Origin of the sequence: Achromobacter sp. Root565, assembly GCF_001427425.1 — a bacterium.
GTDB lineage: Bacteria > Pseudomonadota > Gammaproteobacteria > Burkholderiales > Burkholderiaceae_B > Achromobacter > Achromobacter spanius_D.
This window is the reverse complement of sequence record NZ_LMGO01000009.1, coordinates 1,034-56,494: the sequence shown is the minus strand read 5'-3', so window position 1 is coordinate 56,494 and position 55,461 is coordinate 1,034. Positions and strand designations below refer to the sequence as shown.

The window sequence follows — 55,461 nt, the reverse complement described above, 5'->3', positions numbered from 1 at the left end:
CGCCGAGGCGCTGGCCTTCAGATGGGCGTCGGTCGACGCATCGAGGATGCTGGTGGTGATCTCCAAAGCGCTGGCCAGTGTGGCGCAGCGTTCTCGCATGGCTGCAGCCTCAGCCTTGAGCTCTGAGAGTTCGGCCGTGGCCTTGTCGTAGAGGCGCGTGTACAACGCGCGTCCTCGCACCGCCGCGGACAGTTGTTCAGTAGGGTTGCGAGGCTTAGACATGGCGTACCTCTATGATGACCGACAGGTGGTTGGCCAGTTCGCGGGCGCGCGCGCTTCCGATCTGAGCGAGGGCGTGTAGCGAGACGCCGTCGAACGTGTCGAGGGGCATGAGCTCGTCCAGCGCGTCGAGTAGGGCCTTGATCTCCCAGGCCATGTCAGCAAGTACCGAGGGGGCGGGGCATTTGGGTTCAGCGTTCATGCCGCTCCTCCAACAGCGAGAGCTGCTTCAGAGCCCAAGTTTTCGGTAGTGGCACGCAGCGGCCTAAGAGTCGCGTCCGCGCATGCAAGACGGTGCGTCACGATTGGCCGGCCGTCTCGATAGGCGACATCCGGTGCCCCTTGGAAATCGACTATCCAGTCGTGCCGTTTAACTTCGGTGAGATCATCGGGGTGTGCGAGCGCCGCAGCGACCGCACTCGTCGTGCTGCAAACTATCACGCCGATTCGCCCTATGCGCGCCGGATTCTTGCTTCGCACGAGCAATACCAGGTCGCCAACCTGGCAGCGTTGGGTGCGTGCAAATGTGGTGGCGGCGTTCATTCTTCACCCCGCGAAGTGCGGTCGCGCAGGAAGGCCGCATGCTCAAGAAGCTGGCCAGCTTCCGCCGCGAGCGCTCCAAGCGCTGCCACGAAATCACCCATCGCGTCGCCCGGAACCGGGTCCATACCGTCTGCCGGGATGTAGCCAAACGGAGCCGCCAGATCCTTGATGCGTGCAACCCGGTCTTCGGCCGCAGAAGTCAGTACTTCTGGCGGGGCAAGGGGATTTGCAACCAGCGCGTCAGCTGCGTCGAGGTCATCTGGACCGGCGCCAATGCAAAACCGCACGTCGCGCCCGTCGCTGCGAATGATCAGAGGGGCTTTCATGCAGTACCCCCTTCATCATCTTGGGCTTGCGCCCAGCGATCCTGTTCCTCGTGCGACATAGCGCACAGTTGCACATCCTCCCGGAGGTTCTGACGCCCAGGAGCGGGAATGCCGATGACCTGGAAGCTCACGAGCAGGGCGCCGATTGCGTCGAGGAAGTCTGAGCGAGCCGCGATAGGGAGGTTCTCGAAGGCCGCGCGCAGGCCGGAGGGGAAGAGGTATCCCTCCGCTGCGTCGGCGGCAACGCAGAAACGCTGATGCCATTGTTCCGCGGCTCGAAAGCCATTTGCACCGAACGGGAAGAAAATCGTTGACGAACCATTGACGGTCAACGAGTGGTTTGCTAACGTGCAGGGATGAGAAATCCCCTCCGCGCCTTGCGGGCGGATATCTTTCTTGGACATGTTGGCCTCCTAGCCGGTCCGAGGAGAGGGCCGCAGCGCTAACTGCGGTACTTCATTGATTGGCCCCTCCTGCGCTAACAGGTTTGGGGCCATTCTTTTGCTGGTACAAGGCGATACTGAGGTGTGCCTAATTTTTTGTCAATAGGTGCACCTAATTTATCGCTGCTCATTTTTGCCATTGCAGTTGCTTGGTAGCACTATGCCAAGCATGGCCACCATTAGAGCAATACCATTAGCCCTAAGAGTTACTACCCTTAGGGCTGCAAATGGAGATCACATGGCTACCGCTATGGTCGCTTTTTGGTGGAGGGGTCTCGGTCTATGACGCATGCGACTCTATCTACCGCCGCAGCATCCGCCCCAGAGAATCCGGGGAAGTTCTCGAGTATCCAAGGGATGATTTCGTCCCGGCTCTTAGGTCGAACCATGTCCTCGGTCCAGTTGGCCCAGAATCGTTGTTGAGTGGCTACAACTGCGGCAATCAGTCGTGCATCTGGACGAGGGACGGTGATGCTCTCCGGCTGAGAAAAGTGCACTTCGCCCGGGCGAGGAATGTCGCTTTCACCATAGGACAGGAAGCGTATCGCCTGCGCCTTCCATTCTTTGACTTGGCGGCCTTCTTCGGTGTTCTCGATAGAGGAATTCCACACTGCGGAATACGCGCGCCAATTGCGATGGTTGACGAACAAATTTCGCGACCATGTTGGAGGTGCGCTCACGTTGTAATCGGAGATCGACGTCTTGTCTTCGATAAAGAGGCGATAAAGGAAGTCAAAGTCGACGTCCCCTGCTCCCGCCAGACGAAAGCCCCCATCTTCTTCGCAAATGAAGAAATCGAGCCCTTCTCCGGTGAGCGCAACTGTTGCTAAGTAAGAGTATTGCTGTGCGTATTCGCTGGATAGGCGGTCCGTCCACTCCTTGCTTGACGCCCACCATGGAGAGGAGCGGAGCACGAACGATTCGTCAACGAACTCACTGACGAGCTTGTACTCCCAAGGCTTTGCTGCTTGCGTGGCGATACGGTCGCTATCCAGGATAAGACCGATGACGTGACTAAGCGTGGGGTGTGAGGCTGCTTGTCTTAGCGCCTCGATTGATCCGCCATTCTCCACGAGGCGGCTAAGAATAGTTTTAGACACCAGCTATTCCTTTTGCGATTTGGTCGACGCTTCCCATTCTTCAATCATGGCTTGAACTCGACCCTCAATTAAGCCCTTTTGATACGGCGGCAGAGCTTCGTAACGCTCTGGAGAGATGCCCCAAAAAGGCCAGCTGTTGGGGAGGGGTATGGGACTCGCATCCTCATCGCGCTCCATGGGCCCCTTTCCTTCTGCAAGCCAAATTTCACGTACGTTTAGATATGCCGCAGCCTTGATCAGGCTTGAGCCTTTAAGGGCTTTTGTGCGGCCCGTTAGCCAGCCATGTACAGACGCGGCAGCGATACCGCAAGCGCGCGCAAGGTCCGCTTGGGAGACATTTGCCTTGGCGAGGGCGGTGGAAAGCCGGTCGGCGAGTGTGTTCATAAGGGGATGGTATGCCTGTTTAAATTAGGTGTGCCATTGACTTGATTGTTAGGTGTGCCTAAAATTATGGCATGAAACTAACGCATCCCGACTCTGTTCTGATAGACCTGCTTGGCGGTACTTCCGCTGTCGCACGGTTGTGTGAAGTCCAATCGCCCTCCGTGTCCGAATGGAGGCGAACCGGAATTCCCAAGGCGCGGATGCAGTTTTTACGGCTCGCGCGTCCTAGCGCCTTTGCTCGCTGCGAAGAGTCGACGCAGAACCTGAAGGAGCGTTCTCGTGACTAGCGACGTGAGGCTCCCTGAGAGCGCAAACGAAACCGAGGGATCGGTTTCCGCTCCGAGATCCTTCGGCGCTATGACGGTGAAGTCAGGCGTGGAGTGTCCACCGGGTGGCAGGGAATGGACGGCTATTACACGGTGCTCGAGGGCGAATGGACGCTGGTGACCGGCATTCCCGGTCACGGGAAGTCCGAATGGCTTGATGCGCTGGCTGTTCATATCGCGCAGCACCACGGCTGGAACTTTGGCGTGTTCTCGCCCGAGAACTTTCCGGCGGACTATCACAGCGAAAAGCTGATGGAAAAGTTCATCGGCAAGCCGTTTTCCGCTGGCCCGAGCGAGCGGATGGGCGTGGCTGAGTTGGACAGGGCAATGGATTTCTTGGCGGACCATTTCACTTTCATGATGCCCGAGTCCCCCAGTCTGGACGCCCTTCTCGAGCAGGCTAGCCGGCTTGTCACTCGCAAGGGCATCCGCGGTCTGATCATGGATCCGTGGAATGAGATCGAGCATGGCCGCGCACCAGGTCAAACCGAGACCGATTACATCTCCCTGGCCTTGTCCAAGATCCGGAAGTTCTGCTGGGCACATGGGGTCCATGCCTGGGTCGTGGCTCACCCGGCGAAGCTCTACAAGGACAAGGAGTCGGGCGACTACCCGATTCCGACTCCCTACGACGTGTCTGGTTCGGCGCATTGGCGCAACAAGGCGGACAACTGCATCACCGTGTACCGGCACGTCAAGGACGAGCATAAGCCGGTGGAGATCCACATCCAGAAGATCCGCAAGAAGTTCGTCGGCCGGGTGGGGATGGTTGAGCTCCATTACGACCGCGTGACCGGCCAATACCGCGACTACGCGCACTTCACGCGACCACCGATCTATTCCCTGCAAAACCGGGGGGCTGCGTAACCGGCCCCTCTTCGCCTGCATTTTGTGCACGTTTCACAACAAATGAAGTACATCGCCGCCGCTATTGCGGATGTGCGTTGCGCTTGCCCAGATGCCAGCTTAAGCGGCTCTGCGGTTGAGCTTGTGGCGCGCCTGCTGCGCGTCCCTCCCTACAACCCTGGAATCGTTTGAGGAACTGATCATGCTCGATCACAACAACCCTGACACCTGGCTGGAAATCCCGTTTCAGAACCCCCCTGCTGCATCCGTCAGGCGCGTTCATCAATCGGCAGATTCGAACGCCGCTCCTGGCATGGCATACGCGCCATGTCGCTGCTGGCGCTGCCGTGGGGGCGTGGCGCTGGCCGACCGCGCCACCTTGGACCGCCTGCTCGCTAAACACCTGATCACGCTCAGCGAATCGGAGCGAGGCCAGTGGATGCTGTTCTGGGCAGCCCATCCCCGCCATGACGCCGATGCACTGGACCAGATGAACACGTGGCTGCGCATCGCTGGCGGCAGCAAGGAGCCGGCACCCGTGTATGCCCTTTACGTGATGCCGGAGGAAGCATGAGCGAACGCAATGCGCCTTTTCCTCGCTTGGCGGTGGCGCTGGCCTACGCATTCAGCGATGAGAGGCACACACTGAACCGGCCGGCGATGGCCCGCGCGGCTGACACGCGACTGGGCGAGCCTGGCCCGTTGTCCGGCGCTGACGGCTGCGCGGAGATCGGCAAGGTTCGGCAGTTCCTGGAACGGAACCTGGACCCTCTGCACGTGGCGGTGCTGCACGCCCGCTATGGTCAGCGCGTGGCAAGCTGCAAGCATTGCCACAGCGAAGCGGATCACCCCGGGTGGACGGCTGCAATGCACAAGATCGCGGGGGCGCTGGGCGCGTACCTGTCCATGCGCACGGCGCATAGCGAGCTGCTGTATGCCCTCGTGCGGCGGTACTACGACAGCGGCACCGTCCGGACCCTGCAATCCTTGGCCGATGAGTACGCGTGTAAGGTGCGCAGCGTGGAGCGGGCCAGCGCCAGGGCGAACGACTGGCTGCGCGGCACGCGCGAGAAGAAGGGCACCGAACCCATCTACGGTGTCGAGCAGGCCGCGCACGCGACAGCGGAAAAGCTGCTGCGCGACGGAGGATTTATCCCGTAACGGGGTGGTGCGAGTCACATGTTAAAACGGACAAGCTAGGCCCTGCGGCCATTTCACGGAGTCTGAAAGATGAAAATGTACGAGGTCGAGGTTTCCATCACGGACGGAAATATCCACATCACGCAGCAAGACGGCACCAGGGACGAGCCAAATTTTGTGGTGATCACGTCGGATCAAGCAGACATGGTCGCTGAGTGGATCAAGGATGCGGCCGCCTCTCTGCGTAAGTCGGAGAACATTCGCCCGTTGTAGCCTTGACTGTGCGGAAGTTCACCGCCATAATCTGCGATAACGGATTTCCTCAGAAGTCCGCCTCGAGGAAGCCCGTCAGCGAAAGCGGCGGGCTTTTTCGTTGGATCGAAAAAAGCCGCTGCCCCAAAGATGAGACAGCGGCCCGTCGACATTACCTCAACTTACTGAGTATGAACTTGCCCGCCTCAAAAATGCACTGGATGGCAAGAACTATCTCTGCGGTTTGAACGACTATGGTAAATAAATCGGCCATTTTTTGGCTCTCCTTTTTATTCCGGAGAACTCGGGCCTGATCCACTGCTGCCTTGCCGCAGGACGCCATATTGCCTACGACTGTGCTCAGGTCCGCTCTCGGTCCGCGATCACTAGGTGACCTTGGAGGCGCTATCGTAATGGCTTGTTGGCCCGTTGTCGAAATAGGGCTAGCTTTTCTCTCTCGCGGGCATGCTCATGGTGAGCCACCGGCCTTCCAAGCCGCGCAGCGAGGGTTCGATTCCCTCTGCCCGCTCCATACGAACAAAAGCCCCGATTCGGATGCACCGGTCGGGGCTTCTGCATTGACGGTTGGAGAACCGCTCCGCGCCATGCTCTACCTAATACGATCTACCATCGTTATTAGATCGAATAGCCGCGAATCCCTACCTGCGTAGATGACCATGCTGGGCTTCGTCGTCTTCATCGGCGATTGCTCGCTGGGTGATGAGTTCGGCAAGAGCATCGTCCTGAAAACTGAAAGCGTCGGCAGGAAATGCGGAGCGGATGGAATCGGCGGCTGCCTGACGCTTCGTGTCTCGCTCCTTCGGATCGTCGTCAGGGTCGTCGGGATCGGCCACAAGGTCCTTTTCTAGGTCGGCATCTTCCCAAAATTTCGCTACGAACTTTTCGACTTCTTCGACGTACGCGGCGGATTTGTTTTCATACCATTCTGGCAGGTCCATCTGAACTCCAAAGGGGGGGTAGGGGACTGAGCTTGATCCCCTGGCTGAGACGATTTTCGCCAAAGCTGCGGGGGGAATTTCACACTAAGTGTTTTGACCGCCTGCGAGAGGTTGGCGGCAAAAGAGACGGTGGCGGGTTGCAGGCTGGCACCTGCCGACCGTCAGCCGACACACGGATCAGGCCCGTGATCGACTCGAGGCCGCCCCACCTGGACAGGCGGCGGCCAGTTTACATGGACGCTCACAAGCGGCAAAACCGATTGTTGCGCAGGTGGATGTAAAAGGAGCCCGCTATCACCAAGCGTCCAGCCGCTTACTGGCCTTCGTGCGGTCCGAAAATGCACGCCAAAAGCGCGTCAAGATGCGCAGGCTTCGTAAGCCAAGCGTCAACGCCTTCGGGAAGAAACCCGGGGGATTTTCGAACGCTGCCGCTAAAGATGATGATTCGCGGCGGGCGTCCAGTGCTCATCGCTCTAAGCTGGGGCGCAAGATCTATGCCGGACGCATCGGGCATTTCGACATCAAGCAGAACAGCATCGGGGGCGAACTCGGCAATGGTTCGTAGCGCAGTTGCACCATCGTGCGCGAGCTGGACCGATATGCCGGGATCCATCATCAAGCATTCGGCCGTCAGTTCGGCGGATACGGTGTCGTCGTCCACGATCAGGATGCGCATTGCGGTGATCTCCTTCTCTAGTCACCTTATAGATAGCCTGCCGCATCGACTGCCCAAGCCGCCGGGCGTTCATCGCGGGTCCATATCGTACTACTCCTCCCTCTCGCTATCGAGGGTCCGCGCGCTGGGCATGGCGTGCGGGAGGTTGATCATCGCCGCCGGGCGGTGTGCAGTGGATAGCACCCGGCAAGAACATAGATAGGTGCGCCCATGTGCAGACGAGATTTCGAAGCGGTTGTTCGACGCGATATCCGCAATGCGGAACGTGCGGGTGCAGCCGCTGCGCTGTGCGCGGCCGCCCGTCAGATGCTGAAGGAGTGCGATCAGATGTACCGACGCAAGGTGTCCGGCATCAATCGGTTGGCCCCGGGGGCCAGGCGCGAATGTCGAGCACGGTTGATGTCTCAATACATCAACCGTGTCGATGCTATAGGCGGCTTGGTGCGAACCTATGCCGCGCATCTTCGTGGCAAGGCGGTGCAGGTATGAAGCTCACGACACTCAAGCCGCGCCTTGCAATGGCTGGCTCCAGGTTGGCCGCTGCGCCGACGCCCAGCACCAAGCGCATGACGGGCCGCAAGCTGCAAGACCGCCGGTTGCGCGTCTGGTCTGCTGACCCGCACTGCGCACACTGCGGCGCGGTGACCGCGTACCCGGAAGGGTTCGAGCTGGACCACAAGGTCAGCCTGAACGATGGGGGAGCCGACACCGACGAGAACTCGCAGGTGCTCTGCGTCTCGCGCGATGCGCACGGGCGCAAGGTCGGATGCCACGACGCCAAGACGCGGCAGGACATGGGATACAGGAATCGCACGTAATGGCACAGATCACAGTCAAGCTCTCCCTTCGAGTCGCGTGGTGAGTTCGCTGGTACCTGGCCGGCGTCGCCGTCGCGGCACGCCTGACCGGCGCAACGCCGGACATGACCAAGGTGGAACGATTGATCAGGCGCGGCCTGTCCGTCCACGCCAGCAGGAAGCCGTAGGGCGCCTAGCATCGAGGCCGGGCCCGAAGCCTGCCCGGTCAAGCGTCGCGCCCTGTAGGGCCTCTGCGCGGCTCCTTGAGGCATCGGCAGAGGGGTGGCGGCCGGTGGTCAGGCGGCAGGCAGGGGGGGCGGGTCAGAAGTCTACGGCGGTTCGAGACTGGAAACCACCTGTTCCCTCACGCACGGAAAATTTCCCCCTTTTGGAAAATTGTTAACCCTTATTTGTTAACCAAAACCTATGGCATTAACCGACAAAAAGCGCCGATTTGTTGACGCGCTGCTGTCGGGTCTATCCGGTGCGAAAGCCGCTACCCATGCGGGTTACAGCGAAAACGGGGCGGCCCAAGCAGCCGCCCGATTGATGCGTGACAAACATGTGCTGGCGGCCCTTGGGCGCACGGCACAAGTTAACAAATCGGTTAACAAAAAACCGATTAACAAAACGGCCGCTCAGGCCGAGCCGGCATCGGCGGATGGCGGATCGCAAGACACGGCCACCGGCTCTGATCCTATGGACGAGATCGGCCTGAAAGCTCTCGGGCTCACCTCGGACCCACGGGCGGTGCTCGTGGCCATCATGAACGACGTGGGAGAAGAGCCGAAGCTTCGGCTGGAAGCGGCCAAAGCGCTGATGCCGTTCACGCACGGAAAAATTGCCGACCAAGGCAAGAAAGGCGCAAAGCAGGAAGCCGCCAGTAAGGCAGCAACTGGTGGGCGATTCGCTCCGCCACCGCCTCCGACCCACCTGCGTGTTGTTGGGAAGGGCTAAGCCATGTCTTGGACTACTGCCTGCCCGGATTGGGCGGCACGCCTGCGAGCGCGCCAGTCAATTATTCCCCCGCCCATCTTCGCAGACCAAGCCGAATACGCCTTGGAGATATTCAAGCAACTGCGTGTGGTGGACCTGCCCGGAAAACCGACTTTTGGGGAGTGCAGCGAGGATTGGGTGTTTGACTTCGTACGGGTCATCTTTGGAGGATATGAGGCGGCCACGGGGAAGCAGTTGATCCGCGAGTACGGGCTACTGATCAGCAAGAAGAACACGAAATCGACTATTGCTGCCGGCATCATGCTGACTGCATTGGTCATGTGCTGGCGCGAAGAAGAGGAACACTTGATCCTGGCGCCAACCAAGGAAGTCGCCGACAACAGTTTCAAGCCGGCTGCCGCGATGATCCGGGCTGACGAAGAACTGTCCGACATGTTCCACGTCCAGGACCATGTGCGCACCATCACCCATCGCGTGACGCGCAACAGCCTGAAGGTTGTCGCGGCTGACACCGACACGGTATCGGGGAAGAAGTCTGGTCGGGTTCTGGTGGACGAGCTGTGGCTTTTCGGCAAGCGCGCGAATGCCGCGGCGATGTTCATGGAGGCGTTGGGCGGCCAGGTCTCCCGCGATGAGGGGTGGGTACCGACGCCGAAGGGTACGGCCCACTCACGATCTACGGGTTCTACAAAGATTTCTCCATCGACGTCGCGTACGAAATGGTGAATTTCTGCAATCTTGAAATTGAAGGACTTACCTGATGGCAATCACAAGTTTGCCGGTTCCGCCCAGCCGGAGCGACCCTGAGAACTTCGCGGAAAGGGCTGACGTTTTTATGGCGGCGCTCCCGCGCTTTGCCGAGGAGACCAATGCCCTGCAGGCGGAGGTGACGCAGTCCGCTGTGAACGCGGATAACGACGCGAAGGCCGCGGCGATGAGCGCAAACGCCGCGAACGATAGTCGGGCTGCTGCCGCATCGCGGGCAGATGCCGCCGCTTCGTCGCAGCAAGGCGCCGGCCAGAAAGCAGCAGAGTCCCGGGATAGTGCTGCTCTGGCGCGGCAATGGGCTACGAAGGTTGGCGAGTCAGTAGATGCGGGTGAGTTCTCCGCAAAGCACAATGCGGCGGTGGCCCGCGATTGGGCGGTCAAGACCGGCGCGCCTGTAGCGGAGGGCGATTTTTCGGCGAAGCACTATGCGCAGTTGGCCGCCTCGCTCGCTGGGCTGCGGACGTTTCCGACGATCCCAACTTCGGATCAGGGAGGACCGGTACTCGTGCCCCCGCACGGCATTCTTTATTGGGACAGCGCGGTCGGTCGGTACATCAGCGCCGAATGCGCGGAGACGCGCCACTTCAGCCGCACGACACCGCCACCCGGGTACATCGCAGAGGATGGCGCGCTGCTGAATATCTCTGATTTCCCGGCACTTTTCGCGCGAATCGGAACCATGTACGGGGGTAACGGCACCACTAATTTCCGGGCGCCTGAGGGGCGGGGCGAGTTTATTCGCGGCGCTGACATGGGACGCGGGATCGACCCTGCCCGCGTCGTCGGTAGCGCGCAGGATGCGACGTCTATTCTTGCCGCCCCGGGCGCTTCAACCACGGGCAGTCCAGTCGTATTGTCCCCATCAAATGCAGATTCCACGACTAACGGAGGAAGTCCGGCACTGGCGGCATCGTCCGGGGGCGGAACTCCGGTATCGCGGTTCACGACTCGGCCGCGCAACGTCGCCCGACTCGCGTGTGTGAAGTATCAATAGATAGGAGGCGGTGATGCCCGAGAACTACAAGATTGTTTGTCAGCTAGACGCCGAGGGATATCTGGTGGGCGAAGCGGTCGCGTTCGAAAACCCGATTCGCCCCGGGCGATTCCTGATCCCGGGTGGAGCGATTGACCAACCGATTCCGGAGGTGCCGGATGACAAACGCGCCCGGTGGAGCGCAGGCGCTTGGCTTTTCGAAGAGCACCCGGAGCAATTGGCAATTTGACCCATTTGTGGCCGCCTTCACGCGGATCCACTTTCCCAGACATGTCATGAATTCAAGCCCCTTGAGGGGCTTTTTTATTGATAAGGGAGGCTGAGATGCTGACCCAAAACAGGAGCAGTGCAACTATGGAACCAGGTTCTACGGGGCTGGGAGGCCTCGCGGCTTTGAAGGTCGCAATGGCGTACGGCGTGCCTGCGGCAGTCGCCGCAATCCTTGGCTTGCTCATCATGCCGCCTCGGACTGCGCGGGAGTTCACCGTCCGCACGGTCTCGACGGTCGCGTGTTCGTTCATGTTCGGGCCGGCGCTGGCCGGGGCCGTTATCGCTTGGAAGCCGGGCCTGATGGATGCGATGACATGGCTGGCTCAGCATGGCGCTGGCAGCGACGACGCGTTGCTGGCGAAGTTCTACGTGTTGGGGCCGAGCATGTTGCTTGCCGGACTTCCGGCATGGTGGGTGTTAGGCGCGTACATGCGGTGGATGTCCCGCATGCGCGATCAGGGCTTCTTGCCGTGGTTGGATGAGTTGTTGGCGCGGCTGCCGTGGCGTCGGCCAGGCGGGGAGGGCTGAGCGATGGCGCAATTTCGATTGTCACTGCGCAGCCTGGCACGTCTAGACGGCGTTCATCCCGTTTTGATCGAGGTCGTGAAGAGTGCCATTCTTCGCACGACTGTTGATTTCACGGTGGTGGAAGGGCTGCGGACACCCGAGCGCCAGCGCGAGCTGGTGGCGGCGGGGAAGAGCCAGACCTTGAACGGCCTGCACCTGCGGCAGGCGGACGGCTACGGCCATGCGGTCGACTTGGCGCCGCTTGTTGGAGGTGCCATTCCCTGGAACGACTGGGCCAAGTTCAAGGACTTGGCCTACGTCGTAAAGGCCTGCGCCGCAACGGTGGGTGTGCCCGTGGAGTGGGGTGGAGACTGGAAGACGCTCAAGGATGGGCCGCATTTCCAATTGCCGCGCGGCTGGAAGGCAGCAGGATGATGCCCGGCGCCAAGAAGTTTGCCGGCGTGCTGTTGGGTTGGAGGGGCTATGCAGCGGCGGCGCTGGCAGGCGCTGGCGCGGTTTGGTATGTGCTGGGCGCCGTCCATGGCAAGGAATTGGCCGAGCTGAAACTGGAGCGGAATGCCGATGACTTGGTGGTCGCGCGCGGCTCGATCGAGCAAACCAACCGGGACTTGCAGTCGATGGCCGAGAACGCTCGCGCTGCGGCGGCGATCGGCCCCGAACTTACCGCGTCGATCGGCGCACTTTCCAAGGCTTTGAAAAATGCGAATCCTCTGCCTGCTGGTTGCCGGCCTGATGCTGACCGGGTGCGGACCCTCACGGACGCTGTACGTGCCGCGCGCGGTGCCACCGCTCGATAGCGGCCTAGCGGCGCCGTGTCCGGAAATTCCCGATCCGCCGCAGGCGCCCGCCAGTTACGACGATTGGCAGGCCTGGCTGCAGGATGAGGTGTTGGTCCGATACGGAATATGTACTGCCAAGCACCAGGCGACGGTCGCAGCGTGGCCCAAATGACGGGCGGCGGCTGAAGTCACTCCGGTTTGGCCTTGCGGGAAACAAACGCCAGAAGGGTGTCAATCTTCACTGGCTTATCGAGCCACGCGTCGATGCCCTCTGGATATTCCGTCGAGTCTCTGTGAGCGGTTCCGCTCAGAATGACGATCTGCACGGCAGGTGAGGAACTTTCGGCCTTCAACTGCGGCGCCAGAGCGACGCCCGACGCGTCCGGGAGGTGTACGTCCAAAAAAATGAGCTCGGGTGCAAATTCCCTCACGAGCCTGAGGGCGGATGCACCGTCCCCCGCAATTTTGACGGACACGGAGTCGCACATCATCAAACATTCTGCGGTCATCTCCGCCGACAATTGGTCGTCGTCAATGATAAGAACACGCATGGCTTCGGCCTCGAAATGATGTTTCGCGGGTTCGCGTTTCCGCAGATGGGTGGCAGCTGAGATTGGGAGTCCAATTTTAGCAAACGGGGGGGGCGGGAACGCAACTTGCCGTGCCGGCTTAAGCGTGCGCGATGCACATCATTTTCGTCACCGGAGAACCGTATGGCTACCAGCAAGAAGGGCGACAAAGCGAAGATTCAGGACCTGCTGTTCCAGGCGCTAGAAACAGAAATGGGCGGCATCGAGGTGTATACCGCGGCGTTGAGCTGTGCAACAAACGAAGATATGGCAAAGGAGTGGCAGGGCTACCTGGAGGAGACAACGACCCACAAGCAGGTGCTGCTGACCGTATTTGAAGAATTGGGCTTAGATCCGACCCAGGAGGTTCCCAGTCGTGAAGTTGTGCGGCACCATGGTCAGTCTCTGGTTGCAGCCATCGAACTTGCCAAGACGGCCGGTGACCCGGCGGCGGCGCAGATTGTGGCCGCCGAGTGCGTGGTGCTCGCTGAGACGAAGGACCATCAAAACTGGGAGCTGATTGGGCTAGTGGCTGACAAGCTCTCAGGCGTTGAAGCAAAGGTGCTGAAAAAGGCTTACGACGCTGTAGAAAAGGACGAGGACCATCACCTGTATCACACGATGGGCTGGGCGCGCGAGCTTTGGATTGAGGCGCTTGGGTTCCCAGCCGTCTTGCCTCCGCCTGAAGAGGTCAAGAAAGTCGAGAGTGCCATCGGCGCGTCGAGGGCGGAACAGGCGCGAGAGAAGATGCTTTAGGCCTGCCGTTTCCCCCTCCCGATTGAATGTTTGACCATGCCCCTTTTCTGTAGGGGCTATTTTTGCCTCGAGAGGGGGGCGGCACATGACGGAGATACTGCACCGGTGGGGAAGGGTTGACCCAGTGCGCCGGCCCGTCGTACAACGACCAAGAATGCGAGGCTTGTGACGTTTGCTGGCGTTTGTATGGGGTCGGCCCGAAGCCCCGGAACGGAGAGGAACCGCCTCATGGTGAAAATTGATTGGCAGCCAGAGGCCGCGAAAGCGGTGCTGGGTCTGGCGACCGCGGATCAGCGCCGAATCGTTGATGCGGTGGAGGGGTTTCGCTGGCGGATCGAAGACGAGGCAAGATTATCGTCCGGCGCCGAACAGTACAGCATGACGGCCGGCAACTACGACGTCCGGCTTCGAGTGCTGGACGGTGCGGTGGAAGTGCAGCAGATCACAGTAAGGGAGGAGGGGCGATGAAGGAAATCGGCCCAAAAATATTACACGTGGATGGTGTCCCTGCGTTCGTGGTGCTGCGCTTTGCTGAGTATCAGCGCTTGCTCGAACTAGCAGCTGCCTCTCCGGCGAGGCCTGTCGATGCTTCGAGTTCCCCCGCAGACGACCACCACCGTGCGGCAGAGGACGAATTAATCACGCCTTCGACTGACCGGTCGGCTCTCCCGATTCGCGACCAATCTGCGCAGCCACGAATTCCTTTGAATGGCCTGATCCCGCATGAAGTTGTCAGCGCCGCGGTTCATAACCATTGGACGCTTGCACGCGCCTGGCGCGAGTACCTCGGACTGAATCAGCTAGCCCTTGCGCAGCGACTGGGCGTAAGTGTGTCGTCGTATCTGACGATGGAAACGGAGTTCGCGCGCTTGCCCGCCACAAGTAGGGAGCGTCTTGCTGACGGGTTAGGCATTGAGGTGGAGCAACTTGTTTCACGGCCCCGCCGGTTACGCCGAGTGGAATAGGAGTTACACGGGGGACCCGCCATGGGCCCGTTCGTTCTGCTTAGTGTCCCGACTCGGGAGCTAGCATACTCTCGGGCGTATCTGCTACCGCTATACCTACCTTACCGTCGGGCAATCGGTACCTCTTCCCTGAAAGCCATGTCACCAGTTCGCCAGTGGGAAGCGTGCAAATGAACTGCGTGTGAAGGGTGCCGCGGCGGCCTGGTGCGACGACGAGTCGGCGTTGTACTCGGCACGTCGAATGATCGGGCAATTCGAGAACCACATCAGACAGTCTAGAACCGGCGGGCATTATGAGCCGTCCTTCGTTCCCCTGCGGGTCGAGTGGGGCGGGCGGTGGACCGCCCCTTGATCCAGTGTCCCCCGATGCGGCCATCGCGGCCATCGTTCGTCCGACGGATCGCAGCGTCGCGCGTTGGCTCAGCCGTCAAGCCACTGCATCCACCATCCCTGGTAATACCGCCGGCCGTCGATCTCTTCGAAGCCGCAGACCATCATGCCCCTGTCAGAACAGAAGGTGAGCAGTTCCGGTTCGAGAAGGTCGGGGATGGGGCCTTTCTCGGTCGCGCCGAACTTGGCCAGGCCGTCCATCGTCATCACTCGTACCTGGCGGCGCATGTCCTCGCGCGTGATGGAGTACATCCGCACGGTGCCGGACACGGCTGGCGCGGGGTCATTGTCCCGGCGCTTTTGGCCGAGATAGTGGGTGCGGACGACAGAGCAAAGCATGATCCTGCTGCAATATACTGTTTATCCATCCAGTATATTGCAATGGCGAAAGTCTTCCTGCGCTGTCCGCTAAATGTGACAGGTTGAAACGGTCATATCTTTATGACCGACTATGACCCATAGTAAGATTGAAACTGGTATTGTGAAGTGGTTCAACAACGACAAGGGCTTCGGCTTTATCATGCCGGAGCAGGGCGGTAAGGACCTCTTCGCTCATTACTCTGAGATTCAGGGTAGCGGGCACAAATCTCTGGAAGAGAACCAGCGCGTTACGTTTGTCGCCGGCCAAGGACAGAAAGGTCCCCAGGCGACCATGATCACACCGATTTAAGAACTGGCTGGCTTGCCTCAAGGCAAGCGGGCTGGCACCTAGCACGTGGGGCCGAATCCTTTGAAACAGGGGATTCGGCCTTTTACGTTGGGGCGCCAGAAAACCTTGCCGGCAGGCGTCAGGCCATCGGGGTCGCGAGGAGCTTGTCGGAGGGGAAGGGTACGAGGAAATCGCGGCTTTCTTCGGCGCTGACCGTCAGCCAATCATCGTGTGCTCCCTCGGGCAGGATCACCACCATGCGTTTTTCTTTGTTGGGTTGGTGGTAGTCGCGGAGGAGCGGATCCTGGTCGGCGTTGATGGTGAGCATGGTGTAGCTTTCCTGCCACTGGCCGGCCGCATCGCGGTAGCGGTCCCACAGTCCGGCAAGCCCCAACGGGGCACCATCAGCTCGGGTGAAGCGCGTTGCTACCGCCGTGCCGGATCGCCAGTCGGGTTCAAAGATGGCATCGGCAGGGATGATGCAGTGCTGCGCCCTACGCCAGGCATTGCGGAACGTGAACGCGTTGGCGACGCGGTCGTCGCGTGCGTTGAAGGTCGACAGCTTCTCTGCACCGGCCAAGGCGTCCGGGCGGGTAGAGCCGGATATCAGGCCCCAGCGCCCCACCACTGATTCCAAGTCAGGCACAGCTTCGTCGCCCGCGTCATGCTCGGGCGGCTGGCGTACGAAGATGCCCTGGTAGCGCGGCCACATGTCGTACTTCCCGAGCACGCCCGGCCTGGTCACCCCGAACGTCTTCAGCAGCAATTCGGCGTCTTTCAGCGTTTGGTAGTGGCTGCACATAGCTAGAGCTCGTCAGGCGGAATTCTGTAAGACCGGACTGGGGCGGTATCGTCTAAAGGTATCCGTTCCAAAATTCCTGTGGCCATCAAGCGCTCGTCGACGCCCACCGGTGTCATTGGTTCGAACTCATTCATGGCGGTCCACAGGCTCAGAAACCATTCATACTTTGCCCGGTGTTGGGGACGCGTCGCTTCTTCAAGCCGTCCGAGTACTCTTGTGCGGGCAGTCCGAAACCAAAACGTATTGAAGGGGTTGATCATGTTCAACCCATCGAAGTGAATCACAGGGCGGCTTACAGTATGTTCCCTATCTGCGAGGTGTTCCGCCCAAAACGGATCAGGAAAGGCAATGGTCTCGTCAAAGACCACCGCAGGATGTCCAATTTCCTTTTCCATCTGGACGGCGCGAACCAGCGCTTCGCTGACCACCATCAACCCTCTTGCATGGCTCTTACTCCAGAATCGTCCGTAAGAGATTCCGCCTCGAACGACCAAGTTGCGATTCAGGGCGAAGAAGCAAACAGCTTGCGCGAAATGCGCCAACGCAGCCAGCTTATCCGAGACGAGCATGATGGCGTCTGAGTAAACCGTTAACTCGACTGATTGGTCGATGTCCCCATCAAGTAAGAGCTCGCAGAATTCTTGATATTCATTGATGACGGTTTCCGAGTTCGCAAGCACTCGATTTGAGAAACCAAGAATGTCGATAAAGCCGACATACTTAAAGCCAGCCTGCGCCTCAGGAGGCCAGGGGCTTTGCGGAATTGCACACGCGTTCAACTGCTCTCTCCAAGATTTTCGTAGCTCGACGATAGCGCCAATGCGATGCGTCCCGCTAGGGCCGACGCGCAAATTTGAGCGCGGCAGTTTGAGAAGTCTTCTCCGGGGGCTTCCGCTGATTTCGCGTGAATTGCGGAGTGAAGCAGCTTTTGCGGAGCAAAACAAAAGGCCCGCAATTGCTTGCGGGGCCTTGAAACTCCTGGTGGCGTATCCCTGATTCGCACTGGGGGCGGCGTGCGGATTAGGATTCCGTCACTGATCTAGCTGAAAGACCTGATCTACGAGGCGGAAAAAGTTTTTCCACAATCGACACACTCAAAATTGTCGAGCATATTCTGGTCTAAGACCTCACCGGCTTTGGCGCCCGCAAATGCTCCTGCGCCCAATCCGCCCAGTGCCCCGATCACGCCGCCAACAATAGCGCCCACGGCTGCGCCTGGAGCTGCGCCAACTCCGCCAAAAAACGCCCCGACGGCGCCACCGGCTGCGGCGCCCGAGGAGGCTCCGGCAGAAGCTCCGACATAGCCGCCGACGGCGCCAGCCGCCCCGCCTACAGCAGTACCGGCTCTCTTGCCCAAGTTTCTTGGCACGGATTTTCCTGAGCAGTACGGACATTCATGCTGCACGAGTCGTCTCCAAACAGATTGATTTAGAAACAGTATACATATTGTGATACGGGTGCAATGCTTTGCGCACAGAAGAAGACAGGGCACCGCACCAGAATCGCGACAGTCCGAACTCTCGCTTTCATCTGACTGTTACATCCGACGCGAGCACTTGATATCCTGGGCTCGGCAACAGATCTCGGTTAGAGGGGCTAAGGTGCGAAAGGTCATAGAGCGTGATGCGCTGTACCGGCAGGTGTGGAAAACTCCAATGACGAAGCTGTGTCAGGAGTACGGGTTGTCCGACAATGGTCTGAGAAAGATCTGCAAGGCCCTGGCTGTTCCGACACCTCCTGCTGGGCACTGGATGAAGCTTGAGGCGGGAAAGCCGGTAGAGAGGACGCCGCTTCCGCCTGCGGGTGGGCGAGAGTCGTATGTGCTCGAAGCGTCCGAAAAGCCATTCCTGCCGGCGGGCATGCGAAGTCCCATCACCGCGGACTTGGTCGACCGTATCGCCGCAGAGGCAGATGACACTTCGCGCATCGTGATGCCACCTGCTGGTCGGTGGCATAGCGCTTTGATTCCGTTTCGCAACTGCGTGCTGGACCGGGTTAAAGAATGGCAGCAGGAAGAAAAAATCTACGAAGCGAGCCAAGCGAAGAAAACACTACGGTCGCACCGAGAGCCCTCGATGGACGGCTATAGATGGCAATCGTTTCTCCGCGAGGGGAGCTATCTTTTTCCCAAGCACAGGGCTGTAGCAGCCAGGGTGACGCTTCACTCCTACGAGCGTGGATTGGCTGTGCTAAATGCACTCTGTTTCGCGGCAGAGTCTCGGGGATTCTCCGTCGAACCCACCGTAGAAAATTCTGACAGCATCCGACTGGAAATCGAAGACGTTCGAATTTGGCTTCGTGTGGGGGACCGTACTGGCTTCGAGCTGTTTCACGAAGACGGAACACCCTCAGAAAACGGAATGGGCTCGCGGCGCCGGACCAAACCTAAAGGCACGTTGCGCATTTACTGTCACGTTCTGTACTCAAACATCAAGGTGCTTGACGAGTCCGTAGCGAGTCCTTGGGAGAATCGCCTAAACGAGGTATTCGTTTACCTGTATCGCGCCGTCGCACGGGCAAAAGAGAAAATCCTTAGCAAGCAAATCGCCGAGGCAGAGCGAAGGGCCGCAGTTGCTAAGCGCGATGAAGAACGTCGTCTGCAAGAAGAGCTGAGACAGAACCTGTCTTTGGTTAGAGCACATCAAATGCGTGAAAAGCACGCTCGACTTGAACTGGAACGAGCTTTGCTTGATGAGGCCGACAGGTGGAGGGAAGCATGCGTTTTGAAGGACTACATTGGACACATCGAACAGGAGACTCAAGCGGAAGGGGGAGCGGTCGAATGGCTCTCTTGGGCTCGAGATGTACTGAGGCGCCTAGACCCTGCACCAGGCAGGATCAAATCATTTCAGCGGGACGACGAAAAGTGATGTCCGGGGCAGCGGGACCTTGACGTAATCTTGACGTAAACCAGTCGAATTTCTGATGAAAGGGTACTAGATCACCTTCTAGTTGAGGGATGGCTATCGCCGCAACTCATTGATTTTGAAGTGATATTTATTTGTGTCTATTTCTAAATCGCCCGACTCATAATCCGTTGGTGCCGAGTTCGACTCTCGGGGGGCCTACCAAAGAAATCCTGAGCAATCAGGTACCGCAGCCGCCAGCAATGGCGGCTGTTTTGTTTTCGGCGCGGGCATGACGCGATAGGGGCGTTCTCGGTGGGGCGAGCGAGAAAAAATGCGGCTCGGAAACCGGCTTAATCGTCACGAAACTGGATGAAATCGCCTTGCGCAAAGCACGACGACATCACCCCCCACGCCATAGGGAACAAAATGAAAATCAAGGCTCGCAGCCGCCCATACTGGCGGCTGATTCATTTGGCGGTGAGCTGAGCGTTTTTCCCACCGAATTCAGTCTGGAAAGGTTTTTTGCCGTTGCAGCGGAACCACGATTCCTGTCACCGGTATTACTCCCGCTCATCCGAAAGATCTATCCTCAATAATCTTCAAGGCGCTCCTGACGCCGCGGCCGTGCGTAGTCCCAGCCCAGGCCATCTCATGTTTCGCATGTGCTGATACCGAATCCCGATCGGAGGACGTTTCATGAAAAACAACCCTCTGCACGCCGGCGTGCTTTCTCGCTCGTCGTTGCTCTCCCTCCTGGCATTCCCTTGTGTGTCCATCGCTCAGATAACAATCGAGGGTGGGCAGACGGTAACAGTTCCTGGGACGCAGGCGTCTCCCTGGAATGTCAACGGCGAGCTCGCGGTGGGAAATGCGGGAGACGGTACGCTGAACATCTCGAATGGCGGCGTGGTTTCCAGCTTGGATGCCTACTTGGGGGGCATTGCAGGTGGTGCGGGCGTGGTTACGGTTACCGGTGCAGGCGCGCGATGGGAATTGTCTGGCAACAGCGCAAGCGTGTTGAATGTCGGCTGGATCGCGGCGGGGACGTTGACGGTGGCCGCGGGCGGTGTCGTACGGAGTCCGCGCGCCATCATCGGGGAGTTTGATGATGGGATGGGTATTGTGACCATCAGCGGCGCGGGCTCGCAATGGATCAACGCGCAGCAGCTATTTGTCGGGATGTCCGGCAGCGGCAGCTTGATTATCGCGGACGGCGGATACGTCTCGACGGACTCCAGTTATGTCGGGTTCTCTGAAGGAACGGGCGCGGTGACGGTTCGCGGGGCAGCATCACAATGGGTTTCCGCTTCGCCCATTCAGATCGGCACGCTAGGGACAGGCAAGTTGACGATCGCCGAGGGGGGCAAGGTCTCTGCGCCCGGGATGCTTCTGGCGACGGCTGCTCCCGGAAGCGGCACGATCGTCATCGGCAGCGACTCGGGGGCCGCATTGGTCGCGCCTGGCTCTTTGAACACCGCTCGAATTTCATTTGGTCCGGGCGACAGTCGGGTTCTCTTCAATCACACGTCGCTCGATTATGTGTTCGACGCCTCGATCAATAACGGCGCCAACAATGCGATGGGTTCCAACACTGGGTTGGTGGGGGGCGGCCGGATCGAGGCGATGGCCGGGCGCACCATTCTGAACGCGGATCATCGCGACTTCACCGGGGTCGCGCAGGTTGGTGGCACGGGTATTTTCCAGGTCAACCGCGATCTGTCCGGTGCGGCAATGCAGATACTTGCCGGCGGTACGTTGGAAGGGATCGGTCGGGTTGGAAGTGTCGTCAATGCAGGCACAGTATCGCCCGGGGCGTCTTTGGGAGCGCTGACCATCACTGGAAACTACGTGGGCAGCAGCGGCTCGCTGCTGCAACTTCAGACGGCGCTCGGCGGTGATGATTCACCCACGGACAAGTTGATTGTCGTTGGAGACGTTGCGGGAAATACTGCCGTCAAAGTGACCAATCTGAACGGCGGTGGCGCGCAGACGGTAAACGGTATCCGGGTTATTGAGATCGGCGGTGCGTCTCCCGCCAACGCGTTCACGCTCAGAGGTGATTATCAGACCGAAGGCGGACAGCAAGCCGTGATTGCGGGCGCGTATGCGTACACGCTGCGGCGCGGCGGCAACGAAACGCCGGCTGATGGAAATTGGTATCTCGTGTCCGCGTATACGGCGCCGGAGACGGCGCCCGAACCTGAGCCTGGACCTGGCCCGGGACCCGGATCTGGACCCGAACCACAACCCGAACCCGGCGCGCCGGAGGAGGAAATTCCCGGCGGCCCGGAAGACGGACCGCGCTATCAACCCGGCGTACCGCTTTATGAACAATATCCCCTGGTACTCGCTTCCCTGAATTCCTTACCGACGTTGCAGCAACGCGTCGGCAACCGCTATTGGCGGACGGACGGGCAGCCCGCCACGGGCGAGAAGTTTGGCGGCTGGGGTCGCATTCAGGGTTCCACCAGCTCAATGACGCCGTCGCAGTCGGCCACCAAATCGAGCCGGGATGTCGATCTGTGGAAGCTGCAAACCGGGATCGACGTCGTAGCGAACCGCCGGGCGGATGGGTCGATGCTGGTGGCGGGCGTCAATCTGTCTCATGGCAGCGCGTCGGCCGATATCCGATCTCCGTACGGGCGGGGCAAGATCGACTCGACCGGCACCGGAGTTGGCGCGAGTCTGACGTGGTACGGCGCCAGCGGGTTCTATGTGGACGGGCAGTTGCAGGCGATGTGGTTCGACAGCGATATCTCGTCGCGCACGATCGGGCGGCGGGAGGTGAAGGGCAACAACGGAAACGGCGTCGCCGTCTCGGTGGAGACCGGCTATCGCTTTCCCATCGCCAGCGGGTGGTCGCTTACCCCGCAGGCGCAATTGGTCCGGTCCCGCGTGGACTTCGACAGCTTCACGGATCCGTTCGGTGCGAAGGTGCGCCTGGACGATGGCGACAGTCTCAGCGGACGCCTCGGCGTATCGCTGGATTACGAACCCGGCTCAGGCGTCGCAGCGGGCGCAGCGGGCCAAACCCATTTGTACGTCGTCGCGAATCTCTACAACGAGTTCATGAATGGCACCAACGTCAACGTGGGGGGCGTGGCCTTTCGGAGCCGGGACGAGCGGCTTTGGGCAGAGCTTGGCGTGGGCGGCACCTATCAATGGAACAAGGGGCGCTACGGCGTGTACGGCAACTTGAGCTTGGCCGGCGCCACCAACAACATGAGCGACAACCACTCCGTGGGCGGGATGATCGGCTTTCGAGTGCAGTGGTGATGGGGGGCTGAAATGGAAGAGCGCCCCAGCTCAAGGTGAGTCTGAGGCGCTCCTGCCCGGCTTCGCACGCGATGGGTGTCAGACAGCCCGGCAACTCAAATCTACTGCTGGCACTCCGGCCCGGCAATAGGGGAAACCCTTGCGAAAATCAGGGTTGGATCGTCAAGGGCCAGGGGCGAATTTGTCCGTCTCGGCATCCACGAATTGTCCGCCCGCCGCCCGCTGGCGACACTGGCCTCCACGTTCATAGCACGGGAGAGCAGGCATGTGGGGGCATCGAAAGCGCCAATTGGGCCAAGGCATGACCGAATACATCGTCGTCGTGGCGCTGGTCGCCGTTGCGGCGATCGCGGTCTATCAGTACTTCGGGCAAGTCGTGCGTTCGCAGACCGCGGCGATGGCCCGCGAGCTGGCCGGTGAGGACGGCAGCACGCAATCCAAAGCTGCGCAGCAGGCGGCGCAGAAGGCTGCCGCGCAGACCAAGGCGCGGTCGCTCAAGTCGTTTACCGGCAATGCCGAGATCGCGAATTGAGGGCGCATCCAATCATGTTCGCCGATCAACAGCGGGGCCAGGCCCTGTTCCTGGGTATCGTGATTGCGGCCGTTGGCGCGGCGTCGCTGGTGGTCCCGTACAACGTGGGCCAGACCATCGAGGCTCGAAGCCGCCTGACCCACGCCGCCGACGCGGCGGCCTATAGTGGCGCGCTAGTCCAGGCGCGTGCGCTCAATGCCATTGCCTACGTCAACCGCAGCCAGATTGCGCATCAGGTTGCCATGGCGCATCTGGTGACGTTGGGGGCGTCCGCGCAGTACCTCGACGCGTTGCAATCGCAGCGCCGGCGGGGCAATCCGCCGGCTGGCCTCATCGCGATGCTTTTCGGGCCCGATGCCGGTGCGGCCTATCAGGTCGCACAGGCGCCATCCAATGCCGAAGGCCGGCTGGCCCGAGCTTTCGCGCAACACGATCGCGTCGTGCATCAGGTGCTGGAAACGGCGGCGCGAGAAATCGTGGACGATCTTACAGCCTCACGCGACCACGCAATGCGCGAGGTGCTGGCCGCCAACTATCCGGCGTTTGGACCGATCAACGCCGGCAATGCGCCGGCAGCATCGCCACTTGCTTTGCGTCTGCTGACAGATGGGTGGCCTGGCTACACCGAACGCCACGCCGCGACTCGCAAGGCCGGCCTGCGTCCTGCAACCGAAGACGCGGTGGCCCGCTATGGATTTCTGGATCGCCGCAACGCCACACGCCGCAATCCTTGGGCGATCAGCTCAAGGTGCCCCTTGCTTCGGCACGAACTGAGGCGGCGCGGCTCGACCTGGCTTGGGCCGGACGGCCAGTGGGGCGCGTTGGACACGCAGTCCTATCACGCGCTGCGCTCGAACCGTTGGATCGGCTGTTATTTTCGCGAGTATGCGATGGGGTGGGGAAGCGTACAGGGCGAAAAAAGCCGTGCTCCCGACGACGTGGAATTTATCGAGGATCCGCCTGCGGACTTCTCGCAGGAAGACTTCTGGCGATGGGTGGAACACGCCACCTCGTGGGACATCTTCGACGGGGCCACCAATCCCATGGCGAACTCATACGCCATGGCATCGGCGCGGCGCTGGCCGGGGCGCGGGTTGCCGGCCTATCTAGAGGTCTCGCCTAAGCGTCTTGCTGAGCCATTGCGCTTTGCCGTGGCGGTCAGTCTGGATTCCGGCGTTGTGAAAACCACGGACGCCGACAGCGCCGTCGCCGCGCCAACCGGCCCATTTCGCTATGCCGCGCTGGGGCGGTCCGGCGCCGTCGCGGTCAGCACGGCGGCCGAAACGTACTTTGCGCGGCCGGAACGGCGTGCCGACGGCCGGTTGGAACTGGCCACGCTCTTTCGGCCGTATTGGCAAGCCCGCCTGTCCGCGGTCACGTCCCAGGAAGCCATGCAGGCAGGGAGGCTTCCATGATCAGGCGCGCGGCAAACGAACGCGGGCAGGCAGTGGTAGAGGCGCTGCTGATGTTGCCGCTCATGGCTGTGCTGCTCTGGGCGGTCTCCGATATCGGCGCGATGCAGTTTTCAGCGCAACGAATCACGCAGGCCAGCAGGCAGGCCGTCATGGCGGCGGCGTTGGGGCAGCCGGTGGCCACACTTCGTGTGCCGTTGGGGATGGACCTGGCCGGCACCGCCCAACGCTGGCCCGGCTCAGCCGTGGCCGGTGCTTCCTTGCAGGACGAATGGTTCGGTGCGGCAATGCAGTTGCTCTCCGTGCAAACCCGTTCGCTGCCGAGTCCTGGGATCGCCATGTTTGGATTGCCGATATCGCGTCACCTCAGCGTCGCAAGCGGAGCGGGCTATGCGCATGGCGACGCGGACGCGCAACGCCGTGTTGGCGCATCGTCCACCGGATGGCTGCAGGCCAGCCGGACGTCGCGGGCCGAGGCGGAACGGATGCAGCGTCAGGTCGGCAAGGTCGAGGCCCCCTGGGGGCGGCCCGCGATGTCGCTGGATTGGCTATCGGCCTGGGGTGACGTGGCGCCCAATGATCGGCTTGGCAAGCGAGCGGAGGACGGAAGATGAAGCAGGTCGGAATTTTGCCCAAGCGGCGCGACGCGTGGCGCGGTGTTGGTTTGCTTGCCGCAGCGGCCGGTCTTTGTGGTGTGTTGATGCTGTTGCCACAGCGCGCGGGCGCGTCGGGCGGCGTCTCGAGCCTCGAGGCGCTACGACTGCCTGCGGGCGCGGTGCGTGAACGCATCGCGGATCGAATGTGGCTGCATGGGATGCCGGCGCAGGTGTGGGTGTTCGACGTGCCACAACGCCCGTCGGATTTTGCCAAAGCGCTGGCTGCGCAACAGCCTGCGTTGGCCGATCTGCACGTGCTGCCCGGGCAACTCATCTTGTCCGGCCGCGTTGGCAACGACCGATGGGTGGCGCAAATGGAAAGGGCCGGAGTGGACCGCACCGTTGGCAGCCTGTCGGCGATCCGTGTTCGCGCGGCTCCCTCCGCGCAGTTGCCCGGCTGGCTGCCGAAGGGCGCGCGCGTCAGATCTGACGTCGCCGTGATGGAATCTGGCGTCAAGGTTTCCGACCGCATCTGGCAGTACGCCGTGCCGCCGCAAAAACTGGCCGAACTCCTCGATGCCGGTCTGCGGCGGGCGGGATGGGTTCTGCAAGATGATGGTGCCGGACACTGGTGGGTGCGCGAACGCGAGCGGATGAAGCTGTGGTTGGTTTCGGTGGACGGAGGTAGCGGGCTGCGTGCTCTGGGGTGGGCGCCATGAAGCCCTGGATATCTCGCGGCGCCGCGCGGCTGCGCCGTACCGGTGTGTATGGATTGGCGGTGCTTGCGGGACTGGTTGCCGCCTGGGCCGTGCAAGAACACGTCCAGCAGCGCGTCCAGGCGCTGGAAGCCGAGGCGCACACCCCGCTCGTCAGCCGTCTGGTGGCGGCCTACGACTTGCCGGCCGGCACGCTGCTCGAAGACGTGCACTTGGCCGTGCGCAAGATACCTCAGCCCTGGGCGCCTGGCGCCAGCGTCGATCCGCTTGAGGTCGGCAGCGTGATTGGCGCCACGCTTCTCGCGGATGTTGCGCATGGCGAACCCTTGCTGAGAAGCTTCATGACCTTCGAAGCGCCGGAGCCCTCTCTGTCGGCGCGGCTTCGGGCGGGCCAGCGCGCCTTAACGGTAGCCGCCGCGGACCTGGGGGGGCTGGCGGACATGCTGAAGGGGGGCGATGCGATCGATATCTACGTGACCTTCAATCATCGCCAGCGAGAGATCACCGTACCGGTGCTGCAGCGCATGCGCGTCCTGACCGTCGGGGGCGAGGACGGCGCGGGCAACGTCACCTTGGCGGCATCGCCCGACGAAGCCATGCGGTTCATCGCCGCGCGGCAGGCGGGGGTGTTGACTGCGATGCTGAGACATCGCGATGACGCGGCTTCCGTGAACCCCGCTGTTCAAAGCGACCTGGCCGCGCTCATTGGATTGGCCGCTGAACCCACGCCCGAGCCTGGTGTCGCCATCCTGTATGGCGACCGCCTGGACGCGCAGGCAAGTTTCGAAGCGGAGCATCCATGACACGAATGAAAATCCTCTTGGGCATCGTGCTGTGCCTGGTTTGCCTGCCCGCGTGGTCCGACACCCAGACGCTGGAGCTGCAAGTCGGCGAGACCCGCGTGTTGCCGCATCCGGGCGTGAGGCGAGTGGCCATCGGCAATAGCCAGGTGGTCAACGCCGTGGCGGCCGAAGGGCGCGAGGTCGTGGTGTTCGCGCGGGCGGAAGGGGTGTCGTCCGTGCATGTCTGGGCGGGCCGCGATCGCATCGCGGCCTACGAGTTGCGCGTGGTTGCCGCTGGCACGCCGCGCTTGCGCGATGAGGTCCAAAGCCTGCTCTCCCGCATTCCCGGAGCGCGAAGTTCGAACGTCGGTGGCCGCATCGTGATCGAAGGCGACGACCTGTCGGATGATGACCGCTCGCGGATCGCGGCCTTGGCTGACCGGTATCCGGATGTCGTGGATTTCACGGGACAGGTGGGGTGGGACCGCATGGTGCTGCTGGACGTGCAGGTGGTCGAGATTCCCACGTCGCGGCTGCATGAGTTCGGCGTGCGCTGGGATGGCATGACGCAAGGCGGCGTCAATGCGGGATTGGCGTGGGATGGCGGATCCCGTGGCCGTATGACTCGTCCCGGGGAGCAGATCATCGAGACGGCGGCGCCGGTTTCATCCGCCGCGGGCTACTTCGGCGTCAACGCCTTGCTGTCGGCACGTATCGCCGCGCTGGCCCAAACGGGCGAAGCGGTCATGCTTGCGCAACCCCAGCTTCTTGCACGAAGCGGCGCCAGCGCCACTTTTCTCGCGGGCGGGGAGGTGCCCTATGCCTCCACTGACGCGCGGGGCAACCCCACCACGCTGTTCAAGCCCTATGGCGTTTCGCTGAACATCACACCTCGGATCGACCGCAATGGCGTCATCCGGTCGCTGATCGAGGTGGAGGCCAGCTCGGTGGATACCTCGTTGAGCCTTCCGGGCGGTCCGGCGCTGCGGACACGCCGCGCCTCGACCGAATTCAATGTGCGCTCCGGCAACACGCTGGTCATTGGCGGATTTCTCTCGCGCGAGCAGGGCACCGACGTCAGCGGCCTGCCGGGCCTACGGAGCATTCCCATCCTGGGCGCGTTGTTTTCATCCACGCGCTACCAACGTCGCGAGACCGAACTGGCGATCTTCGTGACGCCGAAGATCGTGTCGCAGGGTGAGCCCGCCATGGCGGATCGCGTTCGGCGCGGCCGCGAGATGCTGGAGACGACGTTTGCGAATCCTCCGCGTCTGGGAACGGCGGTGCCTTCCGACGCGGCAGGGTGGGATCCGTACGCCGGCGCCGGCTCGCAATGGGTCACCCGTGCGGCCGGTGCCAGTTCGATGTTGCCGGAGGGCCGTGATGTTGAACATTGAACTGACCTTCGAGGACGCCGCGCAGCAGCAGCTCAAGCTGCCTGTGCCAGTGCTGATTGGAAGGGGCGCCGATTGCGGGCTGCGGATTCCCACCTGGAGAGTCGGCCGCCAGCACGCGCGGCTGCTGTGCGAAGCAGACATCATCGTCCTGGAAGACCTGGGCACGCTGGCGGGCACGATGGTCAACGGCCTAAGAGTCGTGCGGCACGCGCCGGTGCTGCCTCACGACGAGATCCTTATCGGGCCTTGCCGGCTGCGCGTGTCCAGGCTGAAGCAGGACGCGGATGCCCGCATCGACGCCACGGATGCCGCGGCGCAGGGGCCCGCGCAATCCGGGCGACCGGCAACAGGTAATGACATGGCTGGCCCAACGCTGGCGGCGCCGCCATCCACCATGCACCGGCTGCACGACCGCCGACGCCTGCACGCGGCGCTGCTAAGCGCGCTGGACCTGCGCCGGCGAGACGTGGCCGGGATGAGCGATGGCATGCTTCGCGTCGAAGCCGAGCGCCTTCTGATGCAGATCGTGGCCACGGACGCCGAGGTTCCGTCGCAGGCCGACAAGGCGGCGCTTTGCCGCGAGGTGCTGGATGAAGCTGTGGGGCTCGGGCCGCTGGAACCGTTGCTCGCGGCGCCGGACATCACGGAAATCATGGTTAATCGCTATGACGAGATCTACGTCGAGCGTGCGGGCCGCCTGTGGCGTGAGCAGGCCGCGTTCACCAGCGAGCAGTCGGTGCGCTGGGTGATCGAACGCATCGTCACCCCCTTGGGCCGCCGCATCGACGAAAGCTCGCCGATGGTGGATGCACGTCTGCCGGACGGCTCGCGGGTGCACGCCATCATTCCCCCCGTGGCGATGAAGGGCGCCAGCCTGACCATACGGAAGTTTCCGCAGCGGCGGCCGCAGATGCCCGACCTGATCGCGCTGGGCGCCCTGAGCGACCCGATGGCGCGGTTTCTGGCGTTATGCGTCAGGATGCGCAAGAACCTGGTCGTTTCAGGCGGTACCGGCTCTGGCAAGACGACGCTGTTGAACATCCTGTCCAACGAGATTCCCGACGGCGAGCGCGTGGTCACGATTGAAGACGCTGCAGAGCTGCGGCTGAACCATGCACATCTGGTCGCGCTGGAGGCGCGGCCGGCAAACCAGGAAGGCAGAGGCCGAATCGACATCCGGGAGCTCGTGCGCAATGCGCTGCGCATGCGGCCGGACCGCATCGTTGTGGGCGAATGCCGGGGCGCCGAGGCGTTCGACATGTTGACGGCCATGAATACGGGCCATGAAGGCTCTCTGACCACGCTGCACGCCAATTCTCCGCGGGATGCGTTGGCCCGGCTGGAATCCATGATTCTCATGGCGGGGCTGGACCTGCCGCTGCCGGCGGTCCGCGAGCACATTGCCGCAAGTGTGGATGTGCTCGTGCAGCAGGCAAGACTCTCGGACGGACGCCGTGTTGTCACGTCGATCGTCGAAGTGGCAGGCATGGAGAGCGGCCGCATTCAGCTGCAGGCGTTGTTTGGCTTTGACCGAACGCAGGGATTCCGCGGATGCGGCGCGCAGCCGGGATTCGCGCAGGAATGGGCGGATAGGGGCGTGCATCTGGATGCCGCCTGGTTTTCAGACTTGGCGGGGCAGTCGCCGGAATTCGGTTCTTATGCGCAGGGCTTGCCATGATCTGGCTTGCGGCAGCGGCCGCCATGGTGTGCGCCGGACTGCTGGCGTGGCGCGCACAGACCTGGTTTTCGCCCGCGCTTCGGCGATACCGCGAGGTCTATACGCAGGACGCGGGCGTGCGGCTGAGCGAAGTGTTCCTGTTCATCGACCCGCGCCAATTGTGGGCGGGCGCTGTCGGCTGCGGATTGGTGACTGCGGTCGTTGCGTTCGCGGCCACCGGTAGCGCGCTGATGGCGGCCTTGTTCGCCCTTCCGGCCTCGCGCGTGCCGCGGATGGTTGTAGAAGGATTGCGGCGCCGGCGTGCGCGGCGCTTTGAAGCGCAGTTGCCCATGGCGCTGTTGATGCTGGCTTCTGCGTTGCGGGCCGGCGTGGCCATGACGACGGGTTTGCGCCATGTCGTGGACCAGAGCAGCGCGCCGCTCGCCCAGGAGTTTGGTCTGATGCTGCGCGAACAGCGTCTGGGCGTGCCGTGGGACGTTGCGCTCGGCAACCTGCAGGCCAGGATGCCGGCCGATTCGACCTCCCTGGTGGTGGCGGCAATGCGCATCGCGGCCAAGACCGGCGGCAATCTGGCAGAAGCCCTGGAAAGCATCGCGCAGACGTTGCGTGGCCGCCTTCAGTTGCAGGCGAAGCTGCTGGCGCTGACGTCGCAGGGGCGGCTGCAGGCGTGGATCGTGGGGGCGTTGCCCTTGCTGCTGCTGGCGGTGCTCGACCGGCTGGAGCCGGAAATCATGGGGCTGTTGTGGCACACGCCAATGGGATGGGGCGTGCTTGCCATCGTGGCAGTGCTGGAGACGGCTGGCGTGCTGCTGATCCGGCGAATCATGCGGATCGATATCTGAAAGGAGGCGGGGATGTGGCTTTACCTGAGCATGATCGCGACAGCGGCCGGCACTGCCTGGCTTGCCTGGGTGCTGTTGAGTCCGTTGTTGAGTCCATTGCTGAGCGAGGAACCGGAACCGGCGCGTGCCATGCCGTGGTGGTGGCGCGTCGCATGGCCATGGATCGCGGCGGTGGCGCCATTGGCGGGCCCGCTGTGCGCTTGGCGGTGGCGGCTTCGGCTGGACCGGGCCATAGAACGGGCGGCGTTGCCCCGGGCAGTGGGGTATGCGCACATCGCGGCGTTGTGCGGTAGTGCGGCCATCGCTGTCGGCAGCATGGCCGCTGTGGGAGCGCTTGCGCTGGCGCCGCCAGGCGCTGTGGCGTGGCTGCCCTGGTCGCTGGGGGCGGCCGCAGCCGCCGCAGTGGCGCCGGTCTTGTGGTTGAAGGGCCTGGGCACACAGCGATGCCGCGACATCGAGCGGGATCTGCCCTTCGTGTTCGACATGATGACGCTGTGCGTCGAAGCCGGATTGAGCGTCCAGGGTGCGCTGCAATTGGCGGCGCAGAGCGGGCCGCCGGGCGTGCTGTGCGACGCCCTGGCCGATGCGCTGGCCGAGATGCGGGCGGGGGTGTCCAGAACCGCGGCGATCAAGACGTTGGCCGAGCGCAGCAACAGTGCGCTGGCACGCAATTGGGCGGCAGCCTTGGCGCAGGCGGAGGCGCTTGGGGCCAGTCTGGGGCCGGTCTTGCGCGCGCAAGCGGCGCAGTGCCGCAGCGACCGCCACACGCGGGCCGAGCAGCTGGCGATGCAGGCGCCGGTGAAGATGCTGCTGCCTTTGATCGGCTGCATCTTTCCGTGCACGTTCATCGTGCTGGCGTTTCCCATTGCGGTCCAGCTGCTGCAGAGCGTGCAATGAGCCGCCCCATGTCATTGCGCAAAGGGCGTCTGCGATTGCTGATGGTGAATCACTGGTGGGGGCGGATGCGCGGGTTGCTGGGAAGGGCCCCGCCGGGGCCGCGGGCAGGCGTGCTGCTGACTCCCTGCGCCGCGGTGCATACCTTCGGCATGCGTTACGCCATCGACGTGGCGTTTATCGGCCAGGACGGCCGGGTGGTGAGACTGCGGCTGGCGCTTGCACCGTGGCGGGTGGCGTTATGCCTGCGCGCCGTCGCCGTTGTCGAGATGCGTGCTGGCGCTTTGGATGCCGAACACGGAGGTATAGGCCGGATAGAAGCTGCAGTACAGAACGCCGCCCGCCGCAATGTTGAACGGGATCTGCAGCGTGCCGGCAAACTGAGGCGACAACCCGACGGCAACCAGCAGCCCGGCGCACAGATCGATGAACAGGAACACCATGATCCAGCAGATGCCGTACACCAGGAACGGCAGCTTGTTGCGCCAGCAGGCGATGCCGGAGAAGAACAGGGCCTGAGTCAGGCGCAGACCGTGCCAAGCCACCAGCACGGGCGCGTGCCAGAACAGCGCTGCGATCACCACGTAGCAGATCGCGAACAGCATCAGCGGCATGGCCATGGCTGACAGAATCGGCTCCATGCTCTTTTCGACCGAGGCGATGCGCATGCCTTCCATCATGGCGTCGGAGAAGGGCAGGAAGATGGCCAGGCCCATCAGCAGGCAGGTGCCGGCATACAGCACACCCATCAGGAACAGCTTGCGGAACACGCCCGGCTGCTTGAGGGGCTTGCCCCACATGGACGGCAGCATGACGCGGTCGGCCTCTACGTGCTTGCACGCGGACAGCGTCATCAGGGTGATGATGGGCATCAGGGCCACGACGAGCATCGGGCCGATGGGTGGCGTTGCCGAAGCGAAGACGACGAGCAGGCTGATGGCCATGGCCCAGGTGAACATGGCAAGGGGTTGTTTGCGGAACAGACGGAATCCGTCGCGGACCCAAAGCCAGCCGGACGTCGCGGGTAGAAATGCTGCTTGCATGGCTCTCTAGAGGGGAGGTCTCTCAAATAGGGGATGCTGTTCCCATTATGGGGGGCGTAGCGGTTACGGCAAGACGGGCAGTTCCGAGCGGTGGCGCGCTTGCAACACTCTTTCGAAGTGGCGCGGGTCGTGCGGTTTGAGCGTCTGCGCCGGGCGGGGCAGGAAGAAGTCATACAACCGGGACAGCCAGAAACGCAGGGCAGCCGCTCGCAGCATCTGGGGCCAGACTTCGCGCTCGGCCTCGGTGAACGGGCGCACCGCGGCGTAGGCGGCCAGCCAGGATTGCACAAGCTCGGGGATGAATTCACCGGTGTCGCGATCGATGCACCAGTCGTTGACGCTGACGGCAACGTCGAACAGCCAGGTGTCGCAGCCCGCGAAATAGAAGTCGATGATGCCGCCCATGAGCGGATCCTCGAATGTGCCTGCGAACAGGACGTTGTCCCGGAACAGGTCGCAGTGGGCGGGGCCGGACTGCAAGGCCTGCCATGCGGGCGTCTTGGTGGCGGCCTGCTGCGCAGCCAGCTCGGACGTCAGCAGTTCGGCCTGGGCCGGGCTGAGGAAGGGCATGACCTTGGGCGCGGTCTCTAGCCACCACGAAAGCCCGCGCAGGTTGGGCTGGTGAATCGGAAAGTCTTGCGCCGCGACGTGGGCGCGGGCGAGGGTGGCGCCGGCGAGCGCGCAGTGGGCGGGGCCTGGGGCCGGCTCGTAGCCGCCGGGCAGGCGCGAGACGATGGCGCACGGCTTGCCGTGCAGCGTGGTCAGGCGGGTGCCGTCGCGCAGGGTCTGCGGCTGCGGCACCGGGATGCCGCGTTCGGCCAGGTGATACATCAGCTCAATGTAAAAGGGCAACTGGGCCTGCGTCAGCACCTCGAACAGCGTCAGGACATATTCGCCGCGCGTCGTGTACAGAAAATAGTTGGTGTTTTCGATACCCGCCGTAATACCTCGAAGCGAGACGAACTCGCCCAGATCGAAATGCGCCAGCAGGGCGCGCGCGTCGTCATCGGATACGGGGGTGAATACGGCCATGGATCTTCGGTATGAGGGTTGAACGGACGCGCGCACGGGCGTGCAGGGGCGCGGCGCCGCAATTTTAGACCACATGGCGGGCAGCCTCCGGCCGCCGTTCCTGGTGGTTCGCCGAACCCGGCGGGCAGAATGTCGCCAAGCACCGTAAAATACCGCATCCCCTTGTTTTGTAGAGTGATTCTTGGACTCCCCCGACTGGCGGCTTTGCGTCGCCCCGATGATCGACGTCACTGATCGCCATTGCCGGTACTTTCACCGGCTGCTCGCGCCGCGCGCTCGCCTGTACACCGAAATGATCACCACCGGTGCGCTGCTGCACGGCAACGTTGCCCGCCACCTGGACTTTGACGAGGCCGAGCATCCCGTTGCCTTGCAACTGGGCGGCAGCGAGCCCGACGCGCTGGCGCACGCCGCCAAGCTGGGCAAGCAATGGGGCTATGACGAAATCAACCTGAATTGCGGATGCCCGTCCGAACGGGTGCAGAAGGGCGCCTTTGGCGCCTGCCTGATGGCCGAGCCGGCGCTCGTGGCCGACTGCATGAAGGCCATGCAGGACGCCGTGGACATTCCTGTCACGGTCAAACACCGCCTGGGGCTGGACTACAACGAATCGTATGAATTCGTGCGCGATTTCGTGGGCAAGGTCTATGACACCGGCTGCCGCGTATTCATCGCGCATGCGCGCAATGCGGTGCTCAAGGGCTTGTCGCCCAAGGACAATCGCGAAGTCCCCCCGCTGCGCTATGACGTGGTTGCGCAGTTGAAGCGCGATTTTCCGGATTGCACCTTTGTGCTCAACGGCGGACTGGCCGACGCCGGGCAGTCGGTGCAAGCGGCCGAGGCCTTTGATGGGGTGATGCTCGGACGTGCCGCTTGGCATACGCCGCGGGTGCTGTCTGAGGTGTCAATGCAGTTGTGGCCGTCGGTGCGGCTGCCCAGCGATGCGCAGGTCGTGGACGCCATGACGGAATACGCCGCGCGGCAGGTTGCCAAGGGCGTGCCGCTGCGAGTGATGACGCGGCCGATGCTGGGACTGGTGAACGGCCAGTCGGGTGCGCGCCGGTGGCGCCGGATGCTGTCGGATCCGGCTTTGCTGGCCGCGAACAACCCGGAGCTGATCTATGGCGCGTGGCGCAGCCAGCGTCATGCGCCGGGCGCACGAGACGCCACGCGCGAGTCCGCGCCCGCCGGGATGTGAACCCGCGGCCGGCGCTGCAATGGCGCCGGCTGGTTCAGGACTGGGCCGGTTCCGCGCTTTCGGCGGGCCAATCGCGAATGTAGGCCTTCAGCATGTTGTTTTCGAACTGCTGGGCCGCGACGATGGCCTGCGCCATGTCGTAGAACGAAATGACGCCCATCAACGTGGGGCCGTCCATGACGGGGATGTAGCGGGCGTGCTTTTCCAGCATCAGGCGCTGGACTTCGTCGGCGCTGGTGTTGGGCGAAACGCTGACGGGCGCGTCGTCCATGATGGAACGGATGGTCGTATCTCCCGCGCCGCCATGCGCGTGCATGTGGCGGATGATTTCGCGGAATGTAAGCATGCCGGTCAGGGTGCCGAATTCCATGATGACCAGCGAGCCTATGTCTTGTTCGCTCATGGTTTGCACGGCCTGGGCCACGGGCATGTCGGGCGACGCCGTATAGAGCGTATCGCCCTTGACGCGCAAAATCTCACTGACCTTCAACATCGGTATCTCCTGGGGGCGGACTGCGCCCTATGCTTTGCTATTTCTTGTTCGCTTCCAGTTGCAGCACTGGGGCGACTCCATTTCCGGTATTTTGCGCTTCTCCGCAGAGTTCTTCCAGCGTTGGCGTGGTTTGCGGCGGCTTTACGGACGATACGATGCGCAGGATGTCGGGGTCGTTGCGAACGCGAGATTGGCTTCGGTCCAGCAGAAAGCGATCCACGACAGGCGCCAGCGAGGTCTCGCGCGCGTCGCACGTCAGCATCCAGTTGTCGTCGGGACTGCGGGTGGCCAGTCCCATCGTGCTCAGCGTTTCCAGGACTTCATTGAGTTCATCCTGATGCAGCCGCAGTTGCGAAGCCAGCGTGTTGGCGGCCACGCCGCCGGGCGTCGTCAACTGCGCGCGGCGCAGCGCGCGCAGGGCGTCCAGCGCATCGACGAACGAGGCGCCCGGATAACGGTTGATGTGCCAGCGTCCCAGCCGGATCAGCGGCGCACTGGAGGCAAGCGTTGCGCCCAGCAGCACGGCCAGCCATGACAGGTAGATCCACAGCAGGAAGATGGGCAGGGTGGCAAACGCGCCGTAGATGACCGTGTAGGTGGGAAACCGCGTCAGGTAGAAGGCGAACGCGGACTTCATGATTTCCAGCACGATGGCCGTGACGCAGCCCCCGACCAACGCGTCGCGCCAAAGCACGTCGCGGTTGGGCACGACAACGAACAGCGCGGCAAAGCCCAGGCCGGTCAGCACCAGCGGGATGAACGAGACGATGACACTGATGACTTCGGGCACGTCCTTGATGAGGCCCAACGATTCGCGGGCCACGAATGAAGTCGCCCACAGGCTGGCGCCCGCCAGAACGGGACCAAGCGTGATGATGGCCCAGTACACCAGCGCCCGTTGCGGCAAGGGGCGCTGGCGCGAGACGCGCCAGATGTCGTTGAAGGCCTGGTCGATCGTCATGATCAGCAGCAGCGACGTGACCAGCAGGAACGCCCCGCCAATCGCGGTCAGGCGCGATGCCTGATGGGCGAACTGGTTCAGGTAGTCCATGATGTTGTCCGAGACGGACGGCGGCATCAGGCTGGTGGTGAGGAAGTCCTCGAGGGCGACCCGGAATTCCTGGAATACGGGAAAGGCCGTGAACAGCGACAGCACCACCGCAAGCATGGGGACGATTGCCAGAACGGTGGTGAAGGTGAGGCTGGAGGCGACCTGCAGCAGCTTTTCTTCGTTGGCGCGTTGGACGACGAAACGAAATACGCGTCCGGTCCTCGCGACCCGGGAAATGCGCGAGGTTGGTCGTTCTTTGACCGCCGGCGTAGCGGCGGCGGGCTCGGCGGGGCGATTCATCAGGCGATAATAGCAGCATGAATCCCGAACTCAACCCCCGCCTGCGCCTCGTGGCCTCGGTTTCATTGTTTGCCCTGATCGTGCTTTGCGTCGCCTGGGAAACCGTGGTGGCGCCCGTGCGGCCGGGCGGTTCCTGGATGCTGCTGAAAGCCTTGCCGCTGGCGTTTCCGCTGCGCGGCATCGTGCGCGGCAATCTCTACACTTATCAGTGGGCGGCCATGCTGTCGCTGCTGTATCTGATGGAAGGCGTGGTGCGCGCCATGTCGGATCCGGCGCCACTGTCCGTCTTGATGGCGTGGGGCGAGATCATCTTGTCCACCACCTTTTTCCTCAGCGCCATCTTCTATGTGCGGCCCGCCAAGCGCGCTGCCCGGAGTCAACGCGCATGAACGCCCTGTCCCTGTCCGAACTGCAAGCCGTCAATTCTTTTGCAGCCCTGCCCGAAGCCTTCTACACCCGGCTGGCGCCGCGTGGGCTGAATAATCCTCGTCTGCTGCATGCCAACGAGCAGGCGGCCGCTCTGATCGGCCTGGATCCGTCGGTCCTGACCACCCCCGAATTCCTGCAGGTATTTTCCGGCGGCCAACCTATGCCGGGCGGCGATACGCTTGCGGCCGTCTATAGCGGCCACCAGTTCGGGGTGTGGGCGGGTCAGCTTGGCGATGGACGGGCGCATCTCCTGGGGGAAGTTCAAGGGCCCGCGGGCGCTTGGGAGCTGCAGCTCAAGGGTTCCGGCATGACGCCGTATTCGCGGATGGGGGACGGGCGGGCCGTGTTGCGGTCGTCCGTGCGCGAATACCTGGCCAGCGAGGCCATGTTCGGGCTGGGCGTGCCCACCACGCGTGCCCTGGCGCTTGTTGTCTCCGATGATCCGGTAATGCGCGAGACCGTCGAGACTGCGGCGATCGTGACCCGGATGTCGCCCAGTTTTATCAGATTCGGCTCGTTTGAACATTGGTCGTCGCGGCGCCAGCCCGACCTGCTGAAAACGCTGGCCGATTATGTGATCGACCGCTACTACCCAGAATGCCGCGAGGTGCAGATGGGGGATTCGGCGTCCGATACCGCACCGTACGTGAATCTGCTGCGGGAAGTCACGCGGCGCACGGCGTTGCTGATGGCGGACTGGCAGGCAGTCGGGTTTTGCCACGGCGTCATGAATACCGACAATATGTCGATCCTGGGGCTGACGCTGGATTACGGTCCTTATGGTTTCATGGACGGATTCCGGCTGGGCCATATTTGCAACCATTCGGATGCCGAGGGACGCTACTCCTGGAATCGGCAGCCTTCCGTGGCGCTGTGGAACCTGTATCGGCTGGGCGGCAGTCTGCACATGCTGGTCCAGGACGCCGACGCGCTTCGGGCGGTGCTGGACGAATTCGAAGCCATTTTTACGCGCGCCTTCCATGACAAGATGGGCGCCAAGATGGGATTGGCGGCGTGGCGGCCGGAAGATGAAGCGCTGCTGGACGATCTGCTTAAACTGATGGACGCCAATCAGGCGGACTTTACGCTGTCGTGGCGGCGGCTGGCCGATGCCACGCAAGGGCAGCGCAGCGGTTTTGAAGATTTGTTTATTGACCGGCCCGCCGCCGGCGCCTGGCTTGACCGCCTGTTGGCACGCCATGCACAGGACGGAAGGCCCGCCGCGGAAACGGCGGCCGCCATGAATGGCGTGAATCCGTTATACGTGCTGCGTAACCATCTGGCGGAAGAGGCGATTCGCGCGGCCAAAGCTGGCGACGCCAGCGAAATTGAAACGCTCATGAAACTGCTGCGCAATCCGTTCGTCGCGCAGGACGGTTTTGAACGCTATGCCGGCTTGCCGCCCGATTGGGCGGGCGGAATTGAAGTGAGTTGCTCGTCCTGAGGATGGTTTTGCGATATCGTCGGCGGTATTAATCACGCGTTATTGCCGGGATTAAGGAAAATCCTTGGCAAAAATGTGAAATATCGCCGTTTTTTTCGCTGCAATCATTCGTTTCTATTGTAAAAGTCGTAAGATTGCCGGCTCCGGGGCATTTTTGTTGCGTGGGCGCTCCAGGGGTTTGTCGACAATTTCAATGTAAAGCACTCTGAATATGCCTGGTGCAGATGGTTTGCTATGTATAGGTCTGCTTGAGGACGACGCCGACTTCCGCGAGGAATTGGCGTTGGGCTTGGGCGGCTACGGCTTTCGCGTGGCGTTCGCCTGTGACAATGCAGTGGCGTTTTACCGCCGCCTGCAGGAACAGCCGTGCGACATCGTCATTCTCGACGCTCATCTTCCCGGCGAAGACGGCTTTTCCGTCGCGACCCGCCTGCGCGCCCTGAGCCCGGTGGGCATCGTCATGCTGACGGGCCGCAGCGCGCTGGAAGACCGCGTCCGCGGGTTGGAAGGCGGGGCCGACGTCTACATGACCAAGCCGGTGGATCTGCTGGAACTCAGCTCGGTCATCCGCAGCCTGGCGCGCCGCATGCGGCTGGCCAAGGCGCCGCGCCCGGCCGACGCCGAAACGCGCGCCTCGGCGGATACGAACTGGTCGCTGCAGGACGGCGGCTGGATTCTTGTGGCGCCCGATGGCGCATCGCTGCACCTGAGCGCGCAGGAACGGACGTTCCTCGTTGCGCTGATGGATGCAGCAGGCAGCGCCGTCAGCCGCCAGGCACTGGCCGAACTCTTCCTGCCCGACAGTCCGGGCGGGTTTGAATTGCGGCGCATCGACGTGCTGGTGAGCCGTTTGCGCGCCAAGGCGCAGAGCGCCGGTCTCAAGCTGCCGGTGTTGTCGGTACGCGGCCAGGGCTACGTGTTCGCGGCTTAGGCCATCTCCGGGCCTAAGCGACCTCAGCGCCTAAGCTGACGGCGCGCTGGCGGGCAGGGTGATGACAAAGCGCGTGCCCACGCCCACCTTGCTTTGCATCGTCAGCGATCCGCCCTGGCTTTGGCAGATGCGCCGGGCCAGGTACAGCCCTATCCCCATGCCCTGAGTTTCGCGGTGCGCGGACCGCCGAAAGCGCGGTTCAAAGATCCGAGCCTGCTCATCTTCCCCGATACCGGGCCCACGGTCCACCACGGCGGCCCACGTCATGAATGTGTCGCCAACCCGCGTGTGGCCTGTTTCGATCCGCACCGGCTCGTTGGCCGGCGAATACTTGATGGCGTTGTGGATCAGGTTGCGCACGACGACGCTGGTGAGCGGGCGATCGCAGAACACCGGCTGCGGCGCCTGCGCTTCCAGCACCAAGGCATGGGCGGTATCCGGGCGCATGGCGTTCACCACGTCGCGCGCCAGTTCGGCCATGTCGGTCTGTTCGCCGCGCGGGCTCCAGGCGTGTTCCTCGAGGCGATCCTGGTTCAACAACTGATCCATCAGTTCGGTCATGCGTGCGACCGACCGGTGTATGCGCGCCAGTCGCGTGTCCACGGTTTCGCCGCTGTCCGAGAGAATCATGTCCAGGGATTGCGCCGCGGCGCTGATGGTGGCCAGGGGCGCGCGCAACTCGTGCGAAATCAGCGCGTTCATCTGCCGCTGCGTGTCCAGCGCGCCGGCAAGTTCGGCCAGGCGCAGTTCGCCTTGCGCCAGATGTTCGGCGTCGGAGCTGGCGCTCTTGTTTGGCGCGGGTGCGGCGCGGTTGGATGCCTCCAGAGCCAGCCACACGAGCGTGCCTGACACCAGCATCAGTCTCAGCACTTCGAAGCTTGCATCCGCGGCGTCTGCCCCGCTTGCGCGCCAAGCGTCGTGTCCGAGGATCCAGGCTGATACCCCAAAGGCAAGCATCAGCGCCAGGTTGGCCGGGCGGCCGGACCGCTGCCGTACCGCGCTGGCCAGGAACCACAGCGCCAACGGCACGCTGAGCGCCGCGCATACACCGGCGATAGCCGCCGGCAGCATTCCCGATTCGGTTTCGTACACGAAGATCAACGCCAGCGCCGCCACGCCCGAGAGTGCGATGCAGACCCACCGGCACGCGGCGCCCAACCCGGCCGCAATGCGCGATCCCTGCAACAGGGGCGAGGTCAGGGCGAGCAGGGCGGCATAGGAGGCGGCCTGCAGCGCGCCGGGCGGCATCAGATTGGGCAGGGAACGGAACAGGCCTTCGACCAGCGCGAAGGCCACACCCGCCGCATACAGGGCGTTGCGCGTATGCGCCCAGGCCACGCCGCATGCCATCGCGCAGGCGATCGCAACGCCGGCGGTCAGGCCCGAGTGCAGGTTGTCATAGCCGGTAGTCAGCGTGCCGGCATTCAGCGCGTCGGCATTCAACCCATAAGCGAACGCGTAGGCCGGCCAGAAGAAGGCGCACAGCAGCAGCCCGATTCCCGACCGGACGGATGTCCGGAAGGCGCCGGGCTGGCTTGCGCGAGGGCGGCGCAAACGCCAGCGGGTGCGAAGAAGCAATACTTCCGTCAACTAGGAACCCATTGGTGATCGTGCGCAAGGTCATGCGCGCGGGCGGAGTTTACGACAGCCCCGCTTATTGCACGGACGCCGATTTCTTCCAGTACGAGCTGCGTGGCCGAGTCGGGCACGTCGGCCGCATAGACCGCCATGCCGAGCGTCGTCGCGGTCGTGACCACGGTGGCCGCGAGGTGCTGGCTGCCGGGGCTTTGCAGGATGCCGCTGATGAAACTGCCGCTCAGCGTCACGTACGAGACGGGGAATTCATGCAGGTGCTCCATGGCGCCAAACTGCTGCGACAGCCGCGATACCCCGACTCGTCCGCGGGCGCCCGTGACGATGTCGCAGAGCTGGCGCACGTCGGCGCCTTGTTCGACGAGACCTGCGGCGTCGACTTCGAGGATCAGGCGCGTGGATAGTGCGGGCCGGTCCTCGAGCATGCGTTCAAGGCGCGCGAAGAACGATCCTTGCGCAAGAGTGGCGAGCGATACCGGCACTGTGAGCGCGCCGTCATGGGTGAACAGCCAGTCCAGGCCAAGGCGGATCGCCTGGATATCGCATTCGGCGGACAGGCCCAGGCGCACGGCCGGCGGCATGAAGATCGAGGCAGGCACGGGATCGGTGCCGGAGGCATCGTGCAGCGTCAGGCAGGCCTCGTGGTGCAGCAAGGCGCCGGACAGGTCATGCAGGGGCTGGGCAGACAGTGAGAACCGGTGCTGCTCCAGCGCCGTGACCAGCGCGTCGTGCCAACTGTATTCGCCGATGCGGGTGCTGTCGGCGGCCTGGCTTGCCGGGGTGATCTGGTCGTCGTCCGCGCTTTCGGCGCACATAAGTGCGTGGTCCAGACGCGCCAGGATGTCGCTCATGTTGTCGCCCGGGGCAAACGCCGCCATGGCCAGCGCCCAGCGGCACCACCCGTATTTGTCCATGGGCACGCGCAGCGACCGCAACTCGCGCCGCACGCGTTCGGCCAGCACGCTGGCCTGCGGCGCCGATGTGCGCGGCAGCAAGAGGGCGAAATCCGATCCGCTGATCCGGGCGATCAGCGTGCCCGGGCCGCCGAATTCCTGCACGAGCTTGCGCAGGCGGTCCGACGATGAGCGCAGCCACTGGTCAGTGAATGCGCGCGACAGGTGGCGGTTGATTTGTGCGAGGTCCCGCTGGCGGAACATCAGCAGATGGCCGCCGGCCTCGTCGGATTTGTCGGCCAGCGCGAGCCTGAACTGGTCGACAAAGTGCTTGCGGTTCGACAGACGCGAGATGGGATCCCGGTAGATCTCGCTTTGCAGCGATTCGATGCGGGCATTCTGTTCCTCGACGGTGGCGGCGACACGGCGCTGCGCGTCGACCAGCGCCTGATCCACGCCGGGCACTTCGCACGAACCGCTCAGCGGCGCGTCGGCGCCGGGAGCCAGGGCGCGCACACGTTCGCAGATGTCGCGGGACGTGCGGGCCTCGATCCATCGCACGAGATTGGTGGCGAACAGCGCCCAGAAGGCGGCGGCGGCCAGCACCAGACCCAGCACCCGGACGCCGCCTTGCCAGAGGGTGTCGCGAGCCAGGCGCGCGTCGGCCTGCACCGTAAGGGTGCCCTTGGCTTGGCCGCCCGGAATGACGAACGGCCGGGAAGCGGCCGGCGCTTCCATATTCAGCCAGGCGGCGCGCCAGTCGCGCTCCCGGCCGGCGGCAGCCGGCCCCGCCCGGCGCTCTACGCGCAGCCCGCTCCCTTCGTTCGTGATATTGACCAGCGCATACAGGCCCTGCCCGAACAGTTCATCGGCAAGCTCAACCTGCTCGCGGTGGCTGCCCGAACTGTGCGACAAGGCCCACGCGAGCGCGTTCGCGCCCGATTCGCTTTGCTGGGCGAGCTGCGTATTCAGATAGCGGTGGGCCGCCAGCATCCCGAGGGCTTGGGCGCCCAGCAGGATGAAGCCGATCAGAAGGGCGGAGCATAAAAGCAGCCGGCGTAGGGTGGGCATGAACTTGCGAGTCGCTTCCGGGACCTGGATATCAAACGTGACACACGTTACGAAACGACAGCCGACAACGCTGACACTGTAATGGGACTTGTCACAGAACGCACAGAATATTACGAAATCCTCGGTTATATCAGACAAGGTGTGCAATTATTTCGTTCGTGAGAATTGCCCGTTTGAGAACTATTGAGACACTGCGTATTAATTTTTGGGGTTGCGGTGTCGTAGATAGGTCGAGGCATGGCGAGAGGACTGGCCAGCGACCGCCAATCCAGGACCCCGCCATGACCGCTACGAGCACCATCGGATCCAAAGAAAGTCAGGAGAAAGGGGCGCGTTGCCTCCGAAATGTGGCGTTTTTTTGCGAAAACAATGCATAATTTAAAATATGTTACAGCCCCCGGGCCCGAGATCGGGTCGCAACGCCGGGGGCTTTTGGATAGGGGGGCTCCGTGCGTGAGAGTTACCTGCTCGCACTGTGCCTGACGCTCGCGGGCGCACTTGCAGCGATCAGTCTGCTGTTCTTCCGCCGGGAGCGTGCGCTACGCCGCCGCCTGACGCGGGATGAACTGACCGGCCTCCTTAGCCAACAGGAGTTGCATCGTCGCGTGCGTGTCTGGCTGGGCCAGCCGCAGGGCACGACGCGCCGTGGCGCCTTTTTTCTCGTCAGTTTCGAACACTACGCACAGATCAGCGCCATGCTGCGCGCCGGCGAAGACCAGGCGCTTTTGGTTCAGGTGGCGGATCGCATCAGCCTGGTCGCACGCACGCTTGGCGGGATGGCCGCGCGCACCGGGACCGATTCGTTCACCGTCTGTGTGCCCGGCGTGGACGAGGAGGGCGCCGCCCAGGTGTCCGCCAAGCTCCTCGCCGACCTGAGCGCGCCGTATGAATTGGGCGCGCGTCCCCTGATTGCCGTCTTCCGGATTGGCGCGGCCCTGTATCCCGCCCACGGCCGCAGCGTCGAGGAATTGCAACGCTGCGTGCAGGTGGCGATGGTGCCGCTCAAGGATCGGGGCGGCGAGGGCTGGAATCTTTTCGACTTCCGGCTGCTGGCGCGGCAGCGGGACCAGCAGGGCCTGGAAAACGACCTGAGGCTGGCGCTGACGACGCCGGCCATGGAACAGTTCGAACTCTATTACCAGCCGGTCTGCGACAGCGCGACCGGCGTGGTGCAGGGGTGCGAAGCGCTGCTGCGCTGGCATCATCCCGTGCTGGGCAGTGTGTCGCCCGCCGTGACGATCGAACTGGCCGAGCGCAGCGGCCTGATCGTGCCGCTGGGCGCCTGGATCCTGGAGCGCGCATGCACGCAGGCGGCGTTGTGGCCGACGGCGTGGCGGGTCCACGTGAACCTGTCGGTCAAGCAGATGAACGAAGACGGGCTGGTGCAGCTTGTGTCCGACGTGCTGGCCGCCACCCGGTTGTCGCCGCGCAAGCTGGTGCTGGAGATCACCGAATCCATCTTCATCCTGCACTACGAGCGGCACGTGAAGATCTTGAACACGCTGCGCGAGATGGGCATCGGCGTGGCGCTGGATGACTTTGGCTGCGGCTATTCCAGCCTGAACCATCTGCGCCATCTGCCCATCGACTGGGTCAAGATCGACCGCAGCTTCATTTCCGCCCTGGAATCGGACGCCGGCAGCCGCGAAGTGGTCTCCGCCCTGTTCGGCCTGTGCCAGGCGATGCACCTGCCGGTCGTGGCCGAAGGCGTCGAAACCGAAGGGCAGCGCGAAATCCTGAAGTCGTTGGGATGCCGCGTGATGCAGGGCTTTCTGCTGGGGCGCCCGGCGCCCGCCGCTGAAATCCAGGCTTTGGCTGCGGCGGTGTCATAATCGGGGTTGCTTGCAAACCCGACCTGTTGACTCCTTATGCCCGGCAATACCCTAGGTACTCTCTTTACCGTCACGAATTTCGGCGAATCCCACGGGCCGGCCATCGGCTGCGTCGTGGACGGCTGTCCCCCCGGACTGGCCCTGGACGTATCCGACATCCAGTTCGAACTGGACCGCCGCCGCCCGGGCACCTCGCGCCACGTGACGCAGCGCCAGGAAGCCGACCAGGTCGAGATCCTGTCCGGCGTCTACGAAGGGGTCACCACCGGCACGCCGATCGGGCTGCTGATCCGCAACACCGACGCGCGCAGCAAGGACTACTCCAACATCCAGGACACCTTCCGCCCGGGCCACGCCGATTTTGCCTACTGGCGCAAATTTGGCGTGCGCGACCCGCGCGGCGGCGGACGTTCCTCGGCGCGGCTGACCGCGCCCACCGTGGCAGCCGGCGCCATCGCCAAGAAGTGGCTGGCCGAGCAATACGGCGTCAAGGTCCGCGGCTACATGAGCCAACTGGGCCCTGTCGCCATCCCGTTCGTTTCGTGGGACGAAGTGCCCAACAATCCCTTCTATGCGCCCAACGCCGAGGTCGTCCCCGAACTGGAAGCCTACATGGACCAGTTGCGCCGGGACGGCGATTCCATCGGTGCGCGCATTGAAGTCGTGGCAGAGAACCTGCCGGCCGGCTGGGGCGAGCCCATCTACGACCGCCTGGACGCCGACATTGCCCACGTCATGATGGGTCTGAACGCGGTCAAGGGGGTTTCTATTGGCGCCGGCTTCGACTGCATCGCGCAGCGCGGGTCGGAACATGGCGACGAGATCACGCCCGATGGCTTCCTGAGCAACCACGCCGGGGGCGTGTTGGGCGGCATTTCGACCGGCCAGCCCATTACCGTGTCGCTCGCGATCAAACCCACGTCCAGCATCCGCGTCGAGCGCCGCTCCGTCAACCGCGCCAACGAGCCGGTGATGGTGCAGACGCTGGGCCGCCACGACCCGTGCGTGGGCATCCGCGCAACGCCGATCGCCGAGGCCATGCTGGCGCTTGTGCTGATCGACCACGCGTTGCGCCATCGCGGACAATGCGGCGCGGCCCCCGTCTGATACGTTTTCCCGTTGTTGAATTGGCTTGGAGGCCGACATGAAACAGAAGCGTCATTTTCTGCGCAATGCCGGGGCCGTGTTGTCGCTGGCCGTGCTGGCAGGCTGCACCGGCATGAACACCACGCAGTCAGGCGCCGTGGGCGTCGACCGCAAGCAATACATGTCCAGCATGGTGCCGGCGCAGGCGCTGGAACAGGAAGCGAACCAGCAGTACGCCCAGATCCTGCAGGAAGCCAAGGACAAGGGCCTGCTGGATCGCGACGCCAAGCAGCTTGCGCGCGTGCGCGAGATCTCGCAGCGCCTGATCGCACAGGCGGGCGTGTTCCGTCCGGATGCGGCCAACTGGAAATGGGAAGTCCACGTGCTGTCCCAAAACGAGGTCAACGCCTGGTGCATGCCCGGCGGCAAGATCGCCGTCTACACCGGCCTGATCTCGCAGATCAAACCCACCGACGATGAACTGGCCGCGGTGCTGGGCCACGAAATCGCCCACGCCTTGCGTGAACATGCGCGTGAGCGCGTGTCGCAACAGATGGCGACCGACCTGGGCCTGCAGGTGTTGGCAATCGCCACGGGATCCCCGGCGGCGTCGGACCTGGGCGGTGAGTTGACCAGCGTGATGTTCACCTTGCCCAACAGCCGCACGCACGAGACCGAAGCGGACCGGATGGGCGTGGAACTGGCGGCCAGGGCAGGCTTCGACCCGCGCGCCGCCGTGACGCTGTGGCAGAAGATGGGCGCGGCCAGCCAGGGCAGCGCGCCGCCCGAGATCCTGTCGACCCACCCGTCGGCCGCTTCGCGCATCAGCGACCTGCAAACGGCCGCGCAGAAGGTGATGCCGCTGTACGAACAGTCCAAGGGCCAGGCCGCGCGCTAAGCGCGATGCCGGCGCGGCGCCCCGTCGCAGGGGCGCCGGCCCGGCCTAAACCTGGCCCGTCGTCCTGACGCCCTGACCGCGCATGATCTCGATCCCCAGACCGTGCAGAATGCGCTGCGTCTCGGCGTCCGGCACGTCTTCCGCATAGACCGCAATCCCCAGCGAACGGGCCGTTTCCAGCACCGACGCGGTCAATTGCTGGCTGCCCGGGCTCTGCGACATGCCGCCCACGAATCCCCCGCCCAGTTTCACGTAGGACAACGGCAGCGTATGCAGCTGCGCCACCGCGCCGAACTGCTGCGCCAGCCGGCGCACGCCGATGTGTGCGCCGAATTCTGCGGCCACGCGCGCAAACGCGGTGATCTGTTCGTGGCATTCCACTAACCCGTGCGCGTCGATTTCCAGGTACAGGCGGCGCGCCAGGGGGCGGTTCTCGGTCAGCAGCAACGCGAGCTGGCGCAGGAACTTCTGGCCGCGCAGCGAGGGCAGCGCCACGCGCACGGCCAATTCGCCCGAATGGCTGGCCAGCCATGCCAGGCCGAGCCTCACGGATTCCAGATCGCATTCCGCCACCAGATCCAGCCGCACCGCCGGCGGGATGAAGAGGGTGGCCGGGATAGGCTCCTGGTCGGGCGCGGTGCGCAGCATCAGCATGGCTTCGGTGCGCACCACGTGACCGTCCAGCGCCAGCAGCGGTTCCGTCGACAGTTCGAACTGCCGGTTTTCCAGCGCCGTCTGGATGGCGTCTTTCCAGGCGCGTTCGCCCGCTTCCGACGGCGATTGCATGTCGGTGGCGCCGGCGATCACGACCTGGTCGTTGCCGGCGCTTTCCGCGCGCATCAGACCAAAATCCAGACGCGCGAGCACGGCGCCAGCCTGGCTGCCGTGTCCGTAATCGGTCATGGCCTGCGCCCAGCGGCACAGATGGCCCTCGCCAACCGGAATGCGCGAGGCATGCAAATCCGCGCGCACCTGCTCGGCCACCATCATGGCTTGGGGCGCCGCGCAGCCGGGCAGCAGCAGCGCAAAGTCGGAGCCGTTCAGCCGCGCCAGCATGGGCGTCGCGACGTGCATGCGCTTGAGCGTGCCCTGGATGCGTTCGCAGGCGGTGCGCAGCCACTGGTCGATGAATTCGCGCGGCATGTGGCGGTTCAGGTCGGCCAGGTCGCGCTGGCGGAACACCAGCACATGCCCGCCGTCGATCCGCGACGTTCCCGACGCCGGCCGGGTTTCCAGCGCGCGCCGGAACTCGTTGACGAAGTATTTGCGGTTGGGCAGGCCCGTCACCGGGTCCTGGTTCAGCTCCAGTTCCAGCGACTCGATCTTGGCGTTCTGTTCCTCGACGCTGGCATGGATGCGTTCGCGCGTCTGGTTCAGCGCCTGCACCACGCCGGACAGTTCCGGCACGCGCGCCTCGACCTGCTCGCCCGGCGCGTCGCGGCCGATGCCGCGGACGTGGTCGCTGATCTCGCGCAGCAGGCGGTTCTTGATCCAACCGACCAGCACGAAGGCAAACATGGCCCACAGGATGCCCGCGCCCACGACCAGCGCGATCATCTTCAAGCTGCTGCGCCACAGGGCTTCCCAGGCGTAGGCGTCGTTGGCAATAAGGGTGACTTCGCCGATCTGCCGCCAGCCGTCGCTGACCGCGTGGCTGGCCGCCTGGCTATCCAGCGGCGCCAGCGCCTGGAACCATGCCGGCACGGAAGCGGCGGTGGCCGTGGACTTGCGTTCGATCAGCACCTTGCCGTCGGGATCCGTCAGGCGCACCAGCGAGAAGTGGCCGCCGTCGTACAGCGCCGACACCAGCAGTTCCTGCACGACCGGGTCGTTGTTCGCCGGTTGTGACAAGGACAGGGCCAGGGAGACGGCCGCGTCGGTGCTTTGCACCTGGAGCTGGCCCGACAGGTACTCGCGCGCCGAATTGACGCTGAGCGCCAGCGTCCCCAGCAAAATCACGCTGATGGCGAGGGTCACACTGAGCAGTAGCTGACGAAGTATGGACATAGTCTTGTTTCCGGACATCAGGGGCGGATGCCTTCCCGTTCCATGCGTTGAAGTAGGTCGCGCCAGCGGCTTAGGCGGTCGACAGGGGCGGCCGCCTTGCCGTCCACGTAGACGCCGTCGGCGTTGAAACTGAAAACCGGCGTCAGGTCGCGCCGCTGCGTGGCCGGCAGGATGGTTGAGATCAGGCTGTCCAGCACGAGCGGGACGGCATTCGGGGTTTCGTAATAGCCCAGCACCATGTGGGCCACCTGGCTGCTGCTGGCCGCGCCGCCGATCCGGGCGCGTACGTAGATGAAACGCAGCTTGTTGGCCGGCACGCCCATCGAGAGCAGGGTGAAGTACTTGCCGATGACGTAGTCTTCGCAATCGCCCGCGCCCTTGCCCAGCGACTCCAGCGGCGTGGCCCAGTAATCGGCTTGCTTCCAGATGATGGAATCCTCGCCAGACAGCAGGGCGCGGTTCCAGAAATCGTTGGCGACGGTTAGACGGTCGCGGTCAGTTGTGGGGGCAGGGGTGCGCAGCAGTTGCAGCCAGTTGTCGACCGACCTGGCGCCTTTCGCGCCATAGCGGCTGGCCGACAGCTTTTGAAGCTTGACGGCATCGACTTCGATCGCAAAGCTGCCGCCCCACCAGCAGGCAAGGCCAAGCAATGCCAGGCTGATGGCCCGTTTCAGCCGAAGCGGGCGGCGGCCAGGCATGAATCAGTGTGCGGATGATGTCGCCGCATGTCGATGCCGATCTCCCGGGCGGTCATGCTCGGACTAGCTGTTCTTTGCCTGCCGGGCGGCCTTCATGCGCGTCCGGTCCGAGGCCTCCTGGGACAGATTTTTGATGTAGCCATCGAAGGTTTCGCCGTGCGTCGCCTTGCGGACCTCTTCGCCGACCTGGCAGGCCCATTTTTCACCGCCCACGATCAGCGCGGATTGCGTGATGAGGTCGGCATAGGAAGAGCGCAGGACAAACGCGATGCTTTTTTCGTAGTCACCGCCCTCGCGCTCGAGCTTGGTCGCGATCTGCCAGTTGGAGACGGCGTTGATGAGCACGGCGTTCAGGTGATCGAAATGCGTGCGGTAGAACGGATTGCGCGGCAGCTTGATGAGCGCCTCGAAAAAGCCCTGGTTGATCTCGTCATCCGGGACTTCCTTGTCGCGGTCGATGAGATCGTCCCAGAGATGCGCAATGCGGCACACCATGTCCACGTAGTCGGCCGCGGCGGCGTTTCCTTTGAACCAGGCAAGAAGCTGGTCGCGTTCAAAAAAATGCTTGGGCATGGGATACCGGCAAAAGGCCGCGCTCCGGCCCGCAAAGGCCGGAGCGCGTGGCGCGTGGGTCAGTTGTGATCGACGATCAGTTTACCCTTGTTCATCAGGTCATTGATGACTTGGGCGCTGGTCAGCGAACCATTGTTGGTCAGGTCCACATTCTCCAGAATGATCTTCTGGTCGATGTTGTGGGCGAGATCGCCATTGGTGCTCACATTGATGACGGTGTTGCTGCCTTCCTTCTTGACCTGCAGGTAGTTGGTCAGCGGGTTGGACTCTTCTTGCTGCAGCAGGTCGCGGAGGTCCAGCACGTCGCCATTGTTGGCGGGCGTGGCCGTCGAGAAATCCTTGATCCGGTCGACGGCGGGTGCGGCCGCCGTGCCCTGATCGTTGAGTTCCCAACGGAAGGTGTCGCTGCCCGCGCCGCCGACGAGGATGTCGTTGCCCTTGCCGCCGACCAGGACGTCATTGCCCGTGCCGCCGTAGAGGGTGTCGTTGCCCTCGCCGCCATGCAGGTAGTCATTGCCGCCTTGGCCGAAGAGGGTGTCGTCGCCCTTGCCGCCGTACAGGAAGTCGTCTCCGCCGCGCGTGTCGCCGGCCTTGTCGAACTCGGCGCTGTGCTGCTGCAGGTAGTTGTAGAGCTCCAGGGTCGTCGGCGCGACGCCGCCCTTCTGCGCGGTCATGTAGTCCACCAGCGCCTGCCAGCCTTGGCCGTTATGGCTGCCTGCGGCATTGCCGGTCCACGACAGATGGTCGGTGTTGATGGTGTCGCCGAAGATGATGTCGTTGCCATCACCGCCATGGATCGTGTCGCCGGAAACCGGCGCCGGGTCCGTCGTCGTCTGGCCGCCTTGCAGAGCGGCGTTCAGCTCGTTGGCGCTGTTGACGATCTGGGGCTGACCCACCGTACCGTTGACGGTGTATTCCGAGGAGTTGCAGCCGCTGCCTTCCGTAACCTTCGTCGAACCCTGGCCCGTGGCGTTGGTATTGTCAAAGAACCGCAGGTAGTCGCTGTTGACCCCGGTGCCAATGCCAATGCCATACATCACGACCTTGTTGCCACCCACCAGCACGCCGGATCCATCCACCAGGGGCTTGGCTGCATCGATGGCCTGCTGCATTGCGCCGTTGCTTTGGTTGCCGCTGGTGCCGTAGACGTTGGGGTTGCCGTCCGTCAGGAAGAACGTCAGGTTCTGGTAGTTGTGATCCGCGTCCTTGCCGCCCGAAACCTGCGAGTTGAACCAGCTTACGGCCTTGTTGAAGGCGTCCTGATAGTTGGTGTTGCCGTCGGCCCTCAATCCGTCGATGGCGTCGAGCAACAGCTGGACATTGGCCTTGCTCAGGTTGTTGATCGTGACACCGCTCTGCGCCTTGTCCGAGAACGGAATGAGGCGTACGTTCACGACGCCGTCATGGTTCGACAGCTGATTGGCCAGTGCGACGAGCGAACTCTTCAACAGGGCGATCCGCGTCACGTTCGTGTTGCCGATCTTCTCGGTCATGCTGCCCGACACGTCGACGATGAGCGAGATGTTGTAGTTCTTGCCCGGCTCGACGGCCGTCACGGAACCGCCACGGTCGCCCACGAGGATGTCGTTGCCGCCACCGCCGTTGATGTCCGTGTTGGAGGTGTTGTTGCCCACCGCCAGCTTGTCCGTGGACAGCGTGAAGGTGTGCTCGGCCGAGGTGTTCTGTCCGCCGTTCGCGGTGCCGCCGGCATCACGGACCGAGAAGTCGAACGTGGCATCGCCGCCCGCGGTGGCCGGGGTGAACACCAGCTTGCCCGACTGGATGTCGGCAACAGAGATGACCTGGCCAGCCGTCACGGGTTGGCCGCCAAAGGTCAGCGTGCCTTCGCCGGCGCCCGGGATGCGGGTGATGACCACGCTCTGGAAGCCGTCATTTTCGACGCCGTCATTGAACGGGAAGTCGGACACCTTGAGCGTGTACGAGGCGTTGACGGTCGAGTGCGCTTCCGCGTCGCCCGAAATCGGCGCGTCGTTCGTGCCCACGATGGTGACGTTGACCGGCTTGGTCGCGGTGCCGTCCTGGGACGTGACCGTGAACACTTCGCTCAGGGTCTGGCCGGCCTTCAGGTTCTGCACGGCGGCCAGCGCGTTGTTGAGCTGGTAGGTCCAGTTGCCGTTGGCGTCCACGGTGAACGTGCCGTAAGTGCCCTGCACGGCGGTGCGGGGCTGCACGAAGCTCTGGCCGGCATCCGGATCGGTCACGGTCAGCTTGCCGCTCGCAAACGCCGGGGAGTCCTCGTACACCGTGCCCGAGCCCGCGCCACCGATCGTGGCGACGTCGTTCTTGCCCGTGACGGTGACCGTCAGCAGGGCCTGGCTGGTGCCGCCTTCGCCGTCGGACACCGTGTACCAGATCGACGACTGTGCGGTCTGGTTGGCGTTCAGGTACTGGAAGTCGTTGCCCGGGTTGAACGTGTAGGTGCCGTCGGCGTTGATGGTGAACGTGCCGCCATTCAGGCCGGCAATCGACTTGCCCACGCTGTTGGCATTGCCGCCCACAGCGGAAACCTGCAGCGGGTCGCCATCGGGATCCACGTCATTGGCAAGCACGCCCTTCTTGGCGTCCGTCACCCTCAGCGTCGTATCCTCGTCCGTCGTGCCTTGGTCGTTCTGAGCCTGGGGCAGCGGATTCGTGATGTTCCACTTGAAGGTCTGGGTCGTCGACAGGCCAGCCTTGTCGGTGGCGGTGACGGTGATCGTGTGAACGCCGGTGCCGCCCAGTTGCGAAGCGGAATGATCGATCTTGCCGCTGATGATGCCGGTGTTCGGATCGATCGTCAGGCCCTTCGGCAAGCCGGACGCGCTGAACGTCAGTTTGTCGCCGGTCGCCAGGTCCACGTCCTTGAAGTGGCTGGACAGATCCACGCTCGTGACCGTCTGCGAGTCCACGCCGGTCTGGTCGGCGATGACGGTCGAGGTCGGACCCGAGTTCGTGCCCGTGACGGTCACGGTCAGCGTCGCCGTCGAGAGGCCGCCTTCGCCGTCCGAGACGGTGTAGGAGATCGACGTCGTGGCGCTGGCGCCATTGGCCAGATGCTGGAACGCGGAGCCCGGGTTGAACGAGTACGAACCGTCGGCGTTCAGCGTGAAGGTGCCGCCGTTGGAGCCGATGATGGCCTTGCCGACGCCAGCCGCTTGGCCGTTGACGGCCGAGACGTGCAGGGTGTCGCCGTCCGGATCGGTGTCGTTGGACAGCACGCCGTGCGCCGCATCGGCGGAGAGGCCGACGCCTTGCTTGGTGCTGCCCGAATCGTTGACCGCGGTCGGGGCAGGGTTCTTGACGTCCCACGAAAAGTCTTGCGACACCGAGGCGCCGGACTTGTCGGTCGCCGTGATGGTGACGGCGTAGACGCCCTCATTGCCACCTTGCGAAGCCGACTTGTCGAGCGTGCCGGAGATGATGCCGGTCTTGGGATCGATGGTCAGGCCCGGGGGCAGACCATTGGCCGAGTACGTCAGCACATCGCCCGAGTCCACATCGGTGAACTGACCGGAGATGTTCACCGGGGTGATGGCTTGGCCGTCGTTGTTGGCCTGGTCATCCAGCGTGACGCCCGGGGTGAGGATCGGGGTGTCATTGGTGCCAGTGATCGTGACCGTCAAGGTCGCGGTCGACGTGCCGCCTTCGCCGTCGGAGACGGTGTAGGTGATCGACGACGTGGCCGTCTGGTTGGCGCCCAGGTTGTTAAAGGCCGAACCAGGATTGAACGAGTACGAACCGTCAGCGTTCAGCGTGAAGGTGCCACCGTTGGAACCGGTGATTGCTGCGCCCACGTTGGTCGCCTGGCCGTTGACGGCCGAAACCTGCAGCGTGTCGCCGTCCGGATCGGTGTCGTTGGCCAGCACGCCGTGCGCCGCATCGGCGGTGAGGTTGACGCCTTGGTTGGTGCTGTCCGTGTCGTTGACGGCGGTCGGAGCCGGGTTCTTGACGTCCCACGAGAAGTCTTGCGACACCGAGGCGCCGGACTTGTCGGTYGCGGTGATGGTGACGGCGTAGACGCCYTCATTGCCGCCTTGCGAAGCCGACTTGTCNGGTCGCGGTGATGGTGACGGCGTAGACGCCYTCATTGCCGCCTTGCGAAGCCGACTTGTCCAAAGTGCCGGAGATGATGCCGGTCTTGGGATCGATGGTCAGGCCCGGGGGCAGGCCGGTGGCCGAGTACGTCAGCGCATCGCCGGTATCCACATCCGAGAACTGGCCGGAGATGTCGACCGGGGTGATGGCCTGGCCATCGTTGCCCGATTGATCATCCAGCGTCACACCCGGGGTGAGGATCGGGGTGTCGTTGGTGCCCGTGATCGTGACCGTCAAGGTCGCGGTCGACGTGCCGCCTTCGCCATCGGAGACGGTATAGGTGATCGACGACGTAGCGGTCTGGTTGGCGCCCAGGTTGTTAAACGCGGAGCCGGGGTTGAAGCTGTACGAGCCATCGGCGTTCAGGGTGAACGTACCACCGTTCGAACCCGCGATCGCTGCGCCCACGTTGGTCGCTTGGCCATTGACGGCCGAAACCTGCAGCGTGTCGCCATCCGGATCCGTGTCGTTGGCCAGCACGCCATGCGCGGCATCGGCGGTGAGGCTGACGCCTTGGCTGGTGCTGTCCGTGTCGTTGACGGCGGTCGGGGCCGGGTTCTTGACGTCCCACGAGAAGTCTTGCGACACCGAGGCGCCGGACTTGTCGGTCGCCGTGATGGTGACGGCGTAGACGCCTTCATTGCCACCTTGCGAAGCCGACTTGTCGAGCGTGCCGGAGATGATGCCGGTCTTCGGATCGATGGTCAGGCCGGGCGGCAGACCGGTGGCCGAGTACGTCAGTACGTCGCCGGTATCCACATCCGAGAACTGGCCGGAGATGTCGACCGGGGTGATGGCTTGGCCGTCGTTGCCCGATTGATCATCCAGCGTCACGCCCGGGGTCAGGATCGGGGTGTCGTTGGTGCCCGTGATCGTGACCGTCAAGGTTGCGGTCGACGTACCACCTTCGCCATCGGAGACGGTGTAGGTGATCGAGCTGGTCGCGGTTTGATTCGCGCCCAAGTTGTTAAAGGCCGAACCAGGATTGAACGAGTACGAACCGTCAGCGTTCAGCGTGAAGGTGCCACCGTTGGAACCGGTGATTGCTGCGCCCACGTTGGNAAGGCCGAACCAGGATTGAACGAGTACGAACCGTCAGCGTTCAGCGTGAAGGTGCCACCGTTGGAACCGGTGATTGCTGCGCCCACGTTGGTCGCCTGGCCRTTGACGGCCGAAACCTGCAGCGTGTCGCCRTCCGGATCGGTGTCGTTGGCCAGCACGCCGTGCGCGGCATCGGCGGTGAGGTTGACGCCTTGGTTGGTGCTGTCCGTGTCGTTGACGGCSGTCGGAGCCGGGTTCTTGACGTCCCACGAGAAGTCTTGCGACACCGAGGCGCCGGACTTGTCGGTCGCGGTGATGGTGACGGCGTAGACGCCTTCATT

Annotated in this window: 56 protein-coding genes, 1 tRNA gene and 2 pseudogenes (1 of these 59 running past the window's edge); 35 read left to right on the top strand and 24 right to left on the bottom strand. The window is 63.1% G+C overall.

What is annotated here, in order from left to right; genetic code table 11:
* The 6 genes from ASD71_RS26270 to ASD71_RS27840 form a co-directional block, all read right to left on the bottom strand.
* Positions 1 to 222, bottom strand: the 5' portion of a protein-coding gene (locus ASD71_RS26270) for a hypothetical protein (RefSeq protein ID WP_056571390.1). Its footprint begins 57 nt before the window's first position; only the first 222 of its 279 coding nucleotides appear in the window; its start codon is at positions 220 to 222; its stop codon lies beyond the left edge, outside the window.
* Positions 215 to 421: a hypothetical protein gene (locus tag ASD71_RS26265; protein ID WP_056571387.1), complete on the bottom strand. Its 207-nt coding sequence runs from the start codon at positions 419 to 421 to the stop codon at positions 215 to 217. Before ASD71_RS26265 ends, ASD71_RS26270 begins: the two co-directional genes overlap by 8 nt.
* A gap of 337 nt (positions 422 to 758) precedes the next feature.
* A complete protein-coding gene (locus tag ASD71_RS26260; protein ID WP_056571384.1) occupies positions 759 to 1,088 on the bottom strand; it encodes a hypothetical protein in 330 nt (109 codons plus the stop codon).
* Entirely contained in the window at positions 1,085 to 1,492 is a 408-nt protein-coding gene (locus ASD71_RS26255; RefSeq protein WP_056571381.1) for a hypothetical protein, read from the bottom strand. The genes ASD71_RS26260 and ASD71_RS26255 overlap by 4 nt, the downstream gene beginning before the upstream one ends.
* A gap of 287 nt (positions 1,493 to 1,779) precedes the next feature.
* Positions 1,780 to 2,631 (bottom strand): hypothetical protein, encoded by an 852-nt coding sequence (locus ASD71_RS26250; RefSeq protein ID WP_056571378.1) that lies wholly within the window; start codon positions 2,629 to 2,631, stop codon positions 1,780 to 1,782.
* A 3-nt stretch (positions 2,632 to 2,634) separates the two neighbouring features.
* Positions 2,635 to 3,015: a helix-turn-helix transcriptional regulator gene (locus ASD71_RS27840; RefSeq protein WP_082579069.1), complete on the bottom strand. Its 381-nt coding sequence runs from the start codon at positions 3,013 to 3,015 to the stop codon at positions 2,635 to 2,637.
* A gap of 380 nt (positions 3,016 to 3,395) precedes the next feature.
* On the opposite strand from ASD71_RS27840, the gene ASD71_RS26245 reads away from it, so the two are divergent.
* From ASD71_RS26245 to ASD71_RS26225, 5 genes are all read left to right on the top strand, one after another.
* A complete protein-coding gene (locus ASD71_RS26245; RefSeq protein WP_255357232.1) occupies positions 3,396 to 4,208 on the top strand; it encodes an AAA family ATPase in 813 nt (270 codons plus the stop codon).
* A gap of 181 nt (positions 4,209 to 4,389) precedes the next feature.
* The gene (locus ASD71_RS28115) at positions 4,390 to 4,761 is read left to right on the top strand and encodes a hypothetical protein (RefSeq protein WP_156395322.1); all 372 of its coding nucleotides are present in this window, start codon (positions 4,390 to 4,392) and stop codon (positions 4,759 to 4,761) included.
* Entirely contained in the window at positions 4,758 to 5,348 is a 591-nt protein-coding gene (locus ASD71_RS26235; protein ID WP_056571371.1) for a hypothetical protein, read from the top strand. The genes ASD71_RS28115 and ASD71_RS26235 overlap by 4 nt, the downstream gene beginning before the upstream one ends.
* A 69-nt stretch (positions 5,349 to 5,417) precedes the next feature.
* Positions 5,418 to 5,600 (top strand): hypothetical protein, encoded by a 183-nt coding sequence (locus ASD71_RS26230; protein WP_056571368.1) that lies wholly within the window; start codon positions 5,418 to 5,420, stop codon positions 5,598 to 5,600.
* A 438-nt stretch (positions 5,601 to 6,038) separates the two neighbouring features.
* A tRNA-Gly gene (locus ASD71_RS26225) sits at positions 6,039 to 6,111 on the top strand.
* 127 nt (positions 6,112 to 6,238) lie between these two features.
* On the opposite strand, the gene ASD71_RS26220 is transcribed toward ASD71_RS26225, so the two are convergent.
* Positions 6,239 to 6,538 (bottom strand): hypothetical protein, encoded by a 300-nt coding sequence (locus ASD71_RS26220; RefSeq protein ID WP_056571365.1) that lies wholly within the window; start codon positions 6,536 to 6,538, stop codon positions 6,239 to 6,241.
* Between the two features lie 313 nt (positions 6,539 to 6,851).
* Entirely contained in the window at positions 6,852 to 7,214 is a 363-nt protein-coding gene (locus ASD71_RS26215) for a response regulator (protein ID WP_056571363.1), read from the bottom strand.
* 485 nt (positions 7,215 to 7,699) lie between these two features.
* Here ASD71_RS26215 and ASD71_RS26210 point away from each other — a divergent pair, with 485 nt between their 5' ends.
* The 8 genes and pseudogenes from ASD71_RS26210 (at position 7,700) to ASD71_RS26175 (ending at position 12,325) form a co-directional block, all read left to right on the top strand.
* Complete coding sequence (locus ASD71_RS26210) at positions 7,700 to 8,032, top strand: HNH endonuclease signature motif containing protein (protein WP_056571361.1); 333 nt, start codon at positions 7,700 to 7,702, stop codon at positions 8,030 to 8,032.
* A gap of 405 nt (positions 8,033 to 8,437) precedes the next feature.
* On the top strand, positions 8,438 to 8,968 hold the full coding sequence (locus tag ASD71_RS26205) for a terminase small subunit (RefSeq protein ID WP_056571359.1): 531 nt from the start codon (positions 8,438 to 8,440) through the stop codon (positions 8,966 to 8,968).
* 3 nt (positions 8,969 to 8,971) lie between these two features.
* Positions 8,972 to 9,613, top strand: a pseudogene (locus tag ASD71_RS26200) (terminase large subunit domain-containing protein); the annotation flags it as partial.
* 115 nt (positions 9,614 to 9,728) lie between these two features.
* Positions 9,729 to 10,730, top strand: coding sequence for a tail fiber protein (locus ASD71_RS26195; protein WP_056571357.1), 1,002 nt, complete (start codon positions 9,729 to 9,731; stop codon positions 10,728 to 10,730).
* A gap of 13 nt (positions 10,731 to 10,743) precedes the next feature.
* A complete protein-coding gene (locus tag ASD71_RS26190; RefSeq protein WP_056571355.1) occupies positions 10,744 to 10,959 on the top strand; it encodes a hypothetical protein in 216 nt (71 codons plus the stop codon).
* A 125-nt stretch (positions 10,960 to 11,084) separates the two neighbouring features.
* The gene (locus ASD71_RS26185) at positions 11,085 to 11,528 is read left to right on the top strand and encodes a hypothetical protein (protein WP_056571353.1); all 444 of its coding nucleotides are present in this window, start codon (positions 11,085 to 11,087) and stop codon (positions 11,526 to 11,528) included.
* A gap of 3 nt (positions 11,529 to 11,531) precedes the next feature.
* Positions 11,532 to 11,942 (top strand): M15 family metallopeptidase, encoded by a 411-nt coding sequence (locus ASD71_RS26180; protein ID WP_056571351.1) that lies wholly within the window; start codon positions 11,532 to 11,534, stop codon positions 11,940 to 11,942.
* The gene (locus ASD71_RS26175; protein WP_056571350.1) at positions 11,939 to 12,325 is read left to right on the top strand and encodes a hypothetical protein; all 387 of its coding nucleotides are present in this window, start codon (positions 11,939 to 11,941) and stop codon (positions 12,323 to 12,325) included. Before ASD71_RS26180 ends, ASD71_RS26175 begins: the two co-directional genes overlap by 4 nt.
* Before the next feature lie 170 nt (positions 12,326 to 12,495).
* Here ASD71_RS26175 and ASD71_RS26170 read toward each other — a convergent pair whose 3' ends face one another.
* Positions 12,496 to 12,858, bottom strand: a complete 363-nt coding sequence (locus ASD71_RS26170) for a response regulator (RefSeq protein ID WP_056571348.1) — start codon at positions 12,856 to 12,858, stop codon at positions 12,496 to 12,498.
* Positions 12,859 to 13,020: 162 nt separating this feature from the next.
* Here ASD71_RS26170 and ASD71_RS26165 point away from each other — a divergent pair, with 162 nt between their 5' ends.
* Both ASD71_RS26165 and ASD71_RS26160 read left to right on the top strand, forming a co-directional pair.
* Positions 13,021 to 13,632, top strand: coding sequence for a hypothetical protein (locus ASD71_RS26165; protein WP_056571346.1), 612 nt, complete (start codon positions 13,021 to 13,023; stop codon positions 13,630 to 13,632).
* A 228-nt stretch (positions 13,633 to 13,860) separates the two neighbouring features.
* Positions 13,861 to 14,100 (top strand): hypothetical protein, encoded by a 240-nt coding sequence (locus ASD71_RS26160; protein WP_056571344.1) that lies wholly within the window; start codon positions 13,861 to 13,863, stop codon positions 14,098 to 14,100.
* 917 nt (positions 14,101 to 15,017) lie between these two features.
* Here ASD71_RS26160 and ASD71_RS26155 read toward each other — a convergent pair.
* Positions 15,018 to 15,326 carry a hypothetical protein gene (locus ASD71_RS26155; RefSeq protein ID WP_235512357.1) on the bottom strand — a complete coding sequence of 103 codons (309 nt, stop codon included), beginning with the start codon at positions 15,324 to 15,326 and terminating at the stop codon, positions 15,018 to 15,020.
* Between the two features lie 112 nt (positions 15,327 to 15,438).
* Between ASD71_RS26155 and ASD71_RS26150 the strand changes: the two genes are divergently transcribed.
* Positions 15,439 to 15,657, top strand: a complete 219-nt coding sequence (locus ASD71_RS26150; protein WP_056571342.1) for a cold-shock protein — start codon at positions 15,439 to 15,441, stop codon at positions 15,655 to 15,657.
* Between the two features lie 118 nt (positions 15,658 to 15,775).
* Here ASD71_RS26150 and ASD71_RS26145 read toward each other — a convergent pair whose 3' ends face one another.
* On the bottom strand, positions 15,776 to 16,438 hold the full coding sequence (locus tag ASD71_RS26145; RefSeq protein WP_056571340.1) for an SOS response-associated peptidase: 663 nt from the start codon (positions 16,436 to 16,438) through the stop codon (positions 15,776 to 15,778).
* A gap of 2 nt (positions 16,439 to 16,440) precedes the next feature.
* Entirely contained in the window at positions 16,441 to 17,217 is a 777-nt protein-coding gene (locus ASD71_RS26140) for a hypothetical protein (RefSeq protein WP_056571338.1), read from the bottom strand.
* A gap of 876 nt (positions 17,218 to 18,093) precedes the next feature.
* Between ASD71_RS26140 and ASD71_RS28110 the strand changes: the two genes are divergently transcribed.
* The 12 genes and pseudogenes from ASD71_RS28110 to ASD71_RS28660 form a co-directional block, all read left to right on the top strand.
* Positions 18,094 to 19,308: a hypothetical protein gene (locus tag ASD71_RS28110; RefSeq protein WP_156395320.1), complete on the top strand. Its 1,215-nt coding sequence runs from the start codon at positions 18,094 to 18,096 to the stop codon at positions 19,306 to 19,308.
* A 675-nt stretch (positions 19,309 to 19,983) separates the two neighbouring features.
* The gene (locus ASD71_RS26130) at positions 19,984 to 22,563 is read left to right on the top strand and encodes an autotransporter outer membrane beta-barrel domain-containing protein (protein WP_056571335.1); all 2,580 of its coding nucleotides are present in this window, start codon (positions 19,984 to 19,986) and stop codon (positions 22,561 to 22,563) included.
* 265 nt (positions 22,564 to 22,828) lie between these two features.
* The gene (locus tag ASD71_RS26125) at positions 22,829 to 23,095 is read left to right on the top strand and encodes a hypothetical protein (protein ID WP_056315734.1); all 267 of its coding nucleotides are present in this window, start codon (positions 22,829 to 22,831) and stop codon (positions 23,093 to 23,095) included.
* A gap of 14 nt (positions 23,096 to 23,109) precedes the next feature.
* A complete protein-coding gene (locus ASD71_RS26120; RefSeq protein ID WP_056571333.1) occupies positions 23,110 to 24,510 on the top strand; it encodes a hypothetical protein in 1,401 nt (466 codons plus the stop codon).
* Complete coding sequence (locus ASD71_RS26115; protein WP_056571331.1) at positions 24,507 to 25,121, top strand: TadE/TadG family type IV pilus assembly protein; 615 nt, start codon at positions 24,507 to 24,509, stop codon at positions 25,119 to 25,121. The genes ASD71_RS26120 and ASD71_RS26115 overlap by 4 nt, the downstream gene beginning before the upstream one ends.
* A complete protein-coding gene (locus ASD71_RS26110; RefSeq protein WP_156395318.1) occupies positions 25,118 to 25,822 on the top strand; it encodes a hypothetical protein in 705 nt (234 codons plus the stop codon). The genes ASD71_RS26115 and ASD71_RS26110 overlap by 4 nt, the downstream gene beginning before the upstream one ends.
* Positions 25,819 to 26,622: a Flp pilus assembly protein CpaB gene (gene cpaB / locus ASD71_RS26105; protein WP_056571597.1), complete on the top strand. Its 804-nt coding sequence runs from the start codon at positions 25,819 to 25,821 to the stop codon at positions 26,620 to 26,622. Before ASD71_RS26110 ends, cpaB begins: the two co-directional genes overlap by 4 nt.
* The gene (locus ASD71_RS26100; RefSeq protein ID WP_056571327.1) at positions 26,619 to 27,998 is read left to right on the top strand and encodes a type II and III secretion system protein family protein; all 1,380 of its coding nucleotides are present in this window, start codon (positions 26,619 to 26,621) and stop codon (positions 27,996 to 27,998) included. The genes cpaB and ASD71_RS26100 overlap by 4 nt, the downstream gene beginning before the upstream one ends.
* Positions 27,985 to 29,676 (top strand): ATPase, T2SS/T4P/T4SS family, encoded by a 1,692-nt coding sequence (locus ASD71_RS26095; protein ID WP_056571325.1) that lies wholly within the window; start codon positions 27,985 to 27,987, stop codon positions 29,674 to 29,676. Before ASD71_RS26100 ends, ASD71_RS26095 begins: the two co-directional genes overlap by 14 nt.
* A complete protein-coding gene (locus ASD71_RS26090) occupies positions 29,673 to 30,518 on the top strand; it encodes a type II secretion system F family protein (protein WP_056571323.1) in 846 nt (281 codons plus the stop codon). The genes ASD71_RS26095 and ASD71_RS26090 overlap by 4 nt, the downstream gene beginning before the upstream one ends.
* A gap of 12 nt (positions 30,519 to 30,530) precedes the next feature.
* Entirely contained in the window at positions 30,531 to 31,415 is an 885-nt protein-coding gene (locus ASD71_RS26085) for a type II secretion system F family protein (protein ID WP_056571321.1), read from the top strand.
* Positions 31,412 to 31,645, top strand: a pseudogene (locus ASD71_RS28660) (DUF192 domain-containing protein); the annotation flags it as partial. The gene ASD71_RS26085 and the pseudogene ASD71_RS28660, both read left to right, overlap by 4 nt.
* Positions 31,646 to 31,651: 6 nt before the next feature.
* On the opposite strand, the gene ASD71_RS28470 reads toward ASD71_RS28660, so the two are convergent.
* A complete protein-coding gene (locus tag ASD71_RS28470) occupies positions 31,652 to 32,455 on the bottom strand; it encodes a BPSS1780 family membrane protein (protein ID WP_056571319.1) in 804 nt (267 codons plus the stop codon).
* Positions 32,456 to 32,518: 63 nt separating this feature from the next.
* The gene (locus ASD71_RS26075; RefSeq protein WP_056571317.1) at positions 32,519 to 33,487 is read right to left on the bottom strand and encodes a homoserine kinase; all 969 of its coding nucleotides are present in this window, start codon (positions 33,485 to 33,487) and stop codon (positions 32,519 to 32,521) included.
* A 217-nt stretch (positions 33,488 to 33,704) separates the two neighbouring features.
* On the opposite strand from ASD71_RS26075, the gene dusA reads away from it, so the two are divergent.
* Positions 33,705 to 34,685: a tRNA dihydrouridine(20/20a) synthase DusA gene (dusA, locus tag ASD71_RS26070; RefSeq protein ID WP_056571315.1), complete on the top strand. Its 981-nt coding sequence runs from the start codon at positions 33,705 to 33,707 to the stop codon at positions 34,683 to 34,685.
* Between the two features lie 34 nt (positions 34,686 to 34,719).
* Here dusA and ASD71_RS26065 read toward each other — a convergent pair whose 3' ends face one another.
* Positions 34,720 to 35,178: a CBS domain-containing protein gene (locus tag ASD71_RS26065; RefSeq protein ID WP_056315762.1), complete on the bottom strand. Its 459-nt coding sequence runs from the start codon at positions 35,176 to 35,178 to the stop codon at positions 34,720 to 34,722.
* A 37-nt stretch (positions 35,179 to 35,215) separates the two neighbouring features.
* A complete protein-coding gene (locus ASD71_RS26060; protein WP_056571313.1) occupies positions 35,216 to 36,529 on the bottom strand; it encodes a YihY family inner membrane protein in 1,314 nt (437 codons plus the stop codon).
* 17 nt (positions 36,530 to 36,546) lie between these two features.
* On the opposite strand from ASD71_RS26060, the gene ASD71_RS26055 reads away from it, so the two are divergent.
* The 3 genes from ASD71_RS26055 (at position 36,547) to ASD71_RS26045 (ending at position 39,333) form a co-directional block, all read left to right on the top strand.
* Positions 36,547 to 36,918 carry a DUF2069 domain-containing protein gene (locus ASD71_RS26055; RefSeq protein WP_056571311.1) on the top strand — a complete coding sequence of 124 codons (372 nt, stop codon included), beginning with the start codon at positions 36,547 to 36,549 and terminating at the stop codon, positions 36,916 to 36,918.
* A complete protein-coding gene (locus ASD71_RS26050; protein WP_056571309.1) occupies positions 36,915 to 38,402 on the top strand; it encodes a YdiU family protein in 1,488 nt (495 codons plus the stop codon). The genes ASD71_RS26055 and ASD71_RS26050 overlap by 4 nt, the downstream gene beginning before the upstream one ends.
* Positions 38,403 to 38,613: 211 nt before the next feature.
* Entirely contained in the window at positions 38,614 to 39,333 is a 720-nt protein-coding gene (locus ASD71_RS26045) for a response regulator transcription factor (protein WP_043518814.1), read from the top strand.
* 30 nt (positions 39,334 to 39,363) lie between these two features.
* Here ASD71_RS26045 and ASD71_RS26040 read toward each other — a convergent pair whose 3' ends face one another.
* Complete coding sequence (locus tag ASD71_RS26040) at positions 39,364 to 40,911, bottom strand: HAMP domain-containing sensor histidine kinase (protein ID WP_200949491.1); 1,548 nt, start codon at positions 40,909 to 40,911, stop codon at positions 39,364 to 39,366.
* Between the two features lie 8 nt (positions 40,912 to 40,919).
* Positions 40,920 to 42,890 (bottom strand): EAL domain-containing protein, encoded by a 1,971-nt coding sequence (locus ASD71_RS26035; protein WP_082579063.1) that lies wholly within the window; start codon positions 42,888 to 42,890, stop codon positions 40,920 to 40,922.
* A gap of 449 nt (positions 42,891 to 43,339) precedes the next feature.
* On the opposite strand from ASD71_RS26035, the gene ASD71_RS26030 reads away from it, so the two are divergent.
* From ASD71_RS26030 to ASD71_RS26020, 3 genes are read left to right on the top strand one after another with little or no spacing between them, the layout of a single operon-like run.
* Positions 43,340 to 44,722, top strand: coding sequence for a bifunctional diguanylate cyclase/phosphodiesterase (locus tag ASD71_RS26030; protein ID WP_056571306.1), 1,383 nt, complete (start codon positions 43,340 to 43,342; stop codon positions 44,720 to 44,722).
* A 36-nt stretch (positions 44,723 to 44,758) separates the two neighbouring features.
* Positions 44,759 to 45,829 carry a chorismate synthase gene (gene aroC / locus ASD71_RS26025; RefSeq protein ID WP_056571304.1) on the top strand — a complete coding sequence of 357 codons (1,071 nt, stop codon included), beginning with the start codon at positions 44,759 to 44,761 and terminating at the stop codon, positions 45,827 to 45,829.
* Between the two features lie 37 nt (positions 45,830 to 45,866).
* Entirely contained in the window at positions 45,867 to 46,706 is an 840-nt protein-coding gene (locus ASD71_RS26020) for a M48 family metallopeptidase (protein ID WP_056571587.1), read from the top strand.
* Between the two features lie 45 nt (positions 46,707 to 46,751).
* Here the strand turns inward: ASD71_RS26020 and ASD71_RS26015 are convergent, their stop codons facing one another.
* The 6 genes from ASD71_RS26015 to ASD71_RS28460 form a co-directional block, all read right to left on the bottom strand.
* Positions 46,752 to 48,713, bottom strand: coding sequence for a LapD/MoxY N-terminal periplasmic domain-containing protein (locus ASD71_RS26015; RefSeq protein ID WP_056571302.1), 1,962 nt, complete (start codon positions 48,711 to 48,713; stop codon positions 46,752 to 46,754).
* 17 nt (positions 48,714 to 48,730) lie between these two features.
* Entirely contained in the window at positions 48,731 to 49,411 is a 681-nt protein-coding gene (locus ASD71_RS26010; protein ID WP_056571300.1) for a transglutaminase-like cysteine peptidase, read from the bottom strand.
* Positions 49,412 to 49,474: 63 nt separating this feature from the next.
* Complete coding sequence (locus ASD71_RS26005; protein WP_056571298.1) at positions 49,475 to 49,984, bottom strand: hypothetical protein; 510 nt, start codon at positions 49,982 to 49,984, stop codon at positions 49,475 to 49,477.
* Between the two features lie 59 nt (positions 49,985 to 50,043).
* Positions 50,044 to 53,958: a VCBS domain-containing protein gene (locus ASD71_RS26000; RefSeq protein WP_235512372.1), complete on the bottom strand. Its 3,915-nt coding sequence runs from the start codon at positions 53,956 to 53,958 to the stop codon at positions 50,044 to 50,046.
* A gap of 79 nt (positions 53,959 to 54,037) precedes the next feature.
* Positions 54,038 to 55,135, bottom strand: a 1,098-nt coding sequence (locus tag ASD71_RS28465) for a putative Ig domain-containing protein (protein ID WP_235512370.1), incomplete at its 3' end; no start/stop codon positions are given.
* A 6-nt stretch (positions 55,136 to 55,141) separates the two neighbouring features.
* On the bottom strand, positions 55,142 to 55,407 hold a 266-nt coding region (locus ASD71_RS28460; protein WP_235512368.1), incomplete at its 3' end, for an Ig-like domain-containing protein.
* Positions 55,408 to 55,461 lie beyond the last annotated feature (54 nt).

Bases quoted from the DNA above. Each gene is read 5' to 3' on its own strand.
- ASD71_RS26015 (WP_056571302.1), bottom strand. From the start codon at position 48,713: ATGTCCATACTTCGTCAGCTACTGCTCAGTGTGACCCTCGCCATCAGC.
- ASD71_RS26180 (WP_056571351.1), top strand. From the start codon at position 11,532: ATGGCGCAATTTCGATTGTCACTGCGCAGCCTGGCACGTCTAGACGGC.
- ASD71_RS26010 (WP_056571300.1), bottom strand. From the start codon at position 49,411: ATGCCTGGCCGCCGCCCGCTTCGGCTGAAACGGGCCATCAGCCTGGCA.
- ASD71_RS26195 (WP_056571357.1), top strand. From the start codon at position 9,729: ATGGCAATCACAAGTTTGCCGGTTCCGCCCAGCCGGAGCGACCCTGAG.
- ASD71_RS26235 (WP_056571371.1), top strand. From the start codon at position 4,758: ATGAGCGAACGCAATGCGCCTTTTCCTCGCTTGGCGGTGGCGCTGGCC.
- ASD71_RS26155 (WP_235512357.1), bottom strand. From the start codon at position 15,326: ATGCTTTGCTCTGTCGTCCGCACCCACTATCTCGGCCAAAAGCGCCGG.
- ASD71_RS26255 (WP_056571381.1), bottom strand. From the start codon at position 1,492: ATGTCCAAGAAAGATATCCGCCCGCAAGGCGCGGAGGGGATTTCTCAT.
- ASD71_RS28110 (WP_156395320.1), top strand. From the start codon at position 18,094: ATGACGAAGCTGTGTCAGGAGTACGGGTTGTCCGACAATGGTCTGAGA.
- ASD71_RS27840 (WP_082579069.1), bottom strand. From the start codon at position 3,015: ATGAACACACTCGCCGACCGGCTTTCCACCGCCCTCGCCAAGGCAAAT.
- ASD71_RS26055 (WP_056571311.1), top strand. From the start codon at position 36,547: ATGAATCCCGAACTCAACCCCCGCCTGCGCCTCGTGGCCTCGGTTTCA.
- ASD71_RS26160 (WP_056571344.1), top strand. From the start codon at position 13,861: ATGGTGAAAATTGATTGGCAGCCAGAGGCCGCGAAAGCGGTGCTGGGT.
- ASD71_RS26215 (WP_056571363.1), bottom strand. From the start codon at position 7,214: ATGCGCATCCTGATCGTGGACGACGACACCGTATCCGCCGAACTGACG.
- ASD71_RS26130 (WP_056571335.1), top strand. From the start codon at position 19,984: ATGAAAAACAACCCTCTGCACGCCGGCGTGCTTTCTCGCTCGTCGTTG.
- ASD71_RS26205 (WP_056571359.1), top strand. From the start codon at position 8,438: ATGGCATTAACCGACAAAAAGCGCCGATTTGTTGACGCGCTGCTGTCG.
- ASD71_RS26110 (WP_156395318.1), top strand. From the start codon at position 25,118: ATGAAGCAGGTCGGAATTTTGCCCAAGCGGCGCGACGCGTGGCGCGGT.
- ASD71_RS26230 (WP_056571368.1), top strand. From the start codon at position 5,418: ATGAAAATGTACGAGGTCGAGGTTTCCATCACGGACGGAAATATCCAC.
- ASD71_RS26150 (WP_056571342.1), top strand. From the start codon at position 15,439: ATGACCCATAGTAAGATTGAAACTGGTATTGTGAAGTGGTTCAACAAC.
- ASD71_RS26115 (WP_056571331.1), top strand. From the start codon at position 24,507: ATGATCAGGCGCGCGGCAAACGAACGCGGGCAGGCAGTGGTAGAGGCG.
- ASD71_RS26185 (WP_056571353.1), top strand. From the start codon at position 11,085: ATGGAACCAGGTTCTACGGGGCTGGGAGGCCTCGCGGCTTTGAAGGTC.
- cpaB (WP_056571597.1), top strand. From the start codon at position 25,819: ATGAAGCCCTGGATATCTCGCGGCGCCGCGCGGCTGCGCCGTACCGGT.
- ASD71_RS26020 (WP_056571587.1), top strand. From the start codon at position 45,867: ATGAAACAGAAGCGTCATTTTCTGCGCAATGCCGGGGCCGTGTTGTCG.
- dusA (WP_056571315.1), top strand. From the start codon at position 33,705: ATGATCGACGTCACTGATCGCCATTGCCGGTACTTTCACCGGCTGCTC.
- ASD71_RS26260 (WP_056571384.1), bottom strand. From the start codon at position 1,088: ATGAAAGCCCCTCTGATCATTCGCAGCGACGGGCGCGACGTGCGGTTT.
- ASD71_RS26060 (WP_056571313.1), bottom strand. From the start codon at position 36,529: ATGAATCGCCCCGCCGAGCCCGCCGCCGCTACGCCGGCGGTCAAAGAA.
- ASD71_RS26125 (WP_056315734.1), top strand. From the start codon at position 22,829: ATGTGGGGGCATCGAAAGCGCCAATTGGGCCAAGGCATGACCGAATAC.
- ASD71_RS26050 (WP_056571309.1), top strand. From the start codon at position 36,915: ATGAACGCCCTGTCCCTGTCCGAACTGCAAGCCGTCAATTCTTTTGCA.
- ASD71_RS26120 (WP_056571333.1), top strand. From the start codon at position 23,110: ATGTTCGCCGATCAACAGCGGGGCCAGGCCCTGTTCCTGGGTATCGTG.
- ASD71_RS26100 (WP_056571327.1), top strand. From the start codon at position 26,619: ATGACACGAATGAAAATCCTCTTGGGCATCGTGCTGTGCCTGGTTTGC.
- ASD71_RS26145 (WP_056571340.1), bottom strand. From the start codon at position 16,438: ATGTGCAGCCACTACCAAACGCTGAAAGACGCCGAATTGCTGCTGAAG.
- ASD71_RS26265 (WP_056571387.1), bottom strand. From the start codon at position 421: ATGAACGCTGAACCCAAATGCCCCGCCCCCTCGGTACTTGCTGACATG.
- ASD71_RS26085 (WP_056571321.1), top strand. From the start codon at position 30,531: ATGTGGCTTTACCTGAGCATGATCGCGACAGCGGCCGGCACTGCCTGG.
- ASD71_RS26045 (WP_043518814.1), top strand. From the start codon at position 38,614: ATGCCTGGTGCAGATGGTTTGCTATGTATAGGTCTGCTTGAGGACGAC.
- ASD71_RS26220 (WP_056571365.1), bottom strand. From the start codon at position 6,538: ATGGACCTGCCAGAATGGTATGAAAACAAATCCGCCGCGTACGTCGAA.
- ASD71_RS26090 (WP_056571323.1), top strand. From the start codon at position 29,673: ATGATCTGGCTTGCGGCAGCGGCCGCCATGGTGTGCGCCGGACTGCTG.
- ASD71_RS26075 (WP_056571317.1), bottom strand. From the start codon at position 33,487: ATGGCCGTATTCACCCCCGTATCCGATGACGACGCGCGCGCCCTGCTG.
- ASD71_RS28115 (WP_156395322.1), top strand. From the start codon at position 4,390: ATGCTCGATCACAACAACCCTGACACCTGGCTGGAAATCCCGTTTCAG.
- ASD71_RS26170 (WP_056571348.1), bottom strand. From the start codon at position 12,858: ATGCGTGTTCTTATCATTGACGACGACCAATTGTCGGCGGAGATGACC.
- ASD71_RS26065 (WP_056315762.1), bottom strand. From the start codon at position 35,178: ATGTTGAAGGTCAGTGAGATTTTGCGCGTCAAGGGCGATACGCTCTAT.
- ASD71_RS26165 (WP_056571346.1), top strand. From the start codon at position 13,021: ATGGCTACCAGCAAGAAGGGCGACAAAGCGAAGATTCAGGACCTGCTG.
- ASD71_RS26005 (WP_056571298.1), bottom strand. From the start codon at position 49,984: ATGCCCAAGCATTTTTTTGAACGCGACCAGCTTCTTGCCTGGTTCAAA.
- ASD71_RS26175 (WP_056571350.1), top strand. From the start codon at position 11,939: ATGATGCCCGGCGCCAAGAAGTTTGCCGGCGTGCTGTTGGGTTGGAGG.
- ASD71_RS28470 (WP_056571319.1), bottom strand. From the start codon at position 32,455: ATGCAAGCAGCATTTCTACCCGCGACGTCCGGCTGGCTTTGGGTCCGC.
- ASD71_RS26095 (WP_056571325.1), top strand. From the start codon at position 27,985: ATGTTGAACATTGAACTGACCTTCGAGGACGCCGCGCAGCAGCAGCTC.
- ASD71_RS26190 (WP_056571355.1), top strand. From the start codon at position 10,744: ATGCCCGAGAACTACAAGATTGTTTGTCAGCTAGACGCCGAGGGATAT.
- ASD71_RS26035 (WP_082579063.1), bottom strand. From the start codon at position 42,890: ATGCCCACCCTACGCCGGCTGCTTTTATGCTCCGCCCTTCTGATCGGC.
- ASD71_RS26210 (WP_056571361.1), top strand. From the start codon at position 7,700: ATGAAGCTCACGACACTCAAGCCGCGCCTTGCAATGGCTGGCTCCAGG.
- aroC (WP_056571304.1), top strand. From the start codon at position 44,759: ATGCCCGGCAATACCCTAGGTACTCTCTTTACCGTCACGAATTTCGGC.